This window comes from Gleimia hominis, assembly GCF_002871945.2.
Classification (GTDB): domain Bacteria; phylum Actinomycetota; class Actinomycetes; order Actinomycetales; family Actinomycetaceae; genus Gleimia; species Gleimia hominis_A.
The window spans coordinates 2,018,201-2,075,871 of record NZ_CP126963.1 but is presented as its reverse complement, the minus strand read 5'-3'; the positions used below and the strand labels follow the sequence as shown (position 1 = coordinate 2,075,871).

Genomic DNA, 57,671 nt, shown 5'->3' with positions numbered 1-57,671 from the left:
TCATTTATCGCCTCAGCAACGGTCATAACTCCCCCAGCTGCTTTAATCCACTTCCAATACTGCGCCCCCGGCACCGCAATCTACGCATTGTCGGCTTGGGACAGATTTGTGGTTGACGCAGATGACGCCACACCTCCTACCGTCAGTGACACTGCAGCACTCAAAAGTGCAGCAGTGACTGTTAAAAAACGCTTCCTTTGGTTTTCATGATTCTTCCTTGAAATTATTTTGCGACTTACATATTTTGAGTGTTTTCACCCGGTTTTTATTCGAGTATGAATACTGCAATAAGACCCTTACTTCGGGTTCCCTATGGAGCTTAAAAACGTTCTAGCCACTTTGCTCTGTAACGCCAGCAGTCACTCGCGTTTTAGCGAAATGTGATTACCAACATATCAACATCGATTTTCACCCGCAATAGATCCACGTCATTCGGTGCCAAAACGCCTTCCCCACCCTTAAAACACCGTTTTCTCGAGCCAACATTTCCTACAATTTGGACAAGCTAGCCAACTTTAACGGGGGTATTTAGGGTGTTTTTGGATGTTTTAGTTTTTTACGTTCCCAAAGAAAACACGCATGAGGTTCTGCGTACCCTGTTCGACGCCGGAGCGGGAAGCGTGGGTGACTATAGTGAATGCGCCTTCATCACCGCCGGCACCGGCCAGTTCCGCCCACTACGGGGCGCACACCCAACAGTGGGGTACTTAGATCGGTTGGAACGCGTGGAAGAAAACCGGGTTGAACTAACCTTTAACCGAAAAATACGGACACGAGTAATCGAAGCGTTACGCAGAGCTCACCCGTACGAGGAACCAGCCTTTCACGTAATCGAAAACCCAGTACCTCACGAAACACAAAAACCGGCTACGAACACGGAACAAGCCACAGACCTAGGCTAGGTGCCAGTGCACGCCTTGAGCCCCATCTTCAACCACGATTCCCGCATGTGATAACTGATCGCGAATCGCGTCAGCACTTGCCCAGTCTTTCTTGGCTCGAGCCCGTGCGCGTTCTTCAACCAAGTGGGTAACCAAGATGTCTAACGCACGTTCATCACGTGAATCTGCGCCACTATTTTCCGCTGATACCCACTGCTTCGACAACGGGTCAAGCCCCAGCACGCTCATCATGGCGCGCACATCCAAGAGGGCCTGCTGCACCGTTTCCGCAGCCGCTTCACCACTTTGCGTCAAAGCCTGGTTGCCCGCTTTCAAACGGTCCCAAACGACCGCCATTCCACCTGCCACATTGAGGTCGTCATTCAGCGCCTGCGCGAACTCCTGAGGGACAGGATGCTGCTCAACTTGCTCGTCTGTTGCCGCACCAACAGCCTCCGAGGCCCGCGTGGCGAAACCAACAAGCCTATCCCACGCCTGCGCAGCAGCATCCAACGTGTCCTGCGAATACTCCACGGTTGAACGGTGATGCACCGTACCGAGCGCAAACCGTAAAACAGGTGCAGGAACCTCACGCAAAATATCTTTAACCACCAGGGAGTTGCCGAGGGACTTACTCATCTTCTCGCCCTTCATAGTCACCCACGCGTTATGCACCCAAAGACGTGCGAACGGGTAACCCGCGCCATGCGACTGGGCTTGCTCATTCTCGTGGTGCGGGAACCGTAAATCGATTCCACCACCGTGAATATCGAACTCATCACCAAGGTACCGCCGCGACATTGCGGAGCATTCCAAGTGCCAACCGGGCCTGCCCCAACCCCACGGTGATTCCCAAGACGCGGTCTGCGGCTCCGTTTCTTTCCGGGCTTTCCACAGCGCGAAATCACGGGGGTCCCGCTTCCCCGCTTCCACCCCCGCGTCGAGCTGGGATTCATCCTCAGTCGAACGCAGATCCTCAAGACGCTGGTGGGTGAGCGAACCATAATCCCCCAGGGAACGCACATCGAAATACACGTTCCCACGCCCATCTTCGTACGCATGTCCCCTATCAATGAGGCGCTGGGCAAGTTCTATTTGCTGCGGAATGTGGGCGGTGGCTCGCGGTTCAAAAGTGGGGGGAGCAGACCCAAAGCGTCATAAGCGCGAGCGAACTCGCGTTCGAACTTAGAAGCCCAAGCCCACCAAGGTACCCCAGCTTCAGCGGACTTCGCCAGAATCTTGTCGTCGATATCCGTTATGTTACGAACGTACGTGACCTTCATGCCGCAACGACGGGCCCACCGGATTAACGTGTCGAACGCTACTGCGGAACGCAAGTGGCCAATATGCGGACTCCCCTGCACCGTGGCGCCACACAGGTAAATGCTAAGCTCACCTTCACGAATCGGGTGCAGCTCTTGCAGACGGCGGGTTTTCGTGTCATATAGCGATATAGTCACGCCCCCTAGGATATATGCTTTCCACACGAGTTTGCAGTTGCCGCCTTCAAATACATTGTTCGGCCAAAACACAAAGAGTAAGGTTGATTCTCCTCAACATCTAAAATTGGAAGTCTAATGGTGCAATAGGACCGTGAGTGCGACGCCGATGACGAGCAGCACAGCACCTACTAGTAGGTTTCGAGACAATTGAGCATGCTGATTTGGATCCTTGACACAGATAGCGGAGCTAAGCACGAGGAGCAATGTGAGGCCCCCAACTGTCCAAACTAAAATTTGCAACAGTGACGTCGGTGCGTCGAGCCCCAGCATGACTGTCGAGTACCCGGTGTACAACACTGCTATAAGCAGTCCCGTGCGGGAATGTACAACAGCCGCGGCAACGGTAAAAAGCGCGCCGAAGATGTGCATTAGCAGCACCATAAAGGGCCACGTGAGTCCTCTTTCTATCCACAGATGCGGACCCAACCCAATGAGGGTACCTGCGCGCAAGGAACTCGCAGCCACCGTTGTTACCGTTAGCGCCGCCGGAACAACTAGTCCAGCTGGGAGTTCTGAATTATGGTTCGTAGTTACATTAGTCATGGGATTCTCCTTACGGGTAGGGCAATGGGCTGGCGAGAAGATCCGCCTGATCGAGTGGGGTCTGGCGATATCCAGCATCTACTGGGCATGTAAGGTACCTTGGATGACCCAAAGCTGGTGATTGTGGAGGATACGGTTGCGAAAGCTCGGGAATAAATGCTTTCCAGATTTTTGTGTGGCTAAAGTCCGACGGAGTGAAGTCAAACATAATCGGATCAATTCCTCGAACCTGCATAGCTGTGTGGATTCTACGATGCGGATCCGGATCGGCCTCATCACACCGGTCATATAGTTCGCTAAGCTTCACCTCGCCCCCACCGTTAAAATACCAATCGGCCTTTTCCTGATTTCGTGGATAACCGTAATAGGTAATTGCTTGTACAAAGCGTGTGAACTCATATGGCTCAGCGTCGGCATGTATACCAAAGAGACGTTGGAAGGCGCTTTCGAACTGCCAGTTGTCTGCCAGCTGGCAGATTCGCAGTGATCGTTCTGACTGACAGTACTCCCCGAGTGCCGACCTCATAGCATCATCGGGGCTAGCCCCCACGCCGCCACCGGCGTTATATCGCAACTCAGGCAACCAGTTATCGAATTCTATTGCTGTCACCACGGGAAACTCGAAAAAATCCAGGTTTTGCAGATAAAAATCGGGTTTGCCGATACCTCGCTCAAGTTGAGCGAGCGCACGTCGAATACGAGGGTTCCGCGGCTCAACATCCATGACAATTTTGTCTAGAGGCACGCGTCCATGCCAACGAAGGTTTACAGCATCTCGTTCAATCAGCTCATCGAGCGCATGATATACAGCTTGATCAGTCGTGATGTGACTAGCAAGCCCGCCCGAAGGGGCAAGACCTATGAGTGGTTCGTCTTCTGGACGGTAATATATGAACAGAACAAGTTGCGCGGGAACCCAACAGGTTTCTCCCGAATAAAGGCGAGTACCTGGGATCCATCCCATTTCGGTGTTATCGTCCCACCTATCGAAGGCAAAGTGAGGGTCAGCGTGCTGCGCGTCTGAAAAAATAGGAAGGTCTTCCGGTCCTAGACAACGGTTCCCACGGTCTTCCATCGCCCGCCTTGAACCTGTTTGCAGGCGGTCCGCCCAGGATAGAAAAGCAAACGAACCTAAGACCCGTTCGATCCCCTCTCCCATGCTCGACACATATGTTTCGTGTAGGTCTAACCCTTTCCCACCACCATAGACTTGGGTGGCGTAGGAGGAATTTAGGCCAGCCACGCCGAGAAGTCGGCTCGTGACGTGGTCGAAATCGAAGTACTGCCCGTGCCCTACATGAAGACCAGCGCCCGGTGCAGGCCGAAAATATGTCGTAAGCAGTCGCACGAAACCGCTGGGACTGTAGAGTTGTTCAACCTCGTCTAAAGCTACTGCCTCAGCGTGCTCCAGACGAGGTTTTATGATGGGACGCCGATTGTTGAACGACCATGAAGTGAGCCCATCACTGGTAGGAGAGCTTGTGATCGTAGGTGGAAGATAGGTAGCGGTCATCAGTGATTTCCTTCCCAGTCAAATACTCGAAAACAGATCAGATTTACGATGACGGTCGACGCGACCAGGATTCCCAATGCTAGCCAGTCGATCGGATGGTTAATGTACGAGTTCATAAGGGATTCGTTGAGAATAGTTAGGGGATTGAAGTCTGAAACTCGGTGCAGCCAGTCGGGGAACGAATCTCTGGGTAGGGCAGCTCCGCTCGCGAAGAAAGCGAGGAAGAAAACGGCTGCAGAAATTACCTGTACGCTACGTACCGGTAATGGTAGACCACCCAAGAATATTCCGTAGCTCATTGTTACGTACAGAGATAGCAAGCTTACAGCGATAAACGCGAGCCAGTTCGCATGCTGCGGTGGGCCGTAGATCGCGAAAGTTATGATAGCCAGGGCAAGAATTGAAAGTGTCAGAACAATTAGAGCAGTGAAGAACTGGGCTGCAAAATACCCCCAGGCAGGTAGCGGTGAAAGCCGATATCGCTTCAGCACACCCTGCCCACGGTTCTCTGCAATGTGAATTGACATGCCCATAAGGCCGACATTTGCGGCGGTTACCCCCACCATTACTGCCATGTAACTATCGATGAACCTCCCACCACCAGGAACCGGGGTTGTTCCCCCAATGGATCCTACGAAGAGCAGTAGTATCAGCGGGAATGCTATGGAGAAGAACAATGCAAAGGGTTCGCGCAGAAACAACCGAGTTTCCACCACTGTCATCGCATATGTGGAACGTAGATTTCTCACTTAGCTTCCTCCTGCTGCGCTACCCGAGTCACGACGTCACCTAATCCGACGGGTCTGAGTAAGACGGCGTCACCGCCTGGAAGTGTAGAAATAGCCCGTTGAAGAGTATTGCGGTCTCCGAATACCAACCACGTGTCGTCCGGACCACGTCGAAGTTCCCCGACTTGCTGCCACGCGACAGTATCAACGCCTGCCGGAAGTACCGCGCAAGCAGCTGCATTTAGTCGGCCTATTAGTTCATCCACTGTTCCCGTAGCAGCCACTTGACCGTGCGCCATCACAATAACGCGATCCGCAAGTTCAGCAGCATGGTCAACGTCGTGTAATGTCATGAGCACTGCAAGTCCTTCATTGCGACGCCGACGCAGGACCTGCACCAAGGCTCTACGAGATTCGGGATCGAGACCAGAAGTAGGTTCATCAAGCAACACTAGTTTGGGCTGCCCGATAAATGCGAGGCATAGATTGACCCGCCGTTTCTGCCCGCCGCTAAGCGTATCGAACCGTTTGTCAAGCAGCGTAGCGATGTCCATCGCTTCAACTAGATCTTGTGGTGGGCTAGATACCGCATATATATGGGAGTACAACCATAATGCTTCCCGCACCTTGATCCGGCTAGGCAGCTGTTCTTCTTGCAGTTGCACACCAAGCCCGTCAGGTATGCGCGCGGGGTATGTTTGCTCGTGTCCAAGAACTTCTATGCAACCAGAGTCTGGACGCCGCAAGCCTTCTACACACTCCAATAGTGTGGTCTTACCTGATCCGTTATGTCCCAGTAATGTAACAATCTCCCCAGCGCGGACGTCTATGTTTACCCGGTCGACGGCGCGCACTGCCCCGTAGGTTTTCGTAACATCAGCGGTCTTAAGAACTAACATGATCCTCCGAGCGTGAGGATAGGAAAGACAAATGAGCTGCCCTGCAGATGTCTTCTGGGACCCCCGCGTTTCGCCAAATCCTCACTTCCTCAACAATGGCGAAATGTGGATGTAACCCTAGTCCAGGTGCGCCTGACCCAAGTAAAAGCCGGCCACCACCAGAGGCGTATGCCGCGAGAATGTCATGAAGAAACTGCCAACCATCCCTCAGTTGCGAGCGCTCCGACGCCGACAAGGCACGCAAACCGAGATACCGCATAGCCTCTCGACGTCCCATAGCTAAGGCGCCTGGATGACGTAGCGCCATGATGCGTGAGTGGTGCGGCATGACGCTAGACAGTTCAGTCATACCCTGCGCAGTCATCAGTGCAGTAAGGTCCGCACTGTATCGTACCGAGGCAAGCAGTGGGACAAGAGGACGATTCCACCTCAGCAGCGTTCCCACGATTCTTTCGGGATCAGGTCGGCATCTGCCAAGTACTACCAGTGCTTCTTGCGGCAGGCGCGAGAACGACTCTATGTCTCCGTACCCGGAGGCAATTGCCATTACGCTCGGTAAAAGCCCTTCTATGGTGATGCCCGGCAGAAAATCGTGTGCACCGCCTACATCTGACTCAAAGAATGACATTGCTCCAGGCCCAACCTCGAGAGCCAAGCCAAGACCAGAATAGGAAGAGACACGTGCAAGTCTAAGAACATCACTATGCGGTGTCGATGCTCCACAGCACAGCCAGTCCATGCCGCACTGTGCGAGCCCTTCAATAACACATTCCGAAACACCGGAAGGTACTGTCGTGCGCAAGCCACGCGGCTTCGCATCCACCCAGGGCCCTCCCCACTGGAACTCAAGACCTAACTCGCGTGCATGCGTCGCGTATTCAACCGAGACGCCCAGTCGTCTATCTATTTGGATACCATCGGCAAACACGGAGATAGACTTCACCAACTCGTGAATAGTTCCCTCAATCGGACTTGATAAGTAGCCAGCTCCTGTACCATGCGCGTCATGCCACATGCTTCACCACGCTCTCTGCGCACGTACCTTGCGGTAGCGACGCCATACCAGACATTGAAACAGGAGGTGCGCCGTGATAGAAGCAAAGACCGTGCCTGCTAGCAGCACAAGTCCTCCCCACAGCAAGCCCGCTAGGATCTTACCTATGATCGCGTTTATACCGAACGCCACGTGATGGAGACCGAAAACGACTGCTGACGCAAGAATTGCCAGCAGAGGTCTTGTATCGGAAAGAACTGCGTGAAGTACTGCACCGCGGAAGAGGAATTCTTCGGTGAGCGCTGTCCCGACTGCGACGCTCCACCACACCAGGGGTCTGTCGAGCAGTGCCCCGACCGCGGGCTCAGCATCCCGAAGAAAAATCCCAGCTCCGAGCGATGGGGCATTCCCCCTACTTGCAGCACTGAGAGCCAATTCGATGAAATATGGCACGATAGCAGCTGCGGGAACCAGTAAGAGTGCTAGTGGGAGACCCCAGTTCATTTTCTTCCAAAGGGCGGACATAGGTATTAGGCCCACCCCCCAAGCCACAACTACTCCTGCAACGGTGAACATCAAATAGATGAGTGCAGCCCGATCAACAACCCAAACGTCTAACGCGGGGATTCGCTTGGCCAACAAGTCTATGACTAACATAGTGACACCGAACGCCGGCAGAATACCGATCGTTACAACTAAGGCCAGCGCGCTGGCACTCATTCTTGCCTGCCCGGTTTATTACCTACGGCAACTAGCAGCTGGACGAAATGGTCTTTACCGTCGAGGCGAAGCAACCTGTTAGTTGCATCATCTTGGAATGCAGCAACAGCATTGACCGCCAGGCCTAAAGCTGTTGCCGCAAGATACAGCTGCCCGCACACAACTCCAGCGTCGATACCCATGTACCGATATCCTCGTGTGCCGTACTTCCAGGAGACGCGTTCGTAATTCCCCACGATAGCAATGACACATTGAGCGTGCATAAGCCAATTTGTAGCGAAACTAGCCTCAACAATAGGCGCGCGGAAGTCACCGGTCTCAGCCAATACGAGGCTGTGATCAAGCGGATCATACTCGTACCGCCCCCGGTCTAACCCCGCAACATTATGGGCTAGAACTTGTACGTCAATGTCCTGCAGACCGCCGGCAGATGGGAAGACACGGCGTGGAATATCACGGCGCTGATACGCACGGTCGATTCCTTTGCTGCTTAGACTCATCTTGAGCACAGCCGCCAATTGGTCTAGCGGGAGCGGCTCGAAATCAAAAACCGGAGTTGAACGACGCAACCGCACGAGCTCGTAAAAATCTGAAGCACGGGAGGGAATATAAGTAGGTAAAACAGAGCGAATGTCACCTTTCCGCCCCACGTGCAGGTCGGGCGCACGTAGTGTTTTGGTTAAGTCTGCTCCGTCAGCATTGGCCTCAGCTCTTAGACATCGGTGCACAAGGTGCGCTACCCGCACTTGTTCCTCATTGCGCAACGCTACACTCTCAGCAATAGCACGTTGCATCGCATGGGCGAACTGGTCGGTACACTCGCCTCTCGCACTGGCTGCTTTGAGAATTGTTGTAAGCTCGGCAAGTATTGGATCCGTCCCGCAAGCGAGGACGTCGTCATAGGAATTATCTTGGTCCACTTGGGGATTGGGAGTAGGTGTTGTGGTAGTCATATTAAACTCAGTTCTTCTCATTGTTGGGTTTAAGTGCTACAAGTGCGGCGGTAAATCGCTCAACACCGTCAAGATCTAGGGTGCGGTCAACGGTAGTGTCAATAAAATCCACCGCAACAGTCGGGTTCAATCCGTGACTTGCCATAAGGGTGCCAATGTTGCCGACCAACATCCCAATCTCCATCAGCGCATTTCTGTACCCGCGGGGACCATGCGTGACTTGCAATCGTTGCGGTGAGGCCACAATAGCAAGATACGATGCAGCATCTGTAAAAGTGCTACGAACATCGGGGGACACAGCTTCAATAACGTCACCCCGCTGCTGGTCACTGAAAGTCCTAGTTTTGACTAGGCAGTTCTGTCCAGACGGAAGCAAATGCGCCCAACCATCCATAAGCACGATGACGTCAGCTGCAAACAATAATCCGCTCGCTCTACCAGCATCTGCCAGTGCTAATAGGGCTTTCCCCATTTTTCCTGGGATATCGCATAATTGCGTCATAGGGCCCGAATCGAAACTAGTAGTGGTAAATGCACGGCCGGTGGAGTGGAACCATTTGCGCAGTGCTTGCTGCTCAGTAATGTCCGGAAGATCAGCGAAAGCACCGCGCCGCCACCTTGCGTTGATCTGGAAAAGCTCGGCCGGGTCACCCTCGCAATCTGCAAGACGATTCTGGTACAAATCACGGCGAGTAGGGGCACACAGGGTGAGACCACGTCCAGGTAGAACAGTTTGTTCGAGCCCATGTTCGAATGCAGGTTCATTTTCGGTGTTCTGAGGGTGCTGTTCCGATCGCGTTGCTACCATAATTCCCTCCTAAACAAAAGTATGTTGAAGATCGGGACGTTTGCGGCTGCACTGCGGGCAACGTGGCATCTGCAGCACACGATGCGAAGCCACCTCAAATCTTTGAGTCTCTACGCGGACGACGCGTTCTGCCAGGCGAGATACCTCCCTAGATTGCACATCTGCAACACATAGCGCGGCCCACGCCGCAGCCATAGAAGCAACTTGTGGGGCAGCATCTGATATGAAATCGGTGCGCACCAGATCATCTTTGAAAACTAAGAATTCATCACGTAGGTGACGCGCTCCCTCATCTTGAACCTCGAAGCAGGCGTAACAAGCCGTTTCCCCGGGGTACACCAAAGGGCCAATCTGCACTTCTGGCCCGTCTGCATATGCAAAGAGAACCGGAACTCCCACCTCGTGAGATAGGGAGTTAACCTCATGATTAAGACGCGGACGCAACATATCGGTGGCAACAACAACCAGATTGCTACTAGATATTGCTTCCTCAATTCCGTATAGGTCAGTATCCGCTGCATATTTAGAAACGGTCAATTCGTCCATGGCGTCAAGTGTGGTCTTCAATGCTGAACCAATGTGACCATCACTGATAATAAGTACGTGTAGTTCACGTTGCTGGCTCGGTCGCACAAAGACGCCCTCATCAAGGAGCCGCTCAGTAAGAGCCTGTACATCCTCACGCGAAGCATCGAGGCGGCTAGCAAGTGAGTCAATATCGGTGGGGTTCAAACTCGCTTGGATGACACGCGTAAGCAGACGACGCCCCTGCTCATCGCAAATAACTTTCGAAAAAGCCGCGCGACTACCCGCGCGTACGAAAATTTCATCATCACCCTGAGGTAACAAATGAAGCCCAGACCGTAAGTAGAACTTGTCAGATTCCTGCGGAGTATCACTCATACTGCATCTCCAGTAGGTCGGATGTGAAAGAAGATTACTCGGGGATATATAGCATAAGGTGCGGTGTGCCAGGCGGAACACTCGGTGTACCAACTGGCACACCGGCACCCTCTAGACAATGGAAATATTTTAAGGTTAGCTCCGGCTAACAAACAAGGTGTTTTACGTAGTGCAAGATTAAGAGAGTTAACTTACCCCCAAACCGATGCTGAGTTACAGCACCAGCACCAGCAACACCAGCCGCCAGGAGCGACGGTCGCGTCAGAAGCAAAGTATTTTTCTTCTACTTTGTCTAAGATCCGCAGCATGTGACTCACCTCCTTTCGGCGTGAGGGAACAATTTCCATAACTAAAGTAAGTGACGTCACACTGACGTGTCAATGGTTAGGAAATAAGAGTTGGAAGTTTCCAAATAGTGGAATGCGTCTGAGGCTCCATCTTGACGCGTGGCTTCACTGGTTCTGGTCAGGGGGTACTCTGGTGGGTATGGGTTTTGATTTGCGCATTGGGGTAGGTACGGACACTCACGCGTTTTCTTCTGACACGTCTAGGCCCATGTGGCTTGCTTGCCTGCTTTGGCCCGGTGAGGTGGGGTGTGCTGGGCATTCTGATGCGGACGTGGTTGCCCACGCGTGCTGTGACGCACTCTTGGCGGCCGCAGACCTGGGGGATTTAGGCACCAATTTCGGCACTGATCGGCCGGAGTACGCTGGTGCGTCTGGGGAAACACTGCTGCGTGAAACCCTGCGGATTCTATCTAGTTCAGGCTGGCGACCCGTTAACGTGTCCGTTCAGTTGATTGGTAATCGCCCCCGCATTGGCGACCGCCGGGAAGAAGCCAGCACCCAACTTAGTAGCATAGTGGGGGTACCTGTGTCTTTTTCGGCGACCACCACGGACGGTTTAGGATTCACTGGGCGTGGTGAGGGGTTAGCGGCGGTCGCCACTGCACTCGTTACCCGGTAACGCCAACTTTTTACCTCGCAAGCAGGCATTCACCGTTTGGTTAGGGCATTCTATTTCATAGATCCCAGATGTGCTTTTTCCGCTTTTACGGGGATCATCATGAGGAGCCCTGCTAAGAGAATCAAGACGATACCGAGGATTCCCCAGTGTTGGCTAGAAACCTCAGGCCCTTCAATGGCTTTCCCGATGGAAAGGAATACCGAGAACATGAGTGGGGCCAAGAAAGAAACTGCGCGACCGGTGGTGGCGTAGAGTCCGAACACTTCCCCTTCTCGCCCTTCGGGGATTACCCGCGCCAGGAAAGATCTGGATGCGGATTGGGACGGCCCAACGAAAATGCATAGCAGGAGGCCGAAGATCCAAAACACCACGTGGGGGCTTAAGCTACCTAAGCCGTTATGGAAGAAGAACACGCACAGGCCAGAAATCACCATGCATGTGAGTGAGAAAATGATGACGGTTTTGGGGCCCAGGAGGTCGTCAAGAGCCCCGAATGCGATGGTGGCGATACCGGCGACGACGTTGGCGGCCACACCGAAAATGAGGACCTCCCCCGCGCTGAACCCGAACACACCGGCAGCGAGGATCGCGCCGAACGTGAATACGCCGGCGAGTCCGTCGCGGAAAACTGCGGAAGCAGCGAGGAAGAACAGGGAGTGCGGCGCTTCTTTCGCAAGACGCTTTACGGTCCGCCACAAGAGTTTGTACGACGTGATGATGGATTCGTGTTTATCCTGGTTAGCGTCTTTGTGTTTGCGCCCACGGATGGTTACCAGCACGGGAATGGCGGATAAGCCAAACCACGCTGCGGAGATCAGCATTGCCACGCGGATATCTAAACCATTTTCGCTTGTGACACCGAACAGCCCTACCTCAGGGTTAATGAACCCGAAATAGAGGAATAAGAGCAGCACAATCCCGCCTACGTAACCAGCTCCCCAACCTAGACCAGAAATGCGCCCCATGGTTTCTGGGGTGGATATGCGCCCGAGCATAGCGTTGTAGTTAACGGACGCGAATTCGAAGAACACGTTCCCCAACCCGAGTATGGCGATTCCAAGCCAGAGCGCTCCTGTTTTCCCGAGGGGAGATTCGGGTGCCACGAAGTAGATGAGGAACATGAGTGCGACCACGAGGTATGTGTTCACTCCCAGCCAGAATGTGCCTTTGCCTTTACGGTCGGCGCGTTGACCGGAAATCGGGGCGAGCAAGGCGATGACGATACCTGCAACGGTGAGCCCGTTAGCTAGGGCACTCGACGCCATGTCTTTGTCTCCGAACAACCCGGATGTTAGGTAGACGGAGAACACGAACGTTGTCGCAACCGCGTTGAACGCTGCCGAACCCCAATCCCACGCAGACCAGGCGAGAACTTTTTTGTTCACTATCGATGCTCTGGGCAGTTTTTTGCGGGTATTACCTTCGTTTACATGCTCGTGGCGAGGATCTATAGTCACACCTACAGACTAGGCCATCACCCGGTTAATACATACTTGTATCTACAATGTGTGCTGTTCGCATGCCCCGCATCCCGTTTGCGAGCTGTCGTATGCTGTTTGCCCAGCTTAGCGTCCTGCTGCAATAAATATGTTCTGTTGCAATAAATAGGAGACCGTTTCGCCTCGTTTAGCGTTCTGTTTGCAGTAGGTAGCGGGCTATCGCTACGTCTAGTTTTTTTGTTATTTTGAGGGACTGGCCGGATCCGTGGGATAGGTGCACTGGGACTCCTTTGGCTTCCACGAGGGCGCCGTCGTCGGTTGCTCCCCCGGTTTTCCATAGGTTTTTGGATTCGTCGTGTGCCTGCCAGATGGTGTGCCAGTGGAATCCTTGTGGGGTTTGCACGGCGCGTAGTTGCGCGCGGTCCACCTGCCCGATGACGCGGTCAACTTGCATGCCGTCCCCCGCGATGACGGGGTTGCTGGCCACCATTTTTTGCGTGTCAGTTACGGCCACTGCTGGGATCACTGCGGGCAGACCGCCCCTCAGGCAAGCAATGACTTCGGCGAACACGGATACGGGGGTGAGGCAACGGGCCGCATCATGAATGAGTACGGGCGTGTTTGGGCGCAGTGGCGCACCTATTTTTTCGGCGAATTCTGGGAGTAGTTGCAGGCCGTGGAACACGCTTTCTTGCCGGGTGGCTCCGCCTGTGACAACTTGAATGTTTGGGTGGGATTCGAAGTATCCGGCGATTTCGAATTCGTGTCCGGATGGGGCGGTTACAACTATTCCTGCGATTGAGGGCACTTGCAGGACGCCTTCGACTGCGTGTTGCACAATGGTTTTGCCGTCGAGGTCGACGAGCGCTTTGGGCATGTCGAACCCTAAGCGGGTGCCGGACCCGGCGGCGGTTACTATGACGAAGACGTCACGCAAGGGTGTGCTCTACTTCTTCTTTTTAGTGTCTTTGGTGTCTTCGGTTTCTTCAGGTTCAGCTTCCGCGAGGATTTCGTCGAGCCGTTCGTTCGCCGTGTCTTCATCCACTTCGCGGGCTAGTGCCAGTTCTGATGTGAGGATTTGCCGGGCTTTCGCGAGCATACGTTTCTCCCCAGCAGAGAGGCCTTTTGCGGAGTCACGTCGGCTGAGGTCGCGCACTACTTCGGCGACGCGCACAATGTCTCCAGTAGCGATCTTCTCTTGATTCGCTTTGTATCGACGTGACCAGTTGGATGGTTCCTCAATATCTTCTTCACGGAGCGTATCCATGACTTCTTCGAAACCTTCTTCATCAACCACGTCCCGCACGCCAACCATTTCGACGTTGTCTGCGGGTACTTGGATTGTGAGGTCAGCTTGCGCCACCTGAAGTGTTAAGTAAGTTTTATCTTCACCACCGAATTTACGGGTTGTGATTTCTTTAATTGTTGCGGCGCCGTGATGTGGGTAGACGACCGTTTCGCCCACTTTGAAAGTCATTATCGCATTTCTCCTACCGTTGTAATAAGCCTATTTTACCAGCTTTCGTTTGGCTCGTGCGGAGCAAGTTCATGAGGGCGTGCTGTGGGCTTGTAGTGGTAGGTGTTCTACTTTGAGGTGCGGGGATGGAAACTTGCAGAGGGGATATAAAACTCCCCGGGCTCTATGGGAGGAGTCCGGGGAGTTCCCGTTCAATGAGGCCGTGTTTTCAGTTCAACCAGGAGTGACGCTACTCAACAGGTAACCGCGCCCCCCCTCAGAAACCTACTTACCCTGGTTAGCTACCGCATCAATCTTCGCTTGCGCATCCGGGTCAAGATACGTGCCACCCTTCTTAAGCGGCTTCATATCCTCATCAAGCTCGTAATAAAGAGGCACACCCGTGGGAATATTTACACCCGCGATATCCTCATCAGAAATACCATCCAAATGCTTAACAATCGCCCGCAAAGAATTCCCATGCGCGGTAACCAACACGGTCTTCCCCGTCTTCAGCTCCGGCACAATCTCGCCATCCCAGTACGGAAGCAAACGCTCTAGCACGTCCTTCAAGCATTCCGTATCCGGAATCGGCTGGCCCTCGTACCGCGGATCGCTGTCTTGCGAGAACTCACTGCCCTTCTCAATTGCCGGAGGTGGTGTGTCATACGAACGGCGCCAGAGCATGAACTGCTCCTCACCGAACTCGTCACGGATCTCCTTCTTATCCTTCCCCTGCAGCGCCCCATAGTGACGCTCATTCAGACGCCAATCGCGCTTAACCGGAATCCAATGCCGATCCGCCGCATCCAACGCCAAATTCGCCGTCATAATCGCGCGGCGCAGCAAAGAAGTGAACAGAATATCCGGGAGGATACCCTCCTTCTTCAACAGCTCACCACCGTGAACGGCTTCTTCACGCCCTTGCTCAGTCAGCGGCACATCTACCCAACCGGTGAACAGGTTCTTCATATTCCAATCGCTCTGCCCATGGCGGAGCAAAATCAATTTATAAGCCATATAACTAGTATTCCACCTAACAATCAGCAGCGTCTAGGACTACGAGCACGAATACTTCCCACACGGACTTCTTCTACCCGCAGTTATTTCCCACGCCTACTGGGCCTGTTCGCGGTAAAACGCTTCCCTAATTTCATGAGGAATCCGACCGCGGTCCGCTACCTCAATGCCCTGCATCGAAGCCCATTCGCGGATCACACTCGCCTCAGAACGACTCCCCTCAACAACACTTCCGGCACTACGGCGACGCCCTCCAACACGTTTCGCATGCTGGATCCACTCATCCATCATTGTGCGTAAACGCTTCGCGTTATCACTCGTCAAATCAATCTCGTACCGAACACCATCTAAGCTAAAAGAAACCGTTTCATCCGCAGTTTCACCGTTCACATCATCGATCAATACGACCTTAGTTATGCTAGCCATCTTTATATACCGCTATTCCTGTAAAGTTGAGTTTTTGAGTAAGAGACGTAGAAACGTCAACTCGTAACGCTAGCATTATCGCATGAAATAAGACGAAGAAGTAGTTTATTCCATTTTTTAAAACAAATTCGACCTTTACTTAGTATCACCGCTATAGGTGGAGGGCTAATCATCCCCGCCGAGCAATGATAAATACGCGCAAAATTATCGTTGCAAGAGCCGCCTTGATAATCCCACCCGGGATGAACGGCACCAAACCAGCAGACATGATACCCCCAAACGACAACGTCTTCCCGAGCGAGTACAAAACCGCCCACATGTACGGCAAACCAAACACGAACGGCAATACCGTTGCCAATGTGAACCAACCGAACAGTTTCAACAACGAATGCGGGCCCTTCCCCTCAAGAGCCTTCCCAGACACGTACGCAGAGGGGATGAAACCAATAATGAACCCGAACGACGGTTTAAGCACCGCAGCGATCCCACCGGTGAAGTCTGCGAACCAAGGTACCCCTACGATACCTAAAAGCATGTACGCCACCATCGCCGCGGCACCACGACGCGGCCCCAAAGCTGCTCCAACCAAAAGTACCCCCAGCGTCTGGCCCGTAACCGGCACCGGCCACAACGGAACCGACACCTGCGCTAGTAAACCAACCACAGCTGCCCCCAACAGCACCTGGATGATCATCATCACCGTTGGGTTAATCGACAGCTGCCCAAGCATCGCGCCATTTCCCTGCCTCTGCGCACGCGCCACCTGAACGGGGGTACCTGCGTTGCGGGACTCCGACTCCCCACCACGGCGCTGCGAGAGCCGCTCGTGCTCTTGCGAAAATTCTTCTCCGACTGACTCATTTCATCTCCATTCCTATTAATCACAACAACTCTTGCTGCCACTACGTTTCTTACCAAAACCCCTTCGCGGGGCTTGCGCTAGCTTTGCCCCGGGGCGCTCACATTGCTTGCCCTGTGAGTTCGCATTACTTGCTCCGGGCGCTGGTATTAGACGAAGCAATCACAGATGCGGCCGCGTAGTCACCATCGTGCGATAGCGACACCCACCAATCCGCATGCGCCAAATCTTTCAGAGCCGACAGTACCTCACCGGTAAAACCTACAGAAGGCCGTCCATAAAGGTCCGAAACCAACTCAATTTCACGCCACGAAAACTTCTTAACTGGCGCCAGCGGCACGTCTGTCAACCCAGCGTGAAGAAAACCGCTTGAATGAAGACCGTTCTGGTGGGAACCACCCTGTTGAACACGACTTCGGTGAGAATCACGCCAACTCACTTCTCCCGGTTCGGACAGTGGTGGCGGCATGCCGAAAAGCGCACTGGACCACGCTTTCACCACAGCCTCCTTCGCAGCCCAACGGGCAGCCAGGGAAGCCACAGGATCTGGCCGGCGCTGCGCCCGACCCCACTCCCGATCGGTAAACACCTTCGCGAACACCGAACCCGGCTGATGCAACTGCTCCGCAAAATCTGGGACAAACACCAGGTCAATCCCGTGGCCCAACACCAGTCCCTTTACCTGCGGTACCTGCGTATCAGCGCGGGTCAGTATGCCGTCAATACTCACTGCGGGTACCTCCCGTCCAACTCGCTGCGGATACCTCCGCTCACACTCACTGCGGGTACCTCCCGTCCTCACCCAGGCGCGCAGACGGATTGAGCAGCATAGCGGCCTCAACGTTACGCGCATCCTCATCGGGTAAACGCCGGCCCTTCGGCGCCTCATACAAGGGGGTACCTGCACACATCGCGGCCTCAAACCGATCCCGGCCCTCACGCAAACGCGCATTCGCACGCGCCCGCCACGCATCCGCCTGATCCGCCCCACGCTCCGCCGCAAGCGCAGCCTCAAACGCACTCGGGTGAACCAACGCGATCAACGCAGCAACGTGACCAAACCCCAACGACGTCAACACACTCGCCCGAACCGGACGCTTCCCCATATCCAAAGGCTCCCGCAGCCACACCAGTGGCGTAAACTCACGCATCTGCGGATCCAAACAATCAAGCGAACGATTCGCCGGCACCTGCTGTGACACAAACACCTCACACAACCCCGCGACCTGGAACAACGCAGCCCCACCCTTCGCGTGGCCAGTGAGCGTCTTCTGAGAAATCACGTATAACGGATTCCCACTCTCACGGCCCAAAGCCGCACACAACCGCGAATGCAACTCAGCCTCATTCGGATCATTCGCATTCGTAGACGTATCGTGCTTAGACACAACCGCCACATCATCAGCATCCACAGCTAAACCACGCAACGACCGAGCCAACGCAGAATCCACTCCTCCGCGACCAGCCGCGAGCGCCCCCATACCCGGCGCCGGAATCGACGTGTGCGCACCATCCGCATAAGACTGCGCATGCGCCACCACCCCGTAGACCGGCAACCCTAAGTCCGCAGCAATATCACCGCGAGTGACCAGCACCGTGCCGCCACCCTCAGCCTCCAAGAAACCACCCCGACGACGGTCCCCGGCGCGCGAAAAATGCCGGTAACTAATGCCCTTGTCATACATCTGCTGCGAATCCGCAGTGGCATTCATATCCCCAAAACCCGTTAGAGACTCAACGGAAATATCATCAATCCCACCGGCAACCACAAACGCAGATTTACCGAGCTTAATTTTGTCCACCGCTTCTTCAATGGACACAGCTGCAGTTGCGCAAGCCCCCACCGGGTGAATCATCTGCCCATAGCCACCCACATAACTTTGCATCACATGGGCCGCCACCACGTTCGGCAACGCCTCCTGCAAAATGTCCTGCGGCCGATCCTCACCCAAGAAACGCGTGAGGAACACCTTCCGCAACGACTCCATCCCACCAATACCAGTGCCCTGCGTGGACGACACCTCCGCCGGATGCACCGCCTGCAACAACTCAGCCGGACTGAACCCAGCCGAAATGAACGCATCCACAGCGGTAACCAGATTCCACACCGCAACCCGGTCCAAAGCCTCCAGCATATTCGCTGGAATACCCCAGTTAGCCGGATCAAACCCAGTTGGAATCTGCCCACCAACAGAACGGGACAAAGTTGCCCGCCGCGGCACCCGCACCGCAGCCCCAGCCAGCTTAGTCACCCGCCAGGTACCCTCATCAAAACTAACGCGGGTACGCGCCGGATCCGCCTGCACATAGGCCTGCGCCTGCTCGCGCGACTCCACCGCGAAACTCTGGTCCTGATCCAAATACACGGTCGCCACATCATCCGAACCACCATCCACAATGGTTGAATCGTCCACCAGCGGGCGGATCCCGCTGCGGGCAATCACCTCATCGCGGTAACGTTCGTAAATGTCCTCTTCCGCAACCGGATTGTCATCCGCGTCATACCAGCCTGGGGTGGGGGCGTTAGACCAATGCACCAGATCCATCATCCACGCCATTTCCAGCACCCCCGCCGCGGTCAGATCCAGGTCCGAACCCGCTTCTGCTTGCATGCGGGTGCGGCGCGAACCCCACGTACTGACTTCACCCAAGCCCACGATAACCACTTGGTCCGCCAGCTTCGTTTTCGGCTTCCCCCATTCGAGACGCTGCGCCATCTGTGGGGTCTTTACGCTTGGTAGTGCGGAAATCGTTGGGGGTACCTGGGGGGATTTCGAATCCGCATCCCCCTGGTTTTGCCGCGCCTGCCGCGCAAGCGCCGCCAAATCCAACGGGACCGTAGCCAACCCGCCCGTCAGATCACGATCCAACGGTTTTTCTTTCGCCTTTTCCCGCGCCTGAGGCGTCACCAACTCCATGAGTTCATCCGCAATCTCCTGCGGCGTGAACACATGTACCCCCGCCGCGCGAGCAGCTGGGACGAGCGCGTCATTACCACCCATGAGGCTCGTTCCCATCACCCAGCCGATACGCGGATGAGCGATAGTTACGCGCTGTGGCCAACCCGATTCCGCCGACCACTTATTAACGATCGCGTCGAAACTCGCTTTCGCTTCCCCATACGCGCCATCACCACCGAAGGTACCCCGGTTCGGTGAACCCGGTAGCACCACGTGCACCCGGTGGTCCGTGGCTGTGGAGCTACCCAGCGCAGCAAGTTGACTAATTGCCCGTTCCACACTCCACACCAGCAGCCGCATTTGACGGGCTGCTTCTTGCGGTTCAGACCCCATAGTTCCGCGCACCGGCGGTGCAGCAAATGGGAAGAACAGGCTTGGGAGCAACGCTGGTTTAATGAGGTTCGTGGTGGCTCCCACCGTTTCCGTCTGCTCGGTACCGATCCACTCCACCAGCGCGTCCACGTCAGCGAAACTCGCGAGGTTTGCGGGTACCAACCAGAGTTTCGCTCCGATTGCCGCGTGTTCGCGGTACAGTTTTTTCGCGAACGCCAATCGGGCTTCACTGACCCGCGACGCGGTCATTACCACTGTCGCACCGCCCGATAGTAATACCGCAACGATTTGCGCGGCGATCGAGTTTGGTGCCGCTCCGGTCACTACCGCAACCTCGTTCTTAAACGGCCCCATACTTCTCGCGCAGCAAGACTTCGCTACTTCTTCAAACAGTGTGCGCAGCCGCTTCTTCGATGAGGGTACTTGGCGCGCGTACCAGTTCGCTAAGTCCGCGAGTGACGCGCCCCCACCCTCAAACTGGCATGTGTTCACGGCTTCTAACTGGCCTGAGAACACGCGCGCTAAATCTTCGCGGGCAGTTGCCCACCGGTCGTCCAGCAAAACCGCGCGGCGCGGGTCAAACGCCGGGGCTACGGTGTCTAACCAGCCGGTGCCCAACTCTCGATCCAGCGTTTCTAACACCGCGGCACTGTCGTCGTTTTCCGGCTTCGCCCCAGGCGATTCCACACCCAGGCGGGTGAGCAGCTGCCGCGCCTGCGTTGCAAGTACCCCCGACGAGCCGAGCAGTTCCTCACGCAATTGTGACAATGCAGCCGAATCCACCATCTGGTCGGACCCCGCGGAACCGGTTGACAAAGATACGCTCACGCCGTTTTCCTGCGCCACTTCTTGCACTGCCGCGTCAATCAACGCATCCGCATCCGCTGCCACATCCACTTCCGTTGGTAGTGAGGCAAGCACGCCGCCGCGCACGGAATCTCCCTCACGCGTATTGAGCAGAATCTGCGCACTCACCTGGTCTTCCCACGAGGCGGGCAGGCCCCAGGTGTCGCGGATCCGCTCCCCAACTCGCGTGGGTTGCAGGCCGGCTGCTCCGAAGAGGGTACGTAGACGCGCGGTAATCGCCGCTTCCAACACGGGACCGAACGCTTTGTAGTTACCCGCCGCGGTGTTCACCACGCCCATGAGGTCACCAATACTCGCCTCAGCAGCCCCCTCAATCGTAGGTACCCCCAACTCCGCAGCCATGTCCATCAGCAACTGATTACGTTTAGAAGACACCCCATTGGTCAACGACTCAACCGTGTCGGAATCCTCAATCTGAGCGCGCGTAATCTTATTTGACAACGCCAACAGAACCCGCACCGCCTGCGCCGCATCCACCGGCAAATCCGGTGCCTGCCCTGACCCATTGGACACCGGAGCGGATGACTGTCCCGATGCATTGGATGCCGGAGCTGATGCCTGACCGGCGTGGCCTCCTGACGCAGACGCGGACGAGGCTGGCACCGTGTTGGATGCCGGGCTCGAAGCGGGCTTGGAAGCCGTGCTATCTTGCGCATTCCCAGCCTTCGCGGCCTCTGCGGAGGTGGGGGTACCCGGGGTCTCAGCCGCGGGGGTACCTGAGTTTGCACGCTCCCCGGACGCGGGGGCACCTGGGGTGTTTTCGGGTTCTGCATCAGCAGACGCACCCTCACCCGCTGGAGGCGTGTGCACCTGCTCCATCAATACCTTGTCTTCGTCACGGTCGACGTTGAGGACCTCCACATCCGCGTTCGCGTACCGCGGGAGCGCCAGAGTTTTCTGCGCAAACCCAGACAACGTGGGCGCAGAAGCCAAGCCCACCTCAACCACACGCTGAACCGCCAGCTTGTCAGGCGACAGCAACAGGTCCTGCGTTTCAATCCACCGCACCGGACACGTGAACTGCCACGCCAACAACTCCACCAGCAACGTGCGGGCTAACCGCCCCGGGTGCTGCGAACGCTCCGCCCAATTATCGACGGCCTCCTGCACCATCGTGGAGGGCACTACCTCAAGAATCGACTGTGCGAAATCCTTCGAAACCTCAAACGGGCGGGCCACTAAGTTCGGAATATACCGGCCCACCAGCACGTCCACATCAATCTCATCGGGGAGCAGCTCCATCAGTTTCTCACGGAACGCAGGTACCCCCGTGCGCAACTCAGACGAGTGGAACGGCACGTCAAGGCCCGGAATGAACATGAACGGACGCTTACCACCCAGAGCCTTTGCGCGGGCAGAAGCATCCTCCTCCAACGCCTTCAAACCCGCGATCGTGCCCGCAACCCCATACTGGGCGCCCCGCAAGTTGAAGTTCACAACCTCAATAAACTCACCGGACTCCTGCGCAATCCTGCGCGCGTACTCAGCCACATCCTCATGTGCAATCCCACACTGGTTCGGCCGAAAAGCACCCATCCGGTAGTTCGAACGGCCAGCCGCATCGCGTTCCACCAAGTTATGCATCGCGCAACCACGCTGGTACACAATCTCAATAACCTGCTCCAATGGGAAAATCCGTGCGCACGCCGCCAACGCCGCATACTCGCCCAAAGAGTGGCCCGCGTAGAAACTATGGGGTACCAACGCGCTATCGGCCTGTAACGACCGGGTCTGCCCATACGCCAGCGTCACCAACGCCACCTGCGTGAACTGAGTTAAATTGAGCACACCTTCCGGATGCTTCAAACGTTCCCCGCGCACAACCACAGCCTTCGGATTCTCCCGAACAATCGCCTCAATCGAGAAACCAAGATGCTCGCGCGTGAACTTATCCGCCCGCGTCCACACGTCCCTCATGATTGGGTTCGGCTTATCCATTCCCATGAGGGGCCGCTGCGTCCCCTGGCCCGGATACACATACGCAGTGGTGGGCGCGGCAATCTGGGCGCGGCCAATAGAAACTACGGCGCCATCCACGCGGCACGTGGCTTCCACGAACATGTCCCCATTGCCCCGGCCAACGCGTTCAACGGTGATCTCCACGTCGTCACCCAAGTTCACCATGCCGTACATCTCGTACACCCAATTGGTTATCCGCATGGGGGTATGGGTACTGGATCGAACTACGCCGGGCAGGGCCGGACTGTCCGTGCTGCGCACGCTGGTGGTGGAAATGACGTGCTGCGCGGTGGCGGACAACCACATGCCGTGCACCAACGGTGCCTGCAAACCAGACAATCCCGCTGCCGCGTAAGACGTGTGGATTGGGTTGAAGTCACCCGAAATGTTCGCAAATGCCGTCATGTCCGCTGGGGCTTTAACCCGCGCATCCCGCAAGAAGGAACGCTTAGTGGTCTGCACTTGCACGTCCTCGTTAACCGCGGGTGCGGCAGGCGGTGGGGTACTTGTGGTGACGCGCCCCCGAATCGCGAAACGCTCCACCAGGTGCGCGAAGTGTCGCTGCCCGTCGTACAGGTCATTTTCCACGCGCACCACGCGGCCCGACGACGCTTCGGTGAGTGACGCGCACCGGCTCTTAACCACCACGGCGGTACCCTCATGTGGTAAACGACCCGTCAGGCGCACCGTGTGGTCAAGGTGCACCGCGTTCACAAGTCCCTCAATAACTGGAATACCGTCTTTAACCGCGGTCCCTAACGCCGCGTACGTAGATGGCCAACACGGCCCCACCAGCGCGTCCGGCACAAAATCAGCCAACTGGGCCTGCAGCGCACCACCCGTTGCCGCGCCATGGGCCAACCCCAGTTCGCGAGTAAACGTGAAACCGCCTGTGACCTGGCCAAAGTCGGGGGTACCTGAGTTTGTTTCCGCCCGGTTTGCTTCGCCCGTTCCCACATTTTCAGCAGAGTCGACTCTCGCATGCCCCGCCGCGTCCACTTCCACGCGCCCCGCGTCAGGCGAGATTTCCACGCTCGGCAACGCCTCAATATGGTCACCAGAAATCGTGGTGGTCCCCACGCCAGCGGCGCCAGCTAGTAAGTCGTACGCCCCAACTGACAGCCGCTGCATATCCACCACCGGGTACGCCCCAGTGGCACACGCGGGCGAAAGCGTAACTGGAATATCAATATGTTCCACGTGGAACGGAGCCTGCCCACCCGTGTCCCACGACGTGTCGCAGTTAACGCGGATAGATACCCCCGCCTCATCTTCCAAAATTTCTGTTGCCTGAGGCATGGACCACGCCGGATTCGCCACCAGGTTCCCATTCCACTGAATATTAGTGGTGGCCCGCAAGAACGTCACCGTATCCGCAGCGGCCGCCCGGCGCGAGAACACAGTGGGTGCCTGACCCGATACGCGCTCCGCCACCGCGTTTTCGTAGCGGGTGAACATCTGCCCAATCGGTTCGTCAATGCGGTCGATCGCAGCTACCGAAACTGGCCCGGGAATAATCCGCACTGCATCCGCGGGGAACCGCGGGTTCTCTGACTGCCACAGCGTGTCCGTTCCCCACCAACGTGCCAAATCCCCGTCGAGCGCCGGCACGAACGGCATTGGTTTAACGTGCTTTCGGCACAGGCCTGGCCACCACGCCGCATCCTTCGCACTCACCCCGGTGGTGTGTGCACTCGGGTAGCGTTCCAACAGGCGTTCCAACGCTTCCGGGAGGTTCGCAATCGAATCTTCGTCCGCAAACAAAGTCTGCACCGGGCCGCTATCCACCTCGGAAAGCCGCGCTTCAATGCGGTGGAATACGTCTAGTACCCGGTCGCTCCATGTCCAGTCTTCGTAGGGGTACGCCAGGTCCGTGAGCCGCTGCGCCCACTGCGCGTACGTCATTTCTTGTAGGTCCCCAAAATAGGGTTTCGCTGTTTTCGCGAGCGCGTCTATCAGTTCGCCGCGGCGACGTTTTATGTCCGCTGGATCCGTTCCCACTTCGCGGATCAGCCGCGCTGCCCGGGCAGAAGAGTTTTCTACCTCGTACAGGTCCGCATCCAGGTGCGACAAACCCGAAGCGACCCCACCTTTAGCTTGTTCACGCCCCACCCAGGTACCCTCGGGAATCCCCTTGGTTTTCAGCAGCATTTCTTTCACCTGAGGGGACGTGCGAGCCTCCTTGGTGGCCATCGCAGCTGTACCAATCGCAACCGCGTCCACGGGCATCAGTGGCCGCCCGTATTGTTTAGACCACTCCCCCGTTAGGTAGTCCCCAGCCCGCTCGGGGGTACCTAGGCCACCTCCGACGGTGAGCACCAGGTTCTTCGTTTCCCGCGTCCGCCCGTAGGTGGCGAGCAGGAGGTCGTCAAGCGATTCCCACGAGTGGTGCCCTCCGGCCATGCCGTCTTCCACCTGCATGATGAGGGGTACCTGCGGGTTGTCGCGCGCAATGTCGATCACCTGGTTAATTTGCCCCACCGTTCCCGGTTTGAAGCAGATGTATGTGAACCCGTCGCCTTGCAGTTCTTTTATGAGGTCCCGTGCTTCCTCTACTTCCGGGATGCCCGCGGCGATTGTGACTGAGTCAAATGGGGCTCCGTTCTGCCGGGCCTTATTCACAATCTTTGAGACCCCGAACTGGAGGTTCCACATGTAGCGGTCAAAGAACATCGCGTTGAAACCAGCGGCCCGCCCCTCGTCTAATCGGTCAATCAGCCCGTCCTTGTGGCGTTTGAACACTTCTTCGGAGTACTGTCCGCCCCCGGCCATTTCTGTCCACAACCCGGCGTTCGCCGCGGCGGCAACCAGCTGCGGATGCACGGTCGTTGGGGTCATGCCCGGCAGCATGATCGGCCCGCGGCCCGTTAGGCGGGTGAACGCGGTGTCGAGCACTACGCGCCCATCTGGGAGCGTAACCTTTTTCGGTAGGTACCCCTCCCACGTTTGTGCCGGTTCCACCACCACCCCGGGGGTGTCTAAATCAGTGCGCGCAGTGGACGTGGACGCGTCAACCATGCGCGCGCCCGTCCCCTCAAGCAACGCGGTACTTGCCCGAGTGAGCATTGGCCCCGGTCCCAAATCCAAAACGTAACGCGCCCCCGCTTGCGTGCACTTACGCAACTGCGCAGGCCAATCTGACTGCTGCGTCAAAATCGCTTCACTGAGCTCTTTCGCCCGCTCAAAATCCGCGTCACTCACCTGGGAATTCTTGAGGGTACCTAGCCAGTCGAACACCTGCTCCAGCGCGTCATCTAGCAGATGGGAGTGGAACGGTGCGCCCACCGGCAGGTAATCCGCAGTGACCACCGCCTGGCTCCCTCCGCGTTTACGTTCCGCTAGTTCCGTGTTAAGCAAATCCTCTAACGCGTGCGCCGCCGTCGCCAGCCTTTGCAACACAGCCGGATGCCCCGAAAACACGTATGCGCGCGCACCATTCACAACCGCCACCTGCGGCGGTTCATCCACCTCTAGATCCTGGATTTGCTCCTTTGTTAACCCGCGAAGTGACAGCATCGGCGTGTGCTCGCCATCGGCCACTGCACCGATCTGCCGGGTGCACTGCGACGCAGCGGCACCAATCAGACGCGCCAACACCACGAGTTGCACAATCTGCTCTTCATCATCTTGCACAAACGCACGCGCCAACTGCGCCCCCAGCAGGCCTTGAGAGTGCCCAACCACCTGGGTGGGCGGGGTTTGACGCAAGTCCAAACTTGTCCCAGCTAAATCTAGTAGCGCCCCAAAGTTCGCCAGCAAAATCGCCGGTACCGAAACCGCGGGGTCCGTATCCAACGCCAAACTACCCTCCGCACCGGCGGGCATGCCTGGGCCCTTCGCGCCAGAGGATTCACTTCCGCCGTCCCCACCGACGGGTTCACGTTCGCCGTCGATCTGCGGGGCAGTGCGCAGAATCTGCTTTAGCCGTGCTCCAGCCTCAGGAGCTGCCGTAAGTAAGGGCAACGCCAAGGGGGCAAGACGCTTCTCAGCCTGTTCGAAAACGGATTTCACCCGCGTAGATGCCTGTGGCATGGAAAGGGTACGTACCAAAGATTCGTACCAGGCGCTTCCCTGCCCGGCGAACGCCAACGCATAGTCACCTGTCAGGTCCGCTAGGAAACTGCTTTTCATGTCTACTCTTTCTTTCCTCTATCTCGCCTGTATCGCCGCAGTACCCTCTACTGGGGCGGGTTGTTGTGGTATCGGTCAGTAGCTACACTGCGCCGTTTACTTTCCAGCACGCGCAACGACCTGCAAATAATTGAACGCGTATCTTTCGGGTCTATTAACGCGTCTAATTCCCCAATATTGAGGGACAAGTTCGGGTTCACCGACTGCTTTGAATACAACTCCTGGTAGTAGGCTCTTTGCTCAGCAACGTCACGGCCCTCTTCACCAGCGCGGCGCAGCTGCTTGCGGAACACGATGTCGACCGCGCCCTCAGACCCCATTACAGCAATCTGACTAGACGGCCACGAATAATTGAAGTCCGCGCCCAAAGACTTAGACCCCATAACGATGAAGGCACCCCCGTATGCTTTGCGCACAATGATCGTCACCATGGGCACGCTCGCGGTGGAGTACGCGGTGATGAGTTTTGCGCCGCGGCGGATAATGCCCGCCCGCTCCTGCTCTGAACCAGGGCGGTACCCCGGCACATCCACAAGCGTCACTATCGGGAGCGAAAACGCGTCGCACATCTGCACAAACCGCGCGGACTTTTCAGAGGCATTCACATCCAAAGTACCCGCATCCACACTCGGCTGGTTCGACACAATCCCCACAGGGGTACCGTTGAAGCACGCGAAACCCACCACCACGTTTGGGGCGAACAGCGAATGCACCTCCAGGAACTCCCCGTGGTCCACCAGCGCTTCAATCACGTCACGGCAGTCATACCCCTCTTTCGGGGATTCCGGCACGAGGTCCGCAACCGCCTGCGCATTCGCTGTAGTTTGCGGATCCTCCTCAAACGCGTACCGGGGTGGTTCCTCCTGACAATTCGAAGGTAGGTACGTGAGGAGGCCGCGAGCGTATTCCAACGCCTGCTCTTCATCTTCCGCTAAGAAGTGCGCCACACCGGATTCAATATTGTGCAGGTCACCGCCCCCAAGTTCTTCGGAGGAAATGTCTTCGCCGGTAACGGCCTTCACCACACCCGGGCCGGTGACGAACATGTACGACGAACGTTTCGTCATAATAATGAAATCAGTGAGCGCCGGCCCGTACACAGCTCCGCCCGCACACGGACCTAAAATGACGCTGATCTGTGGGATTACGCCCGATGCGTCTGAGATTGCTTTGAAAATGTGGCCGTATTCAGCCAGGGCAGCCACACCCTCTTGGATGCGTGCACCACCGGAGTCAAGCAGTGAGATGACGGGAATGCGCAGCCGCATCGCCTGATCCATCAGGTGCATGATCTTGCGCCCCTCAGTTTGCCCCAAGGTACCCCCTAGTACCGAGAAGTCCTGAGCGTACACAGCTACCGGCCGACCCTCTACCGTTCCGAACCCGGTGATCACCCCGCACCCCAAGTACCCCTGGTCGATGTCCCCACCGGCGAACCGGTCGATTTCCGCGAAGGTACCCTCGTCGAGAAGCATCCGGATCCGTTCCCGCGCGGTCTTTCGGCCCTTCGGATGTTGCCGGTCACGGGCCCGCGCTTCCGCCAGTTCCAGCATTTCGTTTGCGCGGTCACGGAAGTTATTACGTCCGATCTCTTTATCGTCTTGTTCCGCGTCAGCGTCACGCGCGGGTAGCAACTGTACTTTACTCATCGCCCTCACCTGCCTGCTCAGCTTTTTTAACCGTCACGATTAACTGCCCCGCAGAAACCGCGTCCCCTGTCTCAACCGCAATGTCTTCCACCACGCCGTCGCACGGGGAATCCACGCGTTTTTCCATCTTCATGGCCTCAAGGACCAGCAGTGTCTGCCCTTGTTCAACGGTTTGCCCTTCTTTCGCCACTACCCTCACAACGGTGCCCTGGATTGGGGCAGTCACCTGGCCATCCCCACCAGCTTGGTTCGCCAGGTTAGTTTTCCGTTTACCTAACAGCGGTTGAGCGGTAAGTGGCTTTGCGTCTTTTCCCACCGCACCACCGCCAACACCGTTTTTAGTGATGAGGCACTGGGGCACGCGAAGTTTAGTTCTGCGCCCATCGATTTCAATGCTCAGATCCGTTAGGGACGTGTCTAGTTCCTCGGGGGTACTTTGAGGTTCACCCGAGGTACCCTCATTGGATTCCGCACCGTTTTCCGCAAGATCCTCAAGAATATGGGACTGCTCAAGCCACTTGGTGTGCACGGCGTACTGGTGATCACCACTACTGTCCGCCGCTGTTTCAGACTCATCCGCAAGGACATCCGCACTATCCGCGGGTACCTGCGGGCTTCCCGACGGGTCTAGAGACTGGAAATCCGGGTGTTCGATAATCGCTTCCAAAAGCGGAATCGACGTAGGTACCCCCTGGATTGCGCACTCAGTTAACGCGCCTTGCAGCAGGCGGATTGCTTGCGGACGCGTCGGTGCAGTCACCGTCACTTTGCCGATCAGTGAGTCGAACGCACCCCCAATCGCATCCCCGGGCCGCAGGTAAGAGTCGATACGTACCCCCGGACCACCGGGCCATACCACGCCTGTGACCGTGCCGGATGCGGGCATGAGGTCATTCGCCGGGTCCTCACTGGTCACCCGCACCTCAATCGCACACCCATGTACCCCCGTCACCGGATGTAGGTTTTCCCCACGCGCGATCCGCACTTGCTCAGCAACCAGGTCGATGCCAGCCACTTCCTCCGACACCGTGTGTTCCACTTGCAGCCGCGGGTTGACTTCCAGGAAGAACACGTTGCCGTCACGGTCCACCAGGTACTCACACGTCCCCACCCCCACGTAGCCGGCGGCTTCGAACAGGGCTTTTGAGTATGCGTCGAGCATCTCGTTTGTGTGAGATTTCAAGAATGGGGCGGGTGCTTCTTCCACCACTTTTTGGTTTCGGCGCTGCACCGAACAGTCCCTGGTGGACACCACTTGGAAGTGCCCCGCTTGGTCGCGTACAGACTGGGTTTCTACGTGGCGGCAGTTCAGCATCAGTTTTTCAACGAAACTGTGCTCGAGGTTCGGGTCGCCTACGTGGTCGTCAAAGTACCGCTGTACATCCGCATCACTATCCACGCGGGTGATACCACGCCCACCCCCGCTGTTCGCTAGTTTTATGACGAGGGGGTACCCAGCTTCAGAAGCGAACTTGAGTACGGTTTCTACCCCGTTTTCATCCAGGGGTACTTCGCAGCCGGGAATCGTTTGCACGTGGGCGCTGTGGGCGAGGCTGCGGGCCTGCATTTTGTCACCCAGGCGTTCAATTGCACCGGAACTGGGGCCCAGCCAGGTGATGCCGGCGGCTTCAACGTCGGCCACGAACGCTGCGTCTTCAGAGAGGAAGCCGTATCCGGGGTGGATGGCGTCCGCCCCAGATTTTTGCGCTACCTCTAGCAGCGCAGCACCGTTCATGTAGGTTTGCGCAACCGTGGTACCCTCAAGCGCCCACGCTTCATCCGCCAGATCGCACGGTAAAGTGTTCAGATCTTGATCTGCATAAACCGCCACGGATGGGATCCGCATTTGCCGCAGCGTGCGGATCACCCGCACCGCGATTTCTCCGCGGTTCGCGACCAGAACTTTGGTAACGCTCATCGCGAGCCTTCCGCGTTAGCCGCTTCGCTCCCCTCATCACGTATTTCAACGTGGCCCACGCGCGAGGGGTCGGTGCCTGCTTTGGCTGACAGCGCCACATCGGCTGTGGTTACTGACCGGCGTTCACCGTCCACTTCAAGTTCCAGGGTTCCTAGCAGCCCCACGCCAAGCATGGTGCCTTCCAACCGTTCCCCGGTCGCGAGCGTCACCGACGCCTCACTGCCCGCACCGATTGACGCGCCCATGTATTCTGCTTGCCATTCACGCAGTTTTGCTTCGCCCGCGTTTACTTGCGTCAGGTCTTGCAGGTAGGTGCGTAGTTCTTCTAGGAATCGCTTGAGGATCTGGGGGCGCTCGTTTGGATCAGTCTCTAAAGCCCCTGCTGGCACTGCATTCAATGGGTTTTCCACCGAGGGTACCTGGCCGATGTTAAGCCCCACGCCGACTACTACCCAGTGCTGCTCGCCCTCAGCTTCAGTTTGCCCGGCGGCTGCAACGTGTTCACTGAGGATTCCCGCTATTTTCCGCCCGTCCAGCAGCAGGTCGTTGGGCCATTTCAGCTGCGTATTCGGCACCTGGGTTGCTTTCTTTAGGGCCAGCCCGGCCACCAAGGTCACCCACGAAAGGTACGGGGTCGGTACTTTCACGAGGGTGGAGAACAGTAACGCGCCCGGCGCGTCCATCCATGCGCGCGCGTACCTACCCCGGCCCTGCGTTTGTTGCGAGGCCACCACCGTTGTGTATGGCTCTAAGCTACTGACCTGGCCTTGCGCAATCGTGTCCTCTACTTGCTGCACTAGTTGCGCGTTCGTCGAATCGGTTTCGCGCATGTACGTCAAATCGGGGCACACGCTGGTTGGGAACTGGGCCCACAGCTGCCATTCGTCGTCTTGCTTCGCTTGCGCGCCTGTTAGCGCGTCATCGTTGTGTCGTTGAATACTCATTTGTCGTTCATCATCGAAAGAACGAGTATCAAAGACAAATACACCTCTGTATATTTCCTGCAGTTAAGCGAAAAATATGCTGTTGCGCAGCACAGCGTGCTCCGCAACAGCCCACCCCACTGCCGCCCACACCTACATTTAGGTGCGGGGCAGCCTCAGGGTAAAAACAAGCCCAGAATTAGGGCGAGAACTACTTCACCGCACTTTCCTGCGCACTCAGGTGGCCCGCCTGCGCGTTCCGGTGGTCGATCCGACGGTTAATCATCGCGAGCACGAACGCGCACACCGCTCCGATAACAGCCACGGCCAGGGTAATCAGGAAGATCACCTGGTACCCCTCGTACGGATTATCCGCATGGCGGTCAATAATGCCTGCGGTCATGAAGTTCCCCCAGAACACGGGTGCGTACACCGCCAGGGAACCGATGGCCATGGCTGAACCGTTGATCTGGTCTGGCAGGTTCAGCTCCGCAATCGGCGCCAAAATAACCGCTTTACCCATAAAAATCCCAACGGACATCAAAACCAGCAAACTCATGGCAAACCACAGCATGGACTGGTCCGCAGGCAGTAGGTAGACCACTCCCGCCGCTACCGCACAAATCGCGAGCGCGACCCCCAGCATTAACGTCGAAGACTTGAACACGTAGTCGGCTAAACCACCTGCAACCAGGGCAACTAGCATCCCCACTGCCCCGGTCGTAATAATTCCGAATACCCCCGAAACAGAATCGGATGCATTGAACACTAGTTTTACGTAAGGCGCGGACGAGTAAATCAAGTTAACGTACGTCCAATACAGGCACATGCCCGCCACCCCTGCAAGCCACACGCGCGGACGTGTCAGCACCTGCCACAAACCGTACAGGGCAGCGGTGTTTTTCGACATGTTCTCGTGCTCCGCAATCGCGTTCTTCGGTACGGTGCGCAAAATGAGAATAATGAGGGGTACTAGCAGCAACGTGTAGCCAAACCCGAATGCCAGCATGATCGTTTTCGCACTGCCCGGGTAGATCCACAGCAGCAGCAAGATTACGGCATTCATGAGGAATTCGGCGCCGCGGCGGATGGTTTCTAGCAAACTCATTGCCAGACCGCGCCCGCGCGTGTTCGCGTCTTTAGATAGCAGCGTCACGCCGTTAACTACCGCTGGCCAACCGAGTGCGTCCCACACGCCCCACGAAATCGCGATCGCGATCATCACTTTGAATGGCATGTCCGGCATGAACGGGAGCGCGCAAATGTAGAGCGCGAGGAAGGTGACGAGCCGCCACGCACTCCACGTAATCAGTAGGGAACGGATTGTGAACCGGTTGTTCACCCACCCACCAATTGGGTAGAGGAACATGGCGATCCCAATGAAGCTCATGAGGGTACCGAACTGGCCGACTGTGATTCCCAGCGCGTTACACAGCGGGAGCATTAAGGAACCTTTAAATGCTTCGAACGCACTGTACGTCAGCTGCCCCGCCATGACGACGGTGAGGAATCCGCCGACTCGGCCGCGCCTCAAGAAGATGGGGAGGCGCGACTTCTTCTGCTGCGCCTGCTGCGCTGCCTGGTTTATGGCAGCTGTGTCTTGGATGGGATTAATATTCTTGCTCACGTTTAGTTTTGCTCCAGGTCTAGTAGTTTGTCGGCGTAGTCCGTGAACACGCCGGTCACGCCCCAGTTGAATAGTTCGTTGGCTCGCGCGCGCGAGTTAACGGTCCACACGTTCACACCCAGGCCCGCTTCCCGGAAGGCTTGTACGCGAGCTTTGGTTAGCCCCTCGTTTTCTGGGTGAATGTAGGAGGCGCCCACCATTTCGCAGGTTGACCGCCAGTCGTCGTAGAGCGCGCAGGTTTCGTAAAGCGCACCGATCGGCAGTTTAGGCGCCCGCTGGTGCAGTTCGTACAGTAGTACGTGGTTGAAGCACGAAACTATGATCTTGGATTTCTTAACGCGTTCCAGGTGTTCGATAACGGTGTCGATCAGTTCGAGGGTGCGTTTGCGGCCCTGTTCGTTGGATTTGATTTCGATGTTCGCGTTCAGCCCGGTTTCATTCATGTAGTCCACTAGCTGAGCCAGCTGCGGGAGGCGTTCACCGGCGTATTGTGGGTCGTACCATGTACCCGCGTCGATGCTGTTGAGGTCCTCGCTACTGATTTCGTAGTAGGTACCCCCGCGGTTTGTGGTGCGATCCAGCTGTGTGTCATGGCAAATGATGGGCGTGCCATCAGCGATTATGTCCACATCTGTTTCAATCCACCGGGCGCCGCATTCCACTGCTTTGCGGAACGCTGCCATGGTGTTTTCTGGGGCTTGGGAGTTCAGCCCTCGGTGTGCAAACACTATTCGTTCGGTATTCATTTCTCCTTCTTTCGTCACTGCATCGTGAGCGTCTTTCGACACCGCGCCGTGTACAACCGGAAAACATCATAGTACGCTTTACGAGCATCTAAGAAATTTCTTCCTAATTGCCGAACATTTGTCCAGTTTTTGCAGCTTAAAATGCACGTTTATGCGCGTGTGAGCGGCGCCGATGATCGCGTGCGAGCGGTGCCGATGGTCGCGTGTGAGCGGTGCCAGCGAGGGGCGTTTCGGGCTGATATTATCCTGGTTAGCAACTTTGAGTGAGGGGAGCGTCCGTGTCCACTAGGCTTCAAACCCAGGATCGTTTGATCGCAGCTACCCGCGAGTTGATAATGACGGAGGGTGTGGAGCACTGTTCACTGGAACGTATTTGCGCTAAGGCGGGGTTTACGCGGGGCGCGTTTTACTCAAATTTTGCGTCTAAGGATTCACTGCTGGCAGCGATGGCAGAGGAAGAGTACGCCAACCTGATTGACACTCTTGAGGAGCAGATGCAGCAGTGGCAGTCCCACCACATCGATGGGGATACCCGCACGGTTATGCAGGTGTTGTTGTTCGACTTCCTGGACGCCATCGGGGTGGGTGGCAACGTATACACTCTGCATTCTGAACTGATGATGCGGGCTGTGCGGGACACGGATTGGGCGCAGCGGCTTTTGGAGATTAATAATGAGTTTAATGAGGCACTAGCGCGCTGCATGGAAACCATCCTCGCGGCGTCTGGACGTACCCCCACGATTCCGATGCGTCCGTTAACGCACGCGGTTATTGGGATTGTGATGCGCGCAGCGGGAGTGGACTCGTGGCGCAGATCCGCATCTGCTCTTCCCCCAGTTAGTAGCGCAGCGGATTCCCCGGTGCGGGACATTTTAGAGACCATTTTGATACTCCTGATGGCGGCGTCAGAACCTCAGGAGATTGCCGCGTCAGAACCTCAGGAAAATAACTAGCTACATTACCGCCCGAAACCGTTTTTATCTTGCATAGGTGCGCGAGACTGCGCAAACGTGCCCGAGGCGGAGCCTGCTTTTGCAGACCTCATACCTCAGCGCACTTGCGGCTCGGCTACGGGTGGTTTCGTGATGGAAACAAGGAGGGTACCTACGGCGGTGGTGAGCGGTATCGCGGCAATCAACCCGATGGAAGCGATGAGGGTACGTACTATTTCTTCGGCGATGGATGCGGAAGTCACCAGGTCCCAACCGCTGCGCCGAACCATGAGCGCTAACAGGAGTGCAGGCAGGGCGGTACCTGCGTACGCGAACGCCAGGGTGTAAACGGTGGAGGCGATGTGGTCGCGCCCAATCCGCATTGCGCGGGCAAATAAACGTGCCCGCCCCATGCGCGGGTTAGCTTCATGTAGTTCCCAAACCGCGGACGCTTGCGTGATGGTCACGTCGTTGAGCGCCCCCAGCCCCGCAATTACGATTCCGCAGATCAGAAGCCACTGCAGAGAAATAGCGGGAATGAAGCCGAAGATCAGTTGCGCATCTTCGTTGGATGCGCCTGAGAGGTGGTTGGCTCCCACCTGCCAAACCGCGATTACGACACTCAGCACGACCCCACCGAATGTGCCCAGCAGCGCAGTTGTTGTGCGGATCGAGATACCGTGTGCTAAATACACGGAAGAGAACATCATTGCACTAATGCCAGTTAGCGTTACCGCGAGCGCGTGTTCCCCACTCATGAGTGCGGGCATCACAAAATATAAGAGGACGAGCACGGACGCAGCTAGACCGCAGATCGCCGCAGCCCCACGTACCCTCGCTACGATCAGTACGAGCACCACGTAAATTGCGATTAGAGTTGCCATCGAGGTACCGCGTTCAATATCCCAGTAATAGGTAATTACCTCCGGGTTTTGAGGCTGGGTAGCGTCCGGGTTTTGAGGCTGGGTAGCGTCGACACCAGAAGCACCCTCTTGATTTGGTTCGGTTTCCGCCGTCGGTTCGGGGGTTCCCACACTGCTCTGGGCCGGGAGTTTATTTTGCAGTATTTTCAGGTGCGTTCCTTTTTTGAGGGACTGGTACACCTCCGGGGGTACTTGCACGACAACGGTTTGACCAACGTTCAACCCGCGGTCTATGCGCGCGCACACGGCGTTAGCTGCGCCAGGTCCATCACCACCCGAGGTACCCTCCACTTGGGAAGTACCCTCCTCTTCAGATGTGCCCCCTGTTCCACCCGAGGCACCTCCTTCCCCTCCGTAGGTACCCCCTACTTCCGCACACGTTTCTGGACGCAAATCGGTTATGGTAGCGGCGCCCGCCGTGGCGTCTTTATGTACGGCATCGACACTTCCGACGGGGGTTTTCCCTGACGGCCACAGAAGCACCAACCCGACGACCGTGGCGATCGCTAATGGCAGTACTATTGCGGCTAGTGTGAGCCTGATTCTGAGTAGGCGTTTGCGAGGCAGCTCTAGGGGCCCGTGGTTGTGGTGCGCGTGCGACATGCTTGTTTACCCTTGTTATGCGATGAGGTTAAGTACGTACTTACCCTACCCTTAGTCGCGAATAGTTCTCATCAACGGTCGGGGGCACCTACACGCGTTTTCACCTACCGCGCGGGGCTTTACGCAACGTGGAGTTTTACAGCAACATCTAGTTTTAGAGCAACAACGACTAGTCGACAGCCGGCACCTCCCAGTTACCGAACCACATTTTCGCAGTCGAACGCATGCTGCTTTTCAGCACCGAGAACGCAGGTACCCTCACCCCCTCTTTCGCCGCTACCGCGCACAGGAAGTCGCGCACCCGCCACACTTCCGCGGGGTTAACGCTGGGCGCGATTGCAAGTACCTCATGTAAATACTGCTCGTTCGCATACCCCAGTTTCGTCGCAATCCACGCGGGTGAAACCGTGAGTTTATTGCACAGGTTTTGCAGTTCATGCGCGGTTGCGTCGCATTGTTTAGCGTTTATTGACATGGCGGCCTTTCAGTAAGTTACCTAATGATACCCAGTGGTAAGACACGTAATTAAAGGAGTAGAAATTAGTTCCCTCCCCAGTTAGGTCAACCTCGGTTTTGATCCGAGTTTTCCTTACTGAGGAGGGAACGCGGCGTAACTAAGCTGAGCTACGTTTCTAAAGCGGGCTTCGGGCCGGTGAAAAACTCATCAGGCCGCACACCGCTAACATGGAGCAACAGCTGTGGTTATTGCACTAAACCCGGTTACGCGTTGGGGGTACCTGGTTTGGTGTCGGCGGATTCAAAGCGCTGGTCGTGGTGGGTGCGGGCTTGTTTCCCGTCTGCTCCGCGGTCCCAGGAGCGTTCCAGCTGCCCGGGTTCCAGTTCGGAACCGGCTGGTGCGGAGGCGGGGCTGGCGGATTCCAGCGAGGTACCCCTTAGCCGAGAGATCCACCGCATCGCGTGGTACATCGCAAGGGCGCCGAACGAGCCTAGTGCGATTCCCTCAAACACCATGTCTCCCCAGTGCCACGTGTAGTTCGCTATCGCAACCACCATGGCGACTGCTGCTGTGTTCAGGTTGACGGGGTCAGAGAAGTCGGTGCGGTTCTGCACCCAGATGCGCACGCCAAGCATGCCGATCATGCCGTACAGGATCGTCGCAGCCCCACCAAGTACTCCCACGGGAATCGTGGCGATCAGCACCCCGAACTTGGGGAACATGGACAGTGCGAGCGCGGTTAGCGCGGCAACAATGTAGGCGGCTGTTGAGTAGACGCGGGTGGCGGCCATAACCCCAATGTTCTCCGCGTACGTGGTGGTACCGGAACCACCACCGGAACCAGCGAACACGGTGGAGAGCCCGTCGGCGAACAGGGCCCGGCCTGTGAGGGTGTCTAGGTTGCGCCCAGTCATAGCGGACACGGATTTCACGTGCCCCACGTTTTCTGCGATGAGCACGAGGACGACGGGCACGAAGAGTCCAAGTGCGGAGATGTCGAATGCGGGAGCGTGGAAGCTGGGTAGGCCCACCCAGGCGGCGTCGGACAGGGTGGAAAAATCAACTTCCCCACGGATCACAGCGCACGCGTAGCCAATGAGCACACCGATTAGGATCGATAGGCGTCCGACGATTCCTTTGAACAGGACGGTCACGAGGAGGACGGAAACGATGGTGACGATTGCGGTTACGGGAGCTTGTTTAACGTTGTTCCACGCCGCGGGAGCCAGGTTGAATCCGATGAGGGCCACGATGGTGCCTGTAACAACCGGGGGCATGAGCACGTCGATCCACCTGTGGCCCGCCACCATGACGATTAACCCGACGATTAGGAGCGCCAGGCCTGCGGAGATGATTCCACCTTGTGCGACCGCCATTCTGTGTGGGTCAATGGCGCCTCCACCTTGGACGTATCCGGTGATGGCGGTGATTGGGGCGATGAGGGCAAAAGAAGAGCCGAGATAACTTGGAAGTTTCCCGGCTGTAATGAGGATAAAAAGAATGGTTCCAATCCCTGTGAAAAATAATGTCGTTGAAGGATTGAAACCAGTTAGTAACGGAACGAGGAATGTGGCTCCGAACATTGCCACCACGTGTTGCATCCCGATTCCGATTGTGGCGGGCCATGCGAGCCGTTCATCGGGCTGAACCACGTCACCGGGGGCTATGTGCACGCCGTCTCCGTGCAGTTTCCATTTCACTGCCATTTGGGCACTCCTTGTGTTTTATCTGGGACTTGTTTTAAGCCGCAGATAGTCTATGCTGTTCCCACCATTTTTCTCGCATTATCCTCCATCTTGTAGCGCGTTTCACGTATTTCTCCCCTGAGGGTACCTGGCTCAGTTGGGCGTCACCGCTTTTGTTTTGCATGAGGGTACTTGGGGCCACTGGGGCGTCACCGCTTTTGTTTTGCATGAGGGTACCTGGGCTCGCCTTAGAGCAATCCCGATAGTTTTTGCCGCGGGTACCTTCGTTTTTGAGCGCGAGGTACCTCCGCTGCCATCCGCGAGCCTGTGTTGCACGACATGCGTGATTCTCGGTAGCCTGTGCTTGAACACGGGAGCCCGTTGGGGCTGAGAGGGAGGTTACCTCCGACCGTTGAACCTGATCCAGGTCATGCTGGCGAAGGGAAGTGGAAGTTTTCATGCCGAGCGATCAGAAGAATAAGAGCTACAACTCGAACAGTAGTCGTCAAGGAACCAATCTGAAACAGGCGGCCGCCGCCCAGCACGCCACTTCAGAAACGGCCCAAAATGCCGCCCAGCACGCCACTTCAAGAAACACCGGCAAAGCCACCGCGGATAAAACCCGGCATATGGATAAGGATGAGCAGATGCGGGTGGTGGATCCGATTTGGCCGGCGATGACGTCTCGCGAAATCAAAGCGGTTACAAGCGCTTCAAAAGTGCAGGTGGTTCAAAACAGTAACCGGCCGATGGCCGCGGGATCCCTTGCGGATGCTGACGGACAGCGCGTATTTTTGAAGCGCTACGACCCCACCCTGGTGCCCACAAAAACTTTGAAAGCTGTGCATAAAGCAGTGAATCAAGCAATCGGCAACGGTTTGCGTGCTCCTCGTTTCTTGCCTTTCCCCAATGGTGAAACGATTGCGTTTGAGGGGCCGTGGGTCTACGAGATGTGTCAGGCTGCGCGCGGCGAAGACCGGTATCGCAACCAGCCCTCTTGGAGTCCACCGTTTACCCGTGCGGATGCGCGGGAGGTGGGCCGAACGGTGGCTCGAGTGCGTTTGGCAATGGAAACTGTGGGTACCCCTGAACCTCGGGAAATCCCTCAGGGGCCGTATCAAAACCGGTTTACCCTAATGTTGGCTCAAGACCTCCCTGAGGCGGTGGACAAGTTTTTGGAAGCCAGACCCGAGGTAGCGCAGTACCTGGCCCACACGGGGAGGGATTTGCTGGCAGATTTAGCGCCGCTGGAACCGCTTCGGCAGCAAGCCCGCGCGGTGGCCGGTGAGTCGTTGCGGTGGACGCATGGTGATCTGCACGTTTCGAACACGTTCTGGGATGGGCACCGGGTTAGTGACGTGATTGATTTCGGTCTGGCGTATTTGAATCCCCCGATTTTCGATTTGGCACTCGCGCTGGAGCGGCATGCGATTGATTGGATTTCGATAACCGAGGGCGCGAGGAGCAGTACTGACGCAGATACCGGCACTGAGACCATCAGCAGTACTGACGCTGATGCCATTACTGAGGCAGACGGCAATACTGACGCCACCACCAGAAGTTCAGACGCAAGCAAGACCAAAGAGTCCGATGCTCATGCAGGCCCGGACACGCCCACCCCCGGCGTGCGTTTCCGCCCTCAAGTGGCAAAGGATATTCTGGCTGGTTACAGCGAGTTATTGGCGTTGTCCTCGTCGGAAAAACGGGCGTTGGGTCCGATGATTGCGCTTAGTCATATTGAGTTTTCACTAGATATGATTCGTTACGCCGCGTACGCACCGGCGGCAACGGCGGGGTTGGCGGATTGGGCGTACGACTTTTCTTTACTCGGCCATTCCCGCTGGTTTTTAACCGGTGAGGGCCACCAGTTTTAATCTATGATTAACACATTTTGTAAGGAGTTATGATGCTTGTTCGGATGCGGTTGGAGTATGTGACGGCGTGGCCGAATCACGCGGGTATGTTCGTGGCTCGTAAGAAGGGGTTCTATGCGGACCGCGGTTTTGATGTGGATATCGTGTGGGATGGTTGGGATCGTGGTACCCCTGTTGATTTAACGGTGGCTGGGGAGTTCCAGTTCGCCGCTGTGCGTTTAGGTGAGTTGTTGGAAACGCGTTCTACTGACAATCCGATGCGCGCTTTGGCTACGTTTAATCAAAATCAGTTGGGCGGGGTCATTAGTTTGAAGTCGAAGGGGATTTCTTCGTTCGCAGATCTGGAGGGGAAGCGGGTGTCGATTCCACCGGTCCCCCGGTTGACGAACATGGTTGTGGAGGCGATGGAAGCTCAAGGCGCAGATTTTTCCAAAGTGAACGTGTTGGACCCGTTCCCGTATGAGCCGGACATTCGTTCTGTTGAGAAGGGCGTGTATGACGCTGTTTTTAACGTTCTAGGCTGGGAGTCTTATCAGGGTGTGTCTCCTATTTCTGAGGTTGTGCAGCTTAGTTTTGATGACGTTGGCGTGACCCCTCACCACGCGTATTACTTGTGTGCTACAGATTCTTTTGTTGAGGAAAACCCTGGTTTGGTGCGTGATTTTGTGCAGGCCACGGCCTTAGGCTACGAGTTTGCTCGCGATAATCCTCAGGAAACCCTAGAAATATTGGCTCCAACGATGTGTAATACGGATCCAGATGTTTTACGTAATTCTTTGGAGTTCATGACGCCCACTTGGTTTGCACCTAATGGTAAATGGGGTTTTATGGATGAGGATCTGATGCGCTCTTACGCCCAGTGGATGGTCGACGGTGGGTTCTGCGACGCAAACGTGGACTCGGTTGCGCAAGCGCACACAAACAAGTTCCTGGAAAGCTAACGAGTTAGGCGCATGAGCACACTCTGCACTCAAGCTGCAGACCGTAGAAATAGACCTTAATTTGGCTTGAAGAATGCGGTTGCCTAGTACTAATTCGCGCGTCGTTCTCGTGATTCGTACACCATTTGCGGTACTCGCTAGAAATCTCATGCTAGGCACCATCCATATAATCGTTATATGATCGTCTAATAGGTAAGTTATGTTCTGAACATGGTGGTTTGATGCATAAGCGAGAATTCGATGCGTTAGTGAAACTGTTTTACTCAGCACGTGATCGAGACGGCGAGAAATTACAAATGGACTATTTTGCCGTTAAACAAGAAAACACTTTTATGTACCATAGATTCCCTGGAGGAAGGAACCTATCCGACATTCGGTCAATTTCAAAAACTGTACTCGCATTGGTCCTCGGAATCGTAGTCGGCGAGAACCCCGAGTTAACTGAAAACACAAGAGTTTGGCCCGTCCTCTCTAGATGCGCTCATCTCTCAAGAGAGTCCAATCGATCTTACCTGGAACAACTCCAGGTCAAGCACTTGTTGAACCATACCGTAGGGTTTTCTAAGGTCCTCATGATGCGGCAAGATGTTGCACGAGTAAGCGACGATAATTACGTAGAGCACGTAATTAATAATCCCATCACCTACCCACCGGGAACTTTTTATCTTTACTCAAATGCTGGATTTTATTTACTGTCAGCTTTCTTACAAGAGCTTCTTGGCAAGGATTTATTAACGTACGCACATGAGAAATTCTTCAAGCCACTTGGAATCAATCATTACGAGTGGCAGAAGTATGGAAAATATCTAGCGGGCGCAACTCGTCTCTGGCTCGGCCCCCGTGACTTAACTAGAATTGGGGAACTACTGTTGAATCATGGTGAGCGCCTCGTAGACGCTAAATGGATAGAAAGGATGAAGCAATTCACCGAGTTCACCCCGCACGCAGACACAATTACTAATCCATATTTCCGTAGGTGGGCTTACGGCTCGAGCCTTTGGTTAAGCCCTAAAAATGGCATCTTTTTTGGGCACGGAACTGATGGACAATCTCTAGTGGTAGTCCCCGACCGAAATGCGGTAATTGTAACTACAGCCCGGCAACACGACGTTACCCGCCTTGAAGAGCTAGTAGACAAGACAATAGAACTGCTCTACTGACCCCTATCTCACAACATGGATCGCACCTTTTCATTCGCACGTGCTAATTGGTTGTATACGTCGTGGCTCATTAGCGCTATGAAGGCATTTTTAAACACGCTAAAATACTCACTATAAATCGCATGATTATGCATGTCAGGTTCTATAAAACCTCGCGTATGCACCATGTTATCAACTGCCTCATCTATGCTATTGATTTCTCCACTTGCCACAGCACCTAGCATTGCCGCACCTAATACCGCACACTCAGAGACCTGTAGCCGCTCTACTTTTCGCCCGTATACATCCGCTTGCATTTGACTCCAGAAATCAGATCTTGCCCCTCCACCTGACAAGCGAATAGTTTCAAACGGGCAACCTTGGCTCTCCTCCATAGCTTCGACGCTCATGCGGAGCTCATATAGCACACCCTCTAGAGTAGCCCGGGCCGTATGCTTCCGCGTGTGTATTTGCGAAGTTCCAAGCATGCCGCCACGTGCATTGTCGTGGAAGTACGGATTTGCTTGGGAGTTGAAGAAGGGAAAGAACAATAAACCGTCGGACCCAACCGGGGCGTCCGCTGCTTCTAGAGTAATAAGGTCATATGGGCTAAGAGCTAACTCTTTTCCGGCCCTTACTTCAGGCTGCCCATAGGTATCCCGCCACCACCGCAGAACCCCGCCCGCCGCATGTGCAGTGGCCTCCATGTCCCATTTACCAGGAATCGCATGCGCACCGAAAGAAATACCACTCTCGCGATTCAGCTTCATATCGGGCGCCTGATCAAGCTGTGCGACCATCACAGCCGAGGTCCCTATCGAAAGTTCCGCTCGCCCCTCCCTATTTATCCCCGCCCCCACCGCAGCACATTGCTGATCTCCACCCCCGGGACTGATTGGCGTGCCCACGGAAAATCCAGTCTCTTCCGCAGCAACCTTCGATATTTCCCCCACACTTTCCAGATTGGCCTTAATTGTCGGCATTAAGTCTAGATTTAACCCTGCACGTTCAAACAGTTCTGGTGAATAATCAAGCTTATCCAACACAAACATTCCGTTATAATTCAACGCCGAAGGATTCGCAAACATACTTTCCGAACCGAGTTTATGCAGAATCCACTCTTGACCATTTACAATCTTCCAGCACTTACGCAATATGTTCGGACAATTATTTTTTAACCAAATTAGCTTGGCGTATACCCATAAACTAGAAACAGAAAGACCGGTAATAGAATAGTATCGTTCAGAACCTATAGTATCGGCAATCCAGTCTGCCTCTCTTGTCGCTCTTCCATCGGACCACACGATCGCTTCTAGTAAAGGATTCCATTGCTTATCTACAGGCACAAAACTTCCTCGCTGCGAAGATACTCCTATGGAAGAGATTTTTGATACTTCGTCAGGAAACTGACTAGTAGCCTGCTTGGCAGCGTCACAAATTCCATTCCAAAGTTCTGTCATGTCCTGGTTAACCCAGCCTGAGTATGGATGCTTGGTACGGTATTCAGAATATCCCGAACTACGCACATCTCCTTGTTCATCGAACACTATTACAGTTGCACCTGTAGTTCCCGCATCGATACCTGCGAAGTATTTAGTCATCATCGACTCCCTCATAGGACCTCGTACACTTTTAACGTAGGTTCACCAAAGTGGATCCATTTAGAATATAGTATAGCTATTAGCGTAAGATTTATTCACTAAATTGCGATGCGAGTACGCGGATACGCACTTTACTGCGTACGTCTTTAGAAAATCGATAATTACACAAACATCGAAGGTCTATTAGCAGCATAATAGTTTTTGTTACAGAGCTGAAGCAGATAGCAACCACTACATGAAACAAATCTGAAATAGACTGTTATCGTTTAACGACCGTTCTTCTTCACCACGCTTCTCTTCCGTCCATTACAATCGATTGTTTTACAAATCTATTCCTTGCACCTGCATATTGATTCGCAATTAAAGCAATTGACAACTCTATTTCTCGCCTTTCACAATTCTGCGCAGTGTGTTAAATGGAAGCTTAGGGTTTCGAAACTCATCAAGCAGCCCATTCTTCTCCTGTTCGGTATCTGTCAGCTGCGTGTAACAGAATCCCGCTATTCCTGAGCCGGCGTTTACGGCCTCGAACAGCGTCCCCAGCCTTTGCTCTAGCTCATTACGGCTATTTGCATTTGAATATCCCCAGGAGTCATCTTGCCCAGTATCTAGTAGTGAGATTCCTCCAAATTCAGTGAGCATGAAAGGAAGATCGTGGTAGTCACCCCGAAGAACTAGCCGTCTACCTGCGGGCCCTACCCCTTCGATTAGCTTCAATACTGATTTACGCGTCTCATATTTTGAACGAATACTGTCATGATCCTCATCATAATCATGAATTCCAACCAGGTCCGTGTTTACTTGCTCCCAGCCATCGTTGGAACTTACAACCCTTGTGTTATCAAGAGTCTTTGTAATTGCAACCATTCCCTCAGCAAATTTTTGCATTTCACGACTGGATGCGATTTGTTGCACTCCCCAGGACTCGTTCAAAGGCACCCATACGCAGACAGATGGATGCGAAAAGTCTCGCTCTATAATTCTAGTCCACTCGCTAATTGTCCTTACAACCGAGTCAGAAGAAAAAGCAAAACATGAAGGAGCTTCTTCCCAAATTATTACTCCCAATTTGTCGGCCCAGTACAACAACTTTGGATCCTCATACTTTTGATGCACCCGTGCAGAATTAAACCCTAGCTGCTTAATAAGTTCTACTTCATTTCGTAACGCCTCATTAGTCGGAGCTGCCAAGCATGATTCCGGCCAATATCCTTGTGAAAGAACTGCTCTGATATAGTATGGAAGTCCGTTTAACTTAAACACACCGTCTTTCGCTTCGACTGTCCGTATGCCAAAATAAGAAGTTACTTCGTCTTTCCCCGCGGTAATAATTGCATCAAAAAGAACTGGGTTCTCAGGACACCAAAGCACCTCCTGTTGGGCTTGACCATTCTGCAATTGAGCTATATCTAACGAGATCGTAATCGTTCTATTCCTGCTCTTCACAGCAGCAAACCCCACAGTTGTCCCCTCGAGAAGCAAATCAACACTGACGTCGATTACCTCATCAGGAACACCTGACAAAACTATACTCGCAGACACTCTTCCGCCAGGTAGGTCTGTATACCATTGGACAGAGTCAACATAGAGGCTTGGCACTGATTCTATCCACACAGGTTGCCATATACCTGAAGTACGCTTGTACCAAATAGAATGCGGTTCCAGGTGCCAATCTTGCTTGCCGCGAGGTTTTTCCACATCGGCCGGATCATCTTCAACGCGAACCACAAGTGTCACTTCGGAATTAAGATCTGCTACAGACGTTATATCAACCGTGAAAGGAACATGCCCACCTTCATTATGCTTCAGACAATGGCCGTTGACCCAAATATCACATGAATAATCGACTGCACCAAAGTGTACTAGAAGCCGTTTTCCCTCCATAAATCCGGCAGAAGCAATTTCCTTAGCGGAAATGGTCCTTGAATACCAGATAATTGGGTGAAAACCTTGATCATCGATGCCGGATTTAGGCGACTCAAATGGAAATGGAACTTCAATTAGACGGTTATAGGTTGGGAAATTCGACCACCATTGCTGTCGCACTCCCTCGTCTGCGTCATCGAAAACAAAGTTCCATGGACCACAGAGATCTGCCCACCCCTTACGCATTAGTTGGGGTCTTGGATAATTTCCATCTTGCCTACTCGGGAAGCGGGTAGGTACTTCTTCTTTGAACATTCTTCAATAATGCAACTCTTTTGCAGCGTTGTAAAGCGACACTCGTTTCTCTTGACTCGAGATTTACAACGTTGTACAGTGTGGCATACGTAAGCATCCTATAGACACGTTTACGTAATAGTTGATTACCACAGTTCACGACTCAAGAGACCGGAACTGGGTTCGATCTCAAAGGAGAGAATAATGGCTCGACCCATTAAACGATTAGCTAGGTTAGCTGCGTTCGCACTCACTCTTGGACTAGTTGCCTGCTCAGGCGGTCAACAAGGCGCTGCGACCAAATCCAAAATTGAAGGTGGAGACTACAGCGGCCCAAAGGTTGAAGTAACTTTTTGGCATGGATGGACGGGTGGAGCAGCTCCAACTATTGTTCCGAAGCTTATCGATAAGTTTAATTCAACGCACGATAACATTGCAGTCAAGGCTGTTCCTCAGGAATGGAGTCAGCTTGGTTCTAAGCTTCCCCTCGCGATAAAGTCAGGTAGGGGTCCTGACGTAGCAGTTTTGCACGGAAACGACATCGCAACTTATGCAGCTCAGAATCTTCTGATTTCGAGTGATGAAATCGTTAAAGAACTAAAGTACAGCGACGATTCTTTTCCACCTGGAGTGTTTGCAAAAGGAAATTATCAGGACATACAATACGCTATCCCCTGGAGTGTCACCCCACTAGGACTATTTATTAATAAGGATGTGGCAGACAAAACTGGGGTTGTAGAAGTCCCTACGAATAAAAAGGAATATCTGGAAGCCTTAGAAAAAATGAAGTCTTCAGGTGTGCAAGGAGACTGGGTTGATGGCTTCGAGTTTACGGGACAGTATCAGTTCTTGAGTTTACTCTGGCAATACGGTGGTTCCCCCTACAACACGGATGTCTCAGAGGCAGCATTTAACTCAGAGGCAGGTGTTAAAGCACTAACTTGGATGCGGAATATGATTGACAAAGGATACAGTCCAGCGGACGTAGCTCAAGACGGTGACTTTAACGCTTTAATCTCCGGAAAAGCAGCTTTTAACTGGAACGGTGTATGGCAAACTACTAATACCGCCCTGGAAAAAGTAAATTGGACTGCCGCGCCTGTTCCGCAAATAGGAAATGAAAAGGCGGTTTGGTCTTCTTCAACCCACTGGGTCTTCCCCGCAAACAAAGGACAAGACAGTAGTAAGACTGCTGCAGCAGCAACATTTGTAAAGTGGATGAACGAGAACTCTACCGATTGGGCAGAAACGGGAGAACTTCCTGCCACAAACTCGGTTCGAGAAAGTGCTGACTTAGTCAAGAAGTATCCAAATCTAAAGCCTTTCATGGAAGAGCTTCCCTACGCTCACTATGAGACTGTATCGCCAGGAATTAACGAAGCTAACGGTCTAATAACTACCGCAGTTAACGAAGCGCTAACCGGAAAGAAGAAGCCTAAGAAGGCATTAGACGACGCAGCGGCAAAAGTGAATCAGATACTTAAACAGAATAGGCAGAAGTATGGGAACAACTAGAGCCGAGTCTCAAGAGATCATGTTGCGGGCCTCCTCGTGTACAGGAGGCCCGCGGGCCAATCGCCTATCTAGAGCAAACAAACACCGGAAACTTAAGAGATCCATTACGGCATATCTGTTCCTCTTACCCTTTCTTGTTCTATTTACTACATTCGTCATTGCACCGGCATTCTTCGGACTTTGGATCAGTTTTACTGACTATAGTCCATTTAAAGAAAGCCAGACATTTGTTGGGTTAAACAACTTTCTAACCTTATTTTCACCTGAGAATGCGCTCGCACAAGATTTTTGGCGATCAATGCGCGCAACCGCCCTATTTATGGTGTTAAGCGTGCCGGTCTTAATAATTATTCCGTTGTTCATCGCCGTCCTTCTCAACCAAAAAATGCGTGCTGCGACAGTTTTTCGTGGGGTATTTTTCGCACCATATGTTTTAGGAGTTGCCGTGGTTGGGGTCATCTGGAGGTATATTCTAGACACGCAGTCCGGAGTTCTTAACCACTTGCTATCCATGCTTGGACTACCGGGTGACATTCCATGGACTGTAGATACCCCTTGGGTCTGGATTTCACTGGTAGGCGTAACTGTATGGTGGACGTCGGGGTTGAACACAGTAATATTCCTTGCAGGTATGAAGGGAATTAACCCGGACCTATACGAAGCTGCGCTGTTGGATGGCGCAGGTCCCGTGCGTTCATTCATCTCTATCACTCTGCCTGGACTACGCCAGGTGATGCTCTTCGTAACAACAACTACGCTCCTCGCATCTGCAAACATGTTTGGCCAATCGTTCCTAATAACAGCTGGTGGTCCAGGAGCGGAAACTAGGACCGCGATTATGTACATCTCAGACCAAGGATTATCCCAAAACAATATGGGGTACGCATCGGCAATGAGCTATATTCTGTTTGCGTTCCTAGCAATTCTAAGCGTTATTAACTTCCGTTTACAGCAAGACAAAAGTAAGGGTCGACTAAAGTGAGGACAAGAAAATCTAAACCAAGGAATCCCAGGAGATCACACCTAGCTACGGTGTCTCTCTATATAATGTTGGCGGTGCTTTCGCTTATAATACTGATGCCTTTAATATGGACTTTACTTACTTCGTTCAAGACTGACGCAAACGCTATACAAGATCCTTTCGGCCTTCCAGATCCCTTTACGCTCGCCCCATATAAAACATTTCAGAGTGGTGAGCAGCCAATCATCCGATGGCTGACAAATTCGTTCTTGGCCGCCACTGCGCAAACTATATTAATACTTGTCACTGCTTCAATGGCTGCCTATGCGCTTGCACGTATTGAGTTTGCCGGTAGAAAATTTATATTCGGTTTGATTATCGGAACTCTACTTGTACCTCCAGTAGTGTTTCTTATTCCAAATTACCTTATAGTGGAAGAATTCGGCTGGTTAGATACGCTATTAGCAATCACTATTCCAGGCGCAGCTAGTGCTTTCGGAGTTTTCTTCTTGAGACAGTTTTTCGTTAATATTCCAAGAGAGATTGAGGAATCAGCACGGATTGATGGTGCCGGAGAATTCAGAATATTTCTACAGATTGTTCTTCCATTAGCTAAGCCTGCACTCGCAACTCTTGCAGTATTGTCGTTCTTAAATAATTGGAATGATTTCCTATGGCCAGTTTACGTTCTCCTCTCCCCAGAGCACCTGACACTACAGCCAGGACTCTCCATGTTGCAAGGAGCTTACAGAACACATTTTCCTGTAGTAATGGCGGGGGCCGTTATCGCAGCAGTGCCTGTATTAGTGTTGTTTTCTGTAGCACAACGTCAGATAGTTGAATCTGTTACTGGCAGCGCAGTGAAAGGCTAACCAACAGTGAATACTGTGACTACGCGTGCGTTGTACATTTACGACAACTTGAGCACATGTAACCTACGCCGTAGTTACCTTACAAGCGTTTACAACTGTTACTGTAGTAACAGATAGAATATTGCGATTCCTATAGGGACGATACCGCATGACCCACAAAGTTAGACTCGTTGACGTTGCACAGTATGCAGATGTCTCCGTTAAGACAGTTTCCAATGTAGTTCATGGGTACAAGCACGTGTCCCCTAAACTGAGAACAAAAGTTCAGAATGCTATCGAAGTTCTAAATTACAGGCCGAACGTTACAGCACGACAATTAGTAACAGGAAAAACTGGAATGATTGCTTTAGCACTTCCAGAACTGGATCACCCTTACTTCAGTGAAATTGCACGCCTCGTTGCAGAGTATGCACAGACCGTCGGATATAGGGTACTAATTGAACAAACTCTAAATGACACCGAGTCGGAGCGTGCGGTTTTGAGGGATCGTGAAGTGGGACTTGTTGATGGGATAATTTTTCACCCCATGGGTATGTGCGAAGAGGAGATCTCTTCAGTTCCAAAATACATTCCAATCGTATTGCTCGGTGAGTCTACAACCACTGAAAACTCGGATCACGTCTTGGTGGATAACATCGAAGTTGCGCACGCAGCAACTGTTTCACTTCACGATAGAGGCCACCGGCAGATCGCTTTCCTAGGGCGAATCTCGGATGATTTTACAGGCTCAACAGAATTACGTTTGCAAGGCTATCGAGCTGCTCTTTCAGAGATTAAGCAAAACAAAGAAATGATTCTTCAACTGGACGGATTTTCGATTCAGTCGGCTTACGAGGCCACTAAGGATGCTATTTCAGGGAACTTAGAATTTGACGCTCTGCTGTGTCGAGATGATCGTTTAGCTATAGGTGCATTGCGCGCAATTCGTGATATGAATCTACGCGTTCCCGAAGACATCGCAATACTGGGGTGGGACAATACGCAACTAGCGCGTTACTCGACTCCCAGTTTAAGTAGCGTAGCACCAGACAAAGTCGAGATCGCCAAAACTGCATTGGCGATGTTGAAGGAACGAATTGAGGGATACGAAGGTCCCGGCAGAAAACACTTCGTGAAGTTCACAATAGCTTCACGTCAAAGCACATGACTGGTTTTGCAAGGTGTGAACGTTACCAACTTGTTTATTATCGCCTGTTTCCAAGCAGAGACCAGGTATTCAACTGGGGTTTCCCTTTTTGTTGTCGACACCGGACTAGCGGGGCCACCATGCTTTGCGGGAGTATGTTTGCATGGGACAACGACGCCGATACACCGAGGAGTATTGCCGCGGAGCTGCGTGCTTGGTCCTCGACACCGGCAAACGATCCGAGCAGTCGATAAACAACTCGAATTCAGCGCGCAATTGGTCGGTACCTGGGTTAAAAAATAACGTGCCTGGCGCACCGCATCCGACAACGGCCAACCATCACCCCCACGAAATGGCCACAGAGATCCGTCGACTTCGCCGCCAAGTGGCTGATTTGTAGGCAGAAAACGAATTTTGGGGAAAGTCAGCGCCTTCTTCATCGCGAAGCAACAGCACCGGAACGGTATGAGCTAATGGTCAAGGAGAAGGCGAACAACTCGGTCACCATGATGGTACGGCTGCTGGAGGTTTCTCGGTCTGGGGTTTGCGCCTGGATAAAACGCCGGCACACCTTTAGTCGGCGCTGTGCACGCCAACGCGACCTCAATCGGCAGGTCCAGTGGTTCCACGGCCGCTCGCGTGGTACCTATGGTGCTCCGAGAATCACCGCTGACCTGCATGCTGCTGGCATGCGCGTCGACCGTAAAACGGTGGCATGGTCTATGAAACGCAAGGGTTTGGAAGGGCTATCGACGAGGTCCTTAAGTGCCTGGGAGTAAAAAGCAGGTGGAGTGTCGGTACAAGGATTTATGTGAATGTACCTGGGATTGGCGGTGTGTCAACGTCGCCTGAATCACGGATTTTACGTATCTGCGCAGTAGTGAGAGCTGGGTGTTTCCGTGTGCGATCCGGGACGGTCATTCCCGTCGGGTGATCGGGTATACCATGGGGCCGCGGCAGGACACGAATCTGGTGATCGAAGCGTTGACCCGGGCTCGTGCTTTGCGGGGGCACTTGCCGGAGAAGGTGATTTTGCATGCTGACCGTGAAACACAGTTCACCAGTGATCAGCCCGACAAGGCTGCCGGTGAGATTGGTGTGCGGATGTCAGTGGGAAGGACTGAGGTGTGCTGGGATAACGCGATGGCGAAGTCGTTTTGGGCGACGTTGAAGGTTGAGTGTTTCTACTGGAATGTTTCCGCCACCAGGGCAAAGGTTTATGACGGTGTGGGTGAGCGGATTGAGGTTTTCCACAATCGCTGCCGTCGACATTCTGCCATCGGATTTCTCAGTCCGGTGGCTTATAAGTTATCGCTAGGGCAAGCAACAGCGGCGCTAATAGCCGCTTAACCATCTGTCCACGACTTACAGGCAAGCCCAAACACTAAGGAATGAAACTCTACTTTGAACTTAGAGGTGTCGAAAACAATGTTTCATACGTATAAGTCCCGCTGGATCGGTTTTGATGTACTGCGCACCAACTTAACGAAGTAAAGGACTGCACAGGTGGATCGCCTATTCCCTCCAGCGCCTCTTCGACTGCGATGTTATCACCGCTAGCAGTGCCATATGCGTAAGTGATGTGAGGAAATGGAGGTGGCGGATACAATAGTGCTCCCTTCCCAAGAGCGTATTCTGCCACTTGCCTAACGTTCTTATTGAGCACCTCAAACGCGTTTGAGTTAAGACTCATCGAAATAACGGAATTCTCCGCAACAGCCGGAGCTTCGAGAATAAAAGAAGGGGAAATAGAGCTCTCAAGCATGTCCCGAGATGTTTCTTCTAGAACTCCCAGAGCGTGCTCCCGGTACTCATTCTTATAGAAATCAGAGATTATGTTTGGAAATCGTTGAACAGTTACATGTAAAGCATCTAACGGCTGAGAAGCTATAAATCGAAATTCTCTTAGCCTCCCCTGAACCTCATTAGCATATTCAACGAAATCTGCCTCAGGTACAAGGTATGCATGCAACTGACCTGAGGGATCATTCCAGTCGTCCACCGTAGTTTCAAAAAAAGATCTCATTTTCGCTCACCCGAATCGTACTCACCGTAGAACACCATCTTTCCCTCCTTATCTCGCCAACCATGGTCTGCGAGATTCTCAAGTTCATCTAGAGAGCGGCCTTTAGTCTCTGGAGCCAAGGTAATTGAAACGACCGTACCTACAAGTGCAACTCCTACGAACAACCACGTTGCATTCTGCATTCCCCAAGTTCCAACCAGAACAGGGAAAAGCAACACTCCCAGTATTGAGCCAATTCTACTGACCGATCCGGCAAACCCCACCCCACTGCCGCGCAAACGTGTGGGGAACATTTCATTCGGGTAAACCATATTAAGAACTCCGGGCCCCATATTGGCCATCAGAATCGTTACTGACAATAGAAGAACTAATACAAGAAGACCCGGAGTCGACCAAAGCGCCAACGTTACCAGAGCCGCAACCATTACACAGAAGCAAGAAATAATAAGTTTCCGTCTTCCAAATGCTTCTACTGCGTACATGCCTAGTGCAGCACCTAACACTCCTAAAAAGGCAATCAGCGCCGCTCCCAAGAATGGTAGGTCGTGCCGTCCACCGGCAAAAGGTTCAAGAATAGTGGGCGTGTACATTTGAATGCCGTAAAACGAAACGGCGAAGGCAAACCAGTACACTGAGCAAAAAACAGTCGCACGAAGCATCTTAGGAGAAAACAGTTCAACCCAACGTTGACGGTTTGTACCCGGTTCGTTTTCCTCCTTGTGCCCAATAGTAATGTCATACTCATCTTTTACTTGTTTTTCGATTCTCATTGCTTCTGAAAAGCGTCCTTGAGACCGGAGCCAGCGCGGGGACTCCGGCACATTGTGCCTTAATATAATTACGATTACCGCAAGGATGGCTCCTGCCCCAAGCATCCATCGCCAAGCATTGTCACCAATAGGTAAGAAAACGAGACCTAGTATGTATGCGCTGAACGATCCAAGCTGCCAGAGTAAAGACATGAAGATTATGTATGAGCCTCGACGCCGAGGAGAGGTAAACTCCGCAGTCATGGATGAAGAGATCGGGTAATCCGCACCAATGAAAAGTCCTAAAGCAAAACGTGCAAATATCAGCACCGGCGGATTAAATGCAAGAGCAGCCACAAGCGCAAAGATAACGAAACCGATGAGATCGTACATATACATTTTCCGTCGCCCAAAACGGTCAACTAAGCGTCCGCCATAGAGCATGCCAAAGAACATCCCAACGACTACAGATGAAGCAATAACTCCAGATAACAGGCCATTACCAATCCCCCATTCTTCTTTAAGACCGGGAAGCGCCACGGCTATAACTGAGACGTCATACCCATCGATGAACATACCTGCCCCTGCAAGCACTGCGATTCGCCATTGGAAGCGGATGGATCGTTTTGTTTCTGCATTGCTAGGAGTTTTACCATAATCCATTTCTGACCCTGCCTTACGCCTTCAAGAGGGATTACTGGCAACTTGTATACGCCTATACGTATAGTTGCACTGTGTTGTACACCATTAGCTTACAAAACTATTCACAGAAGTAGTATTGCGCTCCATCCTTTAGATCTCAAATACACGCGTTTCTTATAACTGCACGACAGGGATTTCGAAATCTACTCTTTGCCATATCTGAGTCATCCCACCCAGCACTCACCTAAGTCCGAAAGCCCTTCTACTGCGCTACGACCGCAACGTCCGAATGCGGCGTAGTTTCACGCAGTAATGGAGGTTCGGATTTAATGCTCTCATTATTGAGGTGACGTTTCGTCTGATTGTTACGCCCCCGCAGCTGAGTTGCACGCCGAGCTTTCGTGTAAACCAACTGTTTCAAGTACGCCCGCTTAACCGTCATAACTACGTAGAAACCAATTAGGACGAACACAGCATTGGAAAACACGGACGGCCAAGCCCCGGTAGCGGATGCTAAGAACACAGTTAGCGTACCCGAAACGATACACATCAGCTGGTACCTCAAAGAATCTGCCGCAAGTTTACCCGTGGAAACGAAGTAGTAGGCACCGAGGTACAGCACGGCACCGAGCCAACCTAGGCTCTGCGCAAGAATCTGGAGGGTGTGGTTCACAACCACCATATTTCCAGGCAACATACTTAATTACAATTGCAATTAACTACATCAGTAGTTAAGTTTTACTACATGGAGATATCTGTGCAGCGCCTTGACGTTCTCTTGGCTGTTTCAAGAGAAGGAGGTATTCAAGCAGCGGCGGACGTACTCCACGTTTCTCCCTCAGCAGTAAGCCAGCAGGTACGAAAACTCGAACAAGAATGCGGCACCGAACTACTAACCCGAACCCATTCCGGCGCCGTCCTCACCGAAGCAGGTAAAATCGTCGTCGCCGGAGCCGAACGAATAGAAACAGAACTCGAACGAACCGCACGCGAACTGTTGGAATCCACAGGTACCCCCACCGGTATTGTGCGCCTCGCCGCCTTCCAAACCGTTATCCGCGGGCTCATCCTCCCCAACCTCAACACCTTCACCGACCTCGCCCCAGGCATCGACCTCCACTTGCAAGAAGCAGACTCCGATAAAGCCCTAGCTGCAATCCGCCGCGCAAAAGCTGACATTGCCGTACTAGAGTTTGACTCAGAAATACCTCGCGGACCAAGAGGAGTAAAGGTACTGCCACTGCTGCAAGAACCGTGGTACATGGTTTACCCCTCCACACTCGCTGATCCGCACGACCCCCTGGAGTTAGCTAACGAAACCTGGCTCGGCGTGGAACCCGGCACCGCTGCGAGCATTGCAATCTCTAGGCTCGCGGAACAGTGGGGGTTCACGCCCTCCAGCAAATACGTGTACGCCGACTACGACGTTGCCCTCCACATGGTCGCTGCAGGGCTGGGCACAACCGTCATTCCAAAACTAGGCCTCACCTACCTTCCTGAAGGAGTGGAAGCACGCATGATCACCGGGCTGGGCACCCGCCGGCTGGTGCTGTGCATATCTGCGGCGATGTCACGGCAATCAGACGCCATTGACCTCATGTGTAAACTTCTTCGGCAAGTAGCACTTTCACACACGGAACAAGGCGAAATGAACACCGGACCCACCCCGCAAGCACCCGGCATCAGCACCCCACCTGCATGACGCACCCAGCAAGAACCACCCTTAGTTTCCGCGTCCCACTTCTCGTTGCGCCTAAGCGTGTAATACCTTTAGAGCATGAGCTTTAACGATAACGTGAACTTGGATTCCTCCCGCGTTAGTACCTCCCGTGGTCGTGGCCGCGGCGTTGCACTTGGAGGCGGTGGTCTAGTAGTCGTTATCGGCCTGTTCATAGTTTCGCAAGTTACTGGAATTGATTTCCTATCAATGTTCACTGGTAGCAGCACTGGGTCGAACAGTGCAACCCAGGTGCAGGAATCGCAGGGTAAGGATCTGTCCCACTGCAAAACAGGGGCCGATGCCAACAAGTACGACGAATGCCGCATGGTTGCCACCGCCCAGTCGTTGGACGCAATGTGGTCAACTGCCCTTTCAGAACAAGCGAACGTGCAGTATAAGAAACCTGATTTCAATATTTTTGAGGACGCCGTGCAAACTAAGTGCGGTGCCGCCACGTCACAGGTGGGCCCGTTCTACTGCCCAGCGGATAACACGGTGTATTTAGACCTGTCATTTTTTAACGAACTGTCTAAGTTCGGTGCCCAAGACGGCCCTCTCGCCCAAGAGTACATTGTGGCGCACGAGTGGGGGCACCACATCCAGAACCTCACCGGGCAGTTCCAATCACACAACTCACAACAAACCGGAGCCCAATCCGAGTCCGTAAGAATGGAACTGCAAGCCGACTGCTATGCCGGAATATGGGTTAACCGCGCAGCTAAAACACCAGACCCAAAGTCTGGACAGCCGTTCCTAAAAACACCTACCGACGAGCAAATCCGAAACGCCCTATCCGTCGCCTCCTCAATCGGTGACGACCACATCCAAGAGCAATCAGGTGGAAAAATCAACCAAGACTCGTGGACACACGGCTCCTCTGCCCAACGCACCCAATGGTTCAAAACCGGCATTCAAACCGGCAGCATTGCCCACTGCGACACCTTCGAAGGCTCGCTGTGAGGTCAACTAGCGAAAGCAAAGTGAAATCTTAAGCTCTTAGAGTTTTGCGAACCCCCATAATCTAGCGCTCTTAAACGGTATTCTTTGATTTAAATAACACGTTAAATCAGGAGCAACGATGATCCGGTTAAGATCCCTTTTGTGTGCAATGGCGGGCACTATTTCACTATGTTTATCTCCCCTAATTCCAGGCGCAGCCGCACCAGCGCAAGTGCATGCACCAATGCAACCACAAGAGAACACGGTGAATACGCAACCCCAGCAAACACAAGAGGACCCAACAAATGGGAAAACCATTTACGCACCAGGCCGGCATTCGTTCGCGGGCAACGACGGTAAATCCCACAAAGTAAGCTTCGATAAAAACTCGTTCATGGTAGACGGCCAGCGTTTGGCGCTGTGGTCTGCGGAGTTACACTACTGGCGGCTGCCAGACACTAATGGGTGGCGCGACATCCTCCAGAAAATGAAAGCTAATGGTTACAACGCTGTCTCCCTATATTTTTTCTGGGGCATGCACCAATCATCTCCCGGTGGCGCATTCGATTTTTCTAAGAACACGATTAAAGATCTCGATTTGTTGCTGACGATGGCCGAAGAAGAAGGCTTGTACGTTATCGCACGCCCAGGGCCTTACGTGAATGCGGAAGCATCGATGGGTGGTTTACCCGCGTACATGACGAACTTTAAAGACAAACTACGTTCCACAGATAGGGACGCTCTCGCAGCATCCAAAGAATGGTTAGAAGCGTTCAACCAGATCGCAAAGAAGCACCTCATCACCAACGGTGGCGGATCGATCCTCTTGTACCAGGTAGAAAACGAGTTGATCAATCAAGATTCAGCTCGCGAAGCTTTTCTCACCGAGCTGGTAAAGAAGGTGCGCGCTGACGGGATAGATGTACCGTTGTTCCACAACGACTATTCTTTGGCGGGACGTTTTAAAGACGCGCAAAAATACGGGCTCGATTTTTACGCGTACGACGCCTATCCAGTTGGCTTCAACTGCTCCGCACCGCGCAATGAGATTGGTGATTCAGAAGAAGTTTTCCACCAGTTCGC

Annotated in this window: 45 protein-coding genes, 1 pseudogene and 1 riboswitch (2 of these 47 running past the window's edge); of the genes and pseudogenes, 15 read left to right on the top strand and 31 right to left on the bottom strand. The window is 54.0% G+C overall.

The genetic code is table 11. The features are described from left to right. Positions 1-26: the start of a hypothetical protein gene (locus CJ187_RS09045; protein ID WP_158237721.1), read on the bottom strand. 121 nt of this gene lie to the left of the window's left edge; 26 of the gene's 147 nt are visible here — the first part of the coding sequence; the start codon lies at positions 24-26; its stop codon lies off the left edge, out of view. A 513-nt stretch (positions 27-539) separates the two neighbouring features. On the opposite strand from CJ187_RS09045, the gene CJ187_RS09040 reads away from it, so the two are divergent. Continuing rightward, positions 540-902 (top strand): hypothetical protein, encoded by a 363-nt coding sequence (locus CJ187_RS09040; protein WP_199171059.1) that lies wholly within the window; start codon positions 540-542, stop codon positions 900-902. On the opposite strand, the pseudogene cysS reads toward CJ187_RS09040, so the two are convergent. The 9 genes and pseudogenes from cysS to CJ187_RS08995 all read right to left on the bottom strand — a co-directional run bounded on the left by cysS (position 894) and on the right by CJ187_RS08995 (position 10,444). Next, positions 894-2,341: pseudogene (cysS, locus tag CJ187_RS09035) on the bottom strand (cysteine--tRNA ligase). The gene CJ187_RS09040 and the pseudogene cysS sit on opposite strands and share 9 nt — an antisense overlap. A 114-nt stretch (positions 2,342-2,455) precedes the next feature. Further along, positions 2,456-2,926 carry a hypothetical protein gene (locus CJ187_RS09030; protein ID WP_102216382.1) on the bottom strand — a complete coding sequence of 157 codons (471 nt, stop codon included), beginning with the start codon at positions 2,924-2,926 and terminating at the stop codon, positions 2,456-2,458. 10 nt (positions 2,927-2,936) lie between these two features. Further along, entirely contained in the window at positions 2,937-4,439 is a 1,503-nt protein-coding gene (locus CJ187_RS09025; protein ID WP_102216383.1) for a YcaO-like family protein, read from the bottom strand. Then, positions 4,439-5,188: an ABC transporter permease gene (locus tag CJ187_RS09020; RefSeq protein WP_146003080.1), complete on the bottom strand. Its 750-nt coding sequence runs from the start codon at positions 5,186-5,188 to the stop codon at positions 4,439-4,441. The genes CJ187_RS09025 and CJ187_RS09020 overlap by 1 nt, the downstream gene beginning before the upstream one ends. Next, positions 5,185-6,066 carry an ABC transporter ATP-binding protein gene (locus tag CJ187_RS09015; protein ID WP_102216385.1) on the bottom strand — a complete coding sequence of 294 codons (882 nt, stop codon included), beginning with the start codon at positions 6,064-6,066 and terminating at the stop codon, positions 5,185-5,187. Before CJ187_RS09015 ends, CJ187_RS09020 begins: the two co-directional genes overlap by 4 nt. Before the next feature lie 1,018 nt (positions 6,067-7,084). Continuing rightward, entirely contained in the window at positions 7,085-7,780 is a 696-nt protein-coding gene (locus CJ187_RS09010; protein ID WP_102216386.1) for a CPBP family intramembrane glutamic endopeptidase, read from the bottom strand. After that, a complete protein-coding gene (locus CJ187_RS09005; protein ID WP_284667564.1) occupies positions 7,777-8,544 on the bottom strand; it encodes a SagB/ThcOx family dehydrogenase in 768 nt (255 codons plus the stop codon). The genes CJ187_RS09010 and CJ187_RS09005 overlap by 4 nt, the downstream gene beginning before the upstream one ends. 196 nt (positions 8,545-8,740) lie before the next feature. Next, positions 8,741-9,541: a hypothetical protein gene (locus CJ187_RS09000; RefSeq protein ID WP_102216388.1), complete on the bottom strand. Its 801-nt coding sequence runs from the start codon at positions 9,539-9,541 to the stop codon at positions 8,741-8,743. A 9-nt stretch (positions 9,542-9,550) separates the two neighbouring features. After that, entirely contained in the window at positions 9,551-10,444 is an 894-nt protein-coding gene (locus tag CJ187_RS08995; RefSeq protein ID WP_102216389.1) for a TOMM precursor leader peptide-binding protein, read from the bottom strand. A 486-nt stretch (positions 10,445-10,930) separates the two neighbouring features. On the opposite strand from CJ187_RS08995, the gene ispF reads away from it, so the two are divergent. Next, positions 10,931-11,410 (top strand): 2-C-methyl-D-erythritol 2,4-cyclodiphosphate synthase, encoded by a 480-nt coding sequence (gene ispF, locus CJ187_RS08990; RefSeq protein WP_102216390.1) that lies wholly within the window; start codon positions 10,931-10,933, stop codon positions 11,408-11,410. Between the two features lie 50 nt (positions 11,411-11,460). Here ispF and CJ187_RS08985 read toward each other — a convergent pair whose 3' ends face one another. The 13 genes from CJ187_RS08985 to CJ187_RS08925 form a co-directional block, all read right to left on the bottom strand. Further along, a complete protein-coding gene (locus CJ187_RS08985; RefSeq protein ID WP_146003091.1) occupies positions 11,461-12,861 on the bottom strand; it encodes an MFS transporter in 1,401 nt (466 codons plus the stop codon). Between the two features lie 175 nt (positions 12,862-13,036). Beyond that, a complete protein-coding gene (locus CJ187_RS08980; protein ID WP_102216391.1) occupies positions 13,037-13,786 on the bottom strand; it encodes an IspD/TarI family cytidylyltransferase in 750 nt (249 codons plus the stop codon). A 9-nt stretch (positions 13,787-13,795) separates the two neighbouring features. Then, on the bottom strand, positions 13,796-14,326 hold the full coding sequence (locus tag CJ187_RS08975) for a CarD family transcriptional regulator (RefSeq protein WP_102216392.1): 531 nt from the start codon (positions 14,324-14,326) through the stop codon (positions 13,796-13,798). Between the two features lie 264 nt (positions 14,327-14,590). Further along, positions 14,591-15,325, bottom strand: a complete 735-nt coding sequence (locus CJ187_RS08970; RefSeq protein WP_102216393.1) for a phosphoglyceromutase — start codon at positions 15,323-15,325, stop codon at positions 14,591-14,593. Between the two features lie 96 nt (positions 15,326-15,421). Continuing rightward, on the bottom strand, positions 15,422-15,751 hold the full coding sequence (locus tag CJ187_RS08965; protein WP_102216394.1) for a histone-like nucleoid-structuring protein Lsr2: 330 nt from the start codon (positions 15,749-15,751) through the stop codon (positions 15,422-15,424). Positions 15,752-15,920: 169 nt separating this feature from the next. Beyond that, positions 15,921-16,481: a biotin transporter BioY gene (locus CJ187_RS08960; protein WP_102216605.1), complete on the bottom strand. Its 561-nt coding sequence runs from the start codon at positions 16,479-16,481 to the stop codon at positions 15,921-15,923. A 256-nt stretch (positions 16,482-16,737) separates the two neighbouring features. Then, complete coding sequence (locus tag CJ187_RS08955) at positions 16,738-17,340, bottom strand: holo-ACP synthase (RefSeq protein WP_233187332.1); 603 nt, start codon at positions 17,338-17,340, stop codon at positions 16,738-16,740. 46 nt (positions 17,341-17,386) lie between these two features. Next, on the bottom strand, positions 17,387-26,860 hold the full coding sequence (locus CJ187_RS08950; RefSeq protein WP_199171060.1) for a type I polyketide synthase: 9,474 nt from the start codon (positions 26,858-26,860) through the stop codon (positions 17,387-17,389). A gap of 47 nt (positions 26,861-26,907) precedes the next feature. Continuing rightward, the gene (locus CJ187_RS08945) at positions 26,908-28,413 is read right to left on the bottom strand and encodes an acyl-CoA carboxylase subunit beta (protein WP_233187360.1); all 1,506 of its coding nucleotides are present in this window, start codon (positions 28,411-28,413) and stop codon (positions 26,908-26,910) included. 88 nt (positions 28,414-28,501) lie between these two features. Further along, on the bottom strand, positions 28,502-30,427 hold the full coding sequence (locus CJ187_RS08940) for a biotin carboxylase N-terminal domain-containing protein (RefSeq protein ID WP_102216397.1): 1,926 nt from the start codon (positions 30,425-30,427) through the stop codon (positions 28,502-28,504). Beyond that, positions 30,424-31,371: a biotin--[acetyl-CoA-carboxylase] ligase gene (locus tag CJ187_RS08935; protein ID WP_102216398.1), complete on the bottom strand. Its 948-nt coding sequence runs from the start codon at positions 31,369-31,371 to the stop codon at positions 30,424-30,426. Before CJ187_RS08935 ends, CJ187_RS08940 begins: the two co-directional genes overlap by 4 nt. Positions 31,372-31,561: 190 nt before the next feature. After that, positions 31,562-32,977: an MFS transporter gene (locus CJ187_RS08930; RefSeq protein ID WP_233187333.1), complete on the bottom strand. Its 1,416-nt coding sequence runs from the start codon at positions 32,975-32,977 to the stop codon at positions 31,562-31,564. Between the two features lie 2 nt (positions 32,978-32,979). After that, complete coding sequence (locus CJ187_RS08925; RefSeq protein ID WP_102216608.1) at positions 32,980-33,723, bottom strand: glycerophosphoryl diester phosphodiesterase; 744 nt, start codon at positions 33,721-33,723, stop codon at positions 32,980-32,982. 278 nt (positions 33,724-34,001) lie between these two features. On the opposite strand from CJ187_RS08925, the gene CJ187_RS08920 reads away from it, so the two are divergent. Continuing rightward, entirely contained in the window at positions 34,002-34,676 is a 675-nt protein-coding gene (locus tag CJ187_RS08920; protein WP_102216399.1) for a TetR/AcrR family transcriptional regulator, read from the top strand. A gap of 95 nt (positions 34,677-34,771) precedes the next feature. Here the strand turns inward: CJ187_RS08920 and CJ187_RS08915 are convergent, their stop codons facing one another. The 3 genes from CJ187_RS08915 to CJ187_RS08905 all read right to left on the bottom strand — a co-directional run bounded on the left by CJ187_RS08915 (position 34,772) and on the right by CJ187_RS08905 (position 38,344). Continuing rightward, complete coding sequence (locus tag CJ187_RS08915; RefSeq protein WP_233187334.1) at positions 34,772-36,181, bottom strand: YibE/F family protein; 1,410 nt, start codon at positions 36,179-36,181, stop codon at positions 34,772-34,774. Positions 36,182-36,350: 169 nt separating this feature from the next. Then, the gene (locus CJ187_RS08910; protein ID WP_102216400.1) at positions 36,351-36,656 is read right to left on the bottom strand and encodes a DUF2316 family protein; all 306 of its coding nucleotides are present in this window, start codon (positions 36,654-36,656) and stop codon (positions 36,351-36,353) included. 245 nt (positions 36,657-36,901) lie between these two features. Further along, positions 36,902-38,344, bottom strand: coding sequence for a uracil-xanthine permease family protein (locus CJ187_RS08905; RefSeq protein WP_102216401.1), 1,443 nt, complete (start codon positions 38,342-38,344; stop codon positions 36,902-36,904). Between the two features lie 339 nt (positions 38,345-38,683). Further along, positions 38,684-38,786: riboswitch (TPP riboswitch) on the top strand. On the opposite strand from CJ187_RS08905, the gene CJ187_RS08900 reads away from it, so the two are divergent. The 3 genes from CJ187_RS08900 to CJ187_RS08890 all read left to right on the top strand — a co-directional run bounded on the left by CJ187_RS08900 (position 38,782) and on the right by CJ187_RS08890 (position 42,298). Next, entirely contained in the window at positions 38,782-40,197 is a 1,416-nt protein-coding gene (locus CJ187_RS08900; protein ID WP_102216402.1) for a phosphotransferase enzyme family protein, read from the top strand. It overlaps the preceding riboswitch by 5 nt. A gap of 29 nt (positions 40,198-40,226) precedes the next feature. Further along, positions 40,227-41,138 (top strand): ABC transporter substrate-binding protein, encoded by a 912-nt coding sequence (locus CJ187_RS08895; RefSeq protein ID WP_102216403.1) that lies wholly within the window; start codon positions 40,227-40,229, stop codon positions 41,136-41,138. A 221-nt stretch (positions 41,139-41,359) separates the two neighbouring features. Next, a complete protein-coding gene (locus CJ187_RS08890) occupies positions 41,360-42,298 on the top strand; it encodes a serine hydrolase domain-containing protein (protein ID WP_102216404.1) in 939 nt (312 codons plus the stop codon). A gap of 8 nt (positions 42,299-42,306) precedes the next feature. Here CJ187_RS08890 and CJ187_RS08885 read toward each other — a convergent pair whose 3' ends face one another. Next, positions 42,307-43,881: an FGGY-family carbohydrate kinase gene (locus tag CJ187_RS08885; RefSeq protein WP_158237723.1), complete on the bottom strand. Its 1,575-nt coding sequence runs from the start codon at positions 43,879-43,881 to the stop codon at positions 42,307-42,309. 375 nt (positions 43,882-44,256) lie between these two features. Next, on the bottom strand, positions 44,257-46,059 hold the full coding sequence (locus CJ187_RS08880) for a glycoside hydrolase family 2 protein (RefSeq protein ID WP_102216406.1): 1,803 nt from the start codon (positions 46,057-46,059) through the stop codon (positions 44,257-44,259). Between the two features lie 183 nt (positions 46,060-46,242). Here CJ187_RS08880 and CJ187_RS08875 point away from each other — a divergent pair, with 183 nt between their 5' ends. The 6 genes from CJ187_RS08875 (at position 46,243) to CJ187_RS08855 (ending at position 51,862) form a co-directional block, all read left to right on the top strand. Further along, the gene (locus CJ187_RS08875; protein WP_102216407.1) at positions 46,243-47,553 is read left to right on the top strand and encodes an ABC transporter substrate-binding protein; all 1,311 of its coding nucleotides are present in this window, start codon (positions 46,243-46,245) and stop codon (positions 47,551-47,553) included. Next, entirely contained in the window at positions 47,540-48,535 is a 996-nt protein-coding gene (locus CJ187_RS08870; RefSeq protein WP_199171061.1) for a carbohydrate ABC transporter permease, read from the top strand. The genes CJ187_RS08875 and CJ187_RS08870 overlap by 14 nt, the downstream gene beginning before the upstream one ends. Further along, the gene (locus tag CJ187_RS08865) at positions 48,532-49,386 is read left to right on the top strand and encodes a carbohydrate ABC transporter permease (protein WP_199171062.1); all 855 of its coding nucleotides are present in this window, start codon (positions 48,532-48,534) and stop codon (positions 49,384-49,386) included. Before CJ187_RS08870 ends, CJ187_RS08865 begins: the two co-directional genes overlap by 4 nt. 148 nt (positions 49,387-49,534) lie before the next feature. After that, positions 49,535-50,533, top strand: a complete 999-nt coding sequence (locus CJ187_RS08860; RefSeq protein ID WP_102216409.1) for a LacI family DNA-binding transcriptional regulator — start codon at positions 49,535-49,537, stop codon at positions 50,531-50,533. A gap of 452 nt (positions 50,534-50,985) precedes the next feature. Next, positions 50,986-51,291 carry an IS3 family transposase gene (locus CJ187_RS09465; protein WP_102216410.1) on the top strand — a complete coding sequence of 102 codons (306 nt, stop codon included), beginning with the start codon at positions 50,986-50,988 and terminating at the stop codon, positions 51,289-51,291. Between the two features lie 73 nt (positions 51,292-51,364). Beyond that, positions 51,365-51,862, top strand: a complete 498-nt coding sequence (locus tag CJ187_RS08855) for a DDE-type integrase/transposase/recombinase (protein WP_102216411.1) — start codon at positions 51,365-51,367, stop codon at positions 51,860-51,862. A 49-nt stretch (positions 51,863-51,911) separates the two neighbouring features. Here the strand turns inward: CJ187_RS08855 and CJ187_RS08850 are convergent, their stop codons facing one another. The 3 genes from CJ187_RS08850 to CJ187_RS08840 form a co-directional block, all read right to left on the bottom strand. Then, positions 51,912-52,538, bottom strand: a complete 627-nt coding sequence (locus CJ187_RS08850; RefSeq protein WP_102216412.1) for a hypothetical protein — start codon at positions 52,536-52,538, stop codon at positions 51,912-51,914. After that, positions 52,535-53,950, bottom strand: coding sequence for an MFS transporter (locus CJ187_RS08845; protein WP_102216413.1), 1,416 nt, complete (start codon positions 53,948-53,950; stop codon positions 52,535-52,537). The genes CJ187_RS08850 and CJ187_RS08845 overlap by 4 nt, the downstream gene beginning before the upstream one ends. Before the next feature lie 241 nt (positions 53,951-54,191). Next, complete coding sequence (locus CJ187_RS08840; RefSeq protein ID WP_146003081.1) at positions 54,192-54,626, bottom strand: CBU_0592 family membrane protein; 435 nt, start codon at positions 54,624-54,626, stop codon at positions 54,192-54,194. A gap of 60 nt (positions 54,627-54,686) precedes the next feature. Between CJ187_RS08840 and CJ187_RS08835 the strand changes: the two genes are divergently transcribed. The 3 genes from CJ187_RS08835 to CJ187_RS08825 form a co-directional block, all read left to right on the top strand. After that, a complete protein-coding gene (locus CJ187_RS08835; RefSeq protein ID WP_158237725.1) occupies positions 54,687-55,631 on the top strand; it encodes a LysR family transcriptional regulator in 945 nt (314 codons plus the stop codon). A 75-nt stretch (positions 55,632-55,706) separates the two neighbouring features. Beyond that, on the top strand, positions 55,707-56,609 hold the full coding sequence (ypfJ, locus tag CJ187_RS08830; protein WP_102216416.1) for a KPN_02809 family neutral zinc metallopeptidase: 903 nt from the start codon (positions 55,707-55,709) through the stop codon (positions 56,607-56,609). 244 nt (positions 56,610-56,853) lie between these two features. Further along, a protein-coding gene (locus CJ187_RS08825) for a beta-galactosidase (RefSeq protein WP_199171063.1) crosses the window boundary here: on the top strand, positions 56,854-57,671 show its beginning. Its footprint extends 3,289 nt past the window's final position; the window shows 818 of its 4,107 coding nt (coding positions 1-818); it begins with the start codon at positions 56,854-56,856; the stop codon falls past the right edge of the window.

What these genes read in the sequence shown, in the direction of transcription:
- CJ187_RS08970 (WP_102216393.1), bottom strand. Translation starts at nt 15,325, where the DNA reads ATGGCTTATAAATTGATTTTGCTCCGCCATGGGCAGAGCGATTGGAAT.
- CJ187_RS08850 (WP_102216412.1), bottom strand. Translation starts at nt 52,538, where the DNA reads ATGAGATCTTTTTTTGAAACTACGGTGGACGACTGGAATGATCCCTCA.
- CJ187_RS09000 (WP_102216388.1), bottom strand. Translation starts at nt 9,541, where the DNA reads ATGGTAGCAACGCGATCGGAACAGCACCCTCAGAACACCGAAAATGAA.
- CJ187_RS08945 (WP_233187360.1), bottom strand. Translation starts at nt 28,413, where the DNA reads ATGCTGGAACTGGCGGAAGCGCGGGCCCGTGACCGGCAACATCCGAAG.
- CJ187_RS08910 (WP_102216400.1), bottom strand. Translation starts at nt 36,656, where the DNA reads ATGTCAATAAACGCTAAACAATGCGACGCAACCGCGCATGAACTGCAA.
- CJ187_RS08875 (WP_102216407.1), top strand. Translation starts at nt 46,243, where the DNA reads ATGGCTCGACCCATTAAACGATTAGCTAGGTTAGCTGCGTTCGCACTC.
- CJ187_RS08885 (WP_158237723.1), bottom strand. Translation starts at nt 43,881, where the DNA reads ATGATGACTAAATACTTCGCAGGTATCGATGCGGGAACTACAGGTGCA.
- CJ187_RS09010 (WP_102216386.1), bottom strand. Translation starts at nt 7,780, where the DNA reads ATGAGTGCCAGCGCGCTGGCCTTAGTTGTAACGATCGGTATTCTGCCG.
- CJ187_RS08905 (WP_102216401.1), bottom strand. Translation starts at nt 38,344, where the DNA reads ATGGCAGTGAAATGGAAACTGCACGGAGACGGCGTGCACATAGCCCCC.
- CJ187_RS08950 (WP_199171060.1), bottom strand. Translation starts at nt 26,860, where the DNA reads ATGAAAAGCAGTTTCCTAGCGGACCTGACAGGTGACTATGCGTTGGCG.
- CJ187_RS08895 (WP_102216403.1), top strand. Translation starts at nt 40,227, where the DNA reads ATGATGCTTGTTCGGATGCGGTTGGAGTATGTGACGGCGTGGCCGAAT.
- CJ187_RS08935 (WP_102216398.1), bottom strand. Translation starts at nt 31,371, where the DNA reads ATGAGTATTCAACGACACAACGATGACGCGCTAACAGGCGCGCAAGCG.
- CJ187_RS08870 (WP_199171061.1), top strand. Translation starts at nt 47,540, where the DNA reads ATGGGAACAACTAGAGCCGAGTCTCAAGAGATCATGTTGCGGGCCTCC.
- CJ187_RS08890 (WP_102216404.1), top strand. Translation starts at nt 41,360, where the DNA reads ATGCATAAGCGAGAATTCGATGCGTTAGTGAAACTGTTTTACTCAGCA.
- CJ187_RS08995 (WP_102216389.1), bottom strand. Translation starts at nt 10,444, where the DNA reads ATGAGTGATACTCCGCAGGAATCTGACAAGTTCTACTTACGGTCTGGG.
- CJ187_RS08940 (WP_102216397.1), bottom strand. Translation starts at nt 30,427, where the DNA reads ATGAGCGTTACCAAAGTTCTGGTCGCGAACCGCGGAGAAATCGCGGTG.
- CJ187_RS08845 (WP_102216413.1), bottom strand. Translation starts at nt 53,950, where the DNA reads ATGGATTATGGTAAAACTCCTAGCAATGCAGAAACAAAACGATCCATC.
- CJ187_RS08925 (WP_102216608.1), bottom strand. Translation starts at nt 33,723, where the DNA reads ATGAATACCGAACGAATAGTGTTTGCACACCGAGGGCTGAACTCCCAA.
- ispF (WP_102216390.1), top strand. Translation starts at nt 10,931, where the DNA reads ATGGGTTTTGATTTGCGCATTGGGGTAGGTACGGACACTCACGCGTTT.
- CJ187_RS08965 (WP_102216394.1), bottom strand. Translation starts at nt 15,751, where the DNA reads ATGGCTAGCATAACTAAGGTCGTATTGATCGATGATGTGAACGGTGAA.
- CJ187_RS09030 (WP_102216382.1), bottom strand. Translation starts at nt 2,926, where the DNA reads ATGACTAATGTAACTACGAACCATAATTCAGAACTCCCAGCTGGACTA.
- CJ187_RS09015 (WP_102216385.1), bottom strand. Translation starts at nt 6,066, where the DNA reads ATGTTAGTTCTTAAGACCGCTGATGTTACGAAAACCTACGGGGCAGTG.
- CJ187_RS09025 (WP_102216383.1), bottom strand. Translation starts at nt 4,439, where the DNA reads ATGACCGCTACCTATCTTCCACCTACGATCACAAGCTCTCCTACCAGT.
- CJ187_RS08915 (WP_233187334.1), bottom strand. Translation starts at nt 36,181, where the DNA reads ATGTCGCACGCGCACCACAACCACGGGCCCCTAGAGCTGCCTCGCAAA.
- CJ187_RS09465 (WP_102216410.1), top strand. Translation starts at nt 50,986, where the DNA reads ATGGTCAAGGAGAAGGCGAACAACTCGGTCACCATGATGGTACGGCTG.
- CJ187_RS08960 (WP_102216605.1), bottom strand. Translation starts at nt 16,481, where the DNA reads ATGCTTGGGCAGCTGTCGATTAACCCAACGGTGATGATGATCATCCAG.
- CJ187_RS08860 (WP_102216409.1), top strand. Translation starts at nt 49,535, where the DNA reads ATGACCCACAAAGTTAGACTCGTTGACGTTGCACAGTATGCAGATGTC.
- CJ187_RS08900 (WP_102216402.1), top strand. Translation starts at nt 38,782, where the DNA reads ATGCCGAGCGATCAGAAGAATAAGAGCTACAACTCGAACAGTAGTCGT.
- CJ187_RS08840 (WP_146003081.1), bottom strand. Translation starts at nt 54,626, where the DNA reads ATGTTGCCTGGAAATATGGTGGTTGTGAACCACACCCTCCAGATTCTT.
- CJ187_RS08975 (WP_102216392.1), bottom strand. Translation starts at nt 14,326, where the DNA reads ATGACTTTCAAAGTGGGCGAAACGGTCGTCTACCCACATCACGGCGCC.
- CJ187_RS08880 (WP_102216406.1), bottom strand. Translation starts at nt 46,059, where the DNA reads ATGTTCAAAGAAGAAGTACCTACCCGCTTCCCGAGTAGGCAAGATGGA.
- ypfJ (WP_102216416.1), top strand. Translation starts at nt 55,707, where the DNA reads ATGAGCTTTAACGATAACGTGAACTTGGATTCCTCCCGCGTTAGTACC.